Source organism: Microbulbifer variabilis ATCC 700307, from assembly GCF_000380565.1.
Lineage (GTDB): Bacteria > Pseudomonadota > Gammaproteobacteria > Pseudomonadales > Cellvibrionaceae > Microbulbifer > Microbulbifer variabilis.
Map to the genome: position 1 here is coordinate 1 of NZ_AQYJ01000018.1, position 57,671 is coordinate 57,671.

Consider the following 57,671-nt stretch of genomic DNA (forward strand, 5'->3'; position numbering starts at 1 on the left):
AATATGGCTCTCGATCAGACTTAAGTCTTGCTCGGAATAAAACGTAAATCGAATTGTTCGAGTTACTTACTTCCGATAAATCTTTTTCTAGCCGAAGCTAGATGTATCGATTCATCACTCCGTAAGCACCCACACATATTGCTTGATCGAATTTTTAAACAACTCAGTTGAGCGCTCGGCTCTAACTGCGGGACGCGTATTCTACACATCCGGGCTGCTGAATCAAGTGATTTTTTGCAGCTTTTTTTCGGTGATTTGAACCGCTCAAAGCGCTTTTCAAATCCCGGCAAGGTTGTTTCCGCCCCTGCTTGAAGTGGCGCGCATTATAGCTTCGCCACTTCCTTTTGCAAGCGCCTCAAAAATTATTTTTTGGGGCCGCAGACCTTCTTTTCAGAGGGCCTTTTAAATGGCGGTGAGAGAGGGATTCGAACCCTCGATGAGTGTTAACCCATACGCCCTTAGCAGGGGCGCGCCTTCAGCCACTCGGCCATCTCACCTTTTTAATTTGCTTCGAAACTCTTCTTCCGAAAAACCTCTTTTAGGAGGTTTTTTCTACTCAACAACCTAACTGGTTGCTCGCTGAAAGTGGGCGGCATAATACCAACGGCCCGACAAAAAGCAATGGGGAATCAATAACTTTTTGCACTTTTTTGTCTTATCGAACACCTTTTAGACAACACGGCCAAAAAAACGACTTTCCCGCCAAGCACTTCTTTTGAGGAGAAGATTCAAAAATAAAAAAAGGCCGGGTTACCGGCCTTTTTAGGGAAACTGTGCGTCTAGTCGTTACCACCCTCCTCAGAGGATTGCTTTTCACGCTGGATACGCTGGTAAATTTCTTCGCGGTGCACGGCGACTTCCTTTGGCGCATTAACACCAATACGCACCTGATTGCCCTTCACCCCCAGCACGGTAACCGTGACATTGTCGCCAACCATCAGCGTTTCGCCAATTCGGCGGGTTAAAATCAACATTACCTACTTCTCCTTGATCATCCTGTGATAAAGAGCGGCCGGTGTTTTCCTGACGCTGCTCTTATTTGGTCATCTTAACCGGATGGCGGTGCAAAAAGGTCAAAAACTACCCATCACACTATTCAGTATTGACCAGTCGAACAAAATCTCAACAGGTTGGATGTAATGCCAAGCAACTGAATCGAAATGGGTGGCTCTTGCCGCCTTAGCTCCGGTTATAGCGTTTATTTCATCTCTGTTTATCAGAGAGCTCAAATTCACTATGCAAGGCACGCACAGCAAGCTCGAGGTAGCGCTCATCGATAATCACCGATATCTTTATTTCAGATGTGGTGATCATCTGAATATTGATATTGTCTTCACCCAGAGCACTAAACATACGACTGGCCACGTTCGCATGGGAACGCATTCCCACGCCGACAATTGATACTTTGGCAATCTTGTCGTCTGTGATCACTTCGCGTGCGCCAAGTTCCGCCGAAACACGCTCCAGAACATCACGCGCTTTATGCAGATCATTTCGATGCACAGTAAAAGTAAAGTCTGTAGTTCCATCAACCGCGCTGATGTTTTGCACGATCACGTCCACTTCAATATTTTCGCGGCCAACTGGTGCAAGAATACGGCAGGCAACCCCGGGGGTATCCGGAACACCGCGAATAGTTAGCTTGGCTTCATCACGGTTGAATGCGATACCAGATACGACGGGTTGTTCCATCTCGTTGTTTTCCTCATCCAGACTAATCAGGGTTCCTTCACCCTCTTCAAAAGTTGAAAGTACGCGCAGCGGAACCTTGTATTTACCGGCAAACTCTACGGCGCGGATCTGCAGGACCTTTGAGCCAAGACTCGCCATCTCCAGCATTTCCTCAAACGTAATCCGATCCATACGACGCGCACTATCCACCACTCGTGGATCAGTGGTGTAGACCCCATCAACATCCGTATAAATCTGGCACTCAGTGGCATCAAGCGCTGCAGCGAGAGCCACGCCCGTGGTATCTGAACCACCACGCCCCAAAGTAGTGATATTTCCATCATCATCTACCCCCTGGAAGCCGGCTACTACAATTACTTTGCCGTTATCCAGGTCAGCGCGCATGCGTTCAACATCAATACGCTGGATACGTGCTTTGGTATGGGCGTTGTCCGTGAGGATCTTGACCTGCCCCCCGGTATAGGAGCAGGCATCATAGCCACGTTTCTTCAGAGCCATGCTCAATAGCGCAATGGTGACCTGCTCACCGGTAGACACCAGCACATCCAGCTCGCGGGGATCGGGTTTTTCCTGGATCTGATATGCCAAATCAATCAGGCGGTTGGTCTCTCCACTCATGGCAGAAAGCACCACAACCAAGCCATGCCCTTTGGCGCGGAACGCGGCTACTTTATCAGCGACAGCCTCTATACGCTCTATCGAGCCTACAGAGGTTCCACCGTATTTCTGCACGAACAAACTCATAATCTTTGTGTTTCCTTAGCCCCTGGCCAAGTACACGCACTGCTCTGACTCATGCAGGCGCGCACTTAATCACCAAACTTCGGTGAAATCAACTTCACATACGACTTCTGGCGCCGTTTTTACCGAAATCAGCTGCTGAGGGAGCCCTCAACCCATGTGGGCACCTCCTGCAACATACCCGCCAGGGCGGAAACATCAGTTCCGCCCCCCTGTGCCATATCCTTACGGCCACCGCCCTTACCACCAAGCTTGGCAGCGGCAAAGCGCATAAGATCCCCCGCTGACAGGCGATCTGTCAGGTCCTTGGTTACTGCCGCTACCAGAGCCACCTTATCCTCACCAGGTGCTGCAAGCAGGACAACACCACTACCAAGCTTGTTTTTCATCTGGTCAGCCAGGTCTCGCAGGGATTTAGGGTCTGCGCCATCAACAGACGCCGCCAATAACTTGAAGCCAGCAATTTCCACCGCTTGAGCAGAGAGATCACCTCCGGCACCACTGGCCAATTTGGTCTTAAGCTGACCAATTTCCTTCTCCAGTTTGCGGTTGTTAAGCAATAGCTGCTCAACTTTATCGGCAAGGCTATCCGGGCGCGCCTTGAGAAGTGCTGCAATATGTTCAAGACGCTGCTGGGTTTGATCGAACAATGACAGCGCATGTGCGCCAGTCACGGCTTCAATGCGGCGTTGACCGGAGGCGATACCGCTCTCACTCACAATGCGCAGAAGACCTATATCACCGGTGCGCTTGACATGAGTCCCGCCGCATAACTCAACAGAAAAAGCGCCAGTTTCAGTCTCTCCCATGGAAAGAACACGAACTGTATCGCCATATTTCTCACCGAACAGGGCCATTGCCCCCATTTCCTTGGCAGACTCAATATCGGTTTCGCAAGTATCAACCGGAGTATTGGCGCGAACCTGGGCATTCACCAGGGATTCAATGGCATGCAGCTGCTTATTGGTAACAGCCTCTGGATGAGAGAAATCGAAACGAAGGCGCTCGGAGTCCACCAGCGACCCCTTTTGCGTAACATGCTCGCCCAACACTTTGCGCAGAGCAGCGTGCAGCAGGTGGGTGGCGGAGTGATTCAGTGCGGTTGCCTGGCGCACTTCTGCAGACACCTTGGCAGAAATTTGATCACCAATAGTGATGACACCCTGCAACATTTTACCGGTGTGCAAGTGGTGGCCGCCCTGCTTGGTACAATCACGAACCTCAAAACGGCCAGCTGTTGAACTGAGATAGCCACTATCGCCAGCCTGGCCTCCAGACTCGGCATAAAACGGGGTGCGGTCGAGAATCACCGCACCTTCTTCACCTTCCTCCAGGCGCTCGACTTGCTCGCTACCTTTGACGATAGCGATAACCCTGCCCCGCGCCTCAGTTGTTTCGTAACCGAGGAACTCTGTCACACCTTCCAGATCCAGAACCTCGGTATAGTCCTGCTTGAATTTACCTGCTGCGCGCGCACGTTCGCGCTGGGCTTCCATCGCAGCCTCATAACCTGCCATATCCAGTGACAAACCACGCTCTCGGGCAATATCCTGAGTCAGGTCGGTGGGGAAGCCATAAGTATCATGTAAAGTAAACACCAGCTCACCAGGAATCTCGCTATCTTCCAGGGAGGCCAGCGCACTCTCCAGCAGAGCCATCCCTTTGTCCAGGGTTTTGGCAAACTGCTCTTCCTCTTTACGTAGAGCCCGCTCAATAAGCTCTTGCTTCTCACGCAACTCAGGATAAGCATCACCCATTTGCTCAGTCAGGGCTTCCACTAACTTAAAAAAGAACACCTCTTTATGGCCGAGTTTGTGACCATGACGCACAGCACGACGGATAATGCGACGCAACACAAAACCCCGCCCCTCATTGGATGGCATCACCCCATCAGCAATCAGGAAGGAGCAAGAGCGAATATGGTCTGCAATGACACGCAGGGATTTTTCTTCGAGGTTCTTGCAGGAGACTATTTCACTAGCAGCTTTAAGCAGCGCCTGGAAAAGATCAATTTCATAATTTGAGTGCACGCTTTGCATAACCGCGGCAATACGTTCCAAACCCATGCCTGTATCTACGGAGGGCTTGGGCAGTGGGTGCAGTTCGCCATCAGCAGTGCGCTCGTACTGCATAAATACCAGGTTCCAAATCTCAATATAGCGGTCGAGATCGTCGTTATCGGAACCTGGGGGGCCACCGGGAACATCGGCACCGTGATCGTAGAAAATTTCTGAGCTGGGCCCACAAGGACCTGTATCGCCCATTTGCCAGAAGTTGTCCTCATCGAGGCGAGAAAAACGCTCTGCGCTAACGCCCACTTCTTTTAACCAGATATCAGCGGCCTCATCATCGCTGATATGAACAGTCACCCACAGGCGCTCTTCGGGCAGACCCAGTACTTTTGTGAGGAAATCCCAGGCAAAGCGGATGGCTTCACGCTTGAAATAATCGCCAAAACTGAAGTTGCCCAACATTTCAAAGAAGGTGTGATGGCGCGCGGTATAGCCCACATTCTCCAGGTCATTGTGCTTGCCTCCGGCACGCACACAGCGCTGGGAGCTAGCGGCCCGATTGTAAGGACGCTTTTCCTGACCGAGGAAGGTGTCCTTAAACTGCACCATGCCGGCATTGGTGAATAGCAGGGTCGGGTCATTGCCCGGAACCAGAGAGCTCGACGGCACCACAGTATGGCCCTGCTCGGCAAAGTAATTCAGAAAGGCGTCGCGAATCTGTGCGCTTTTCATCCGGCGTAATTCCACTTCGTTAGTTGAAAGTTATGTGAACGACACCGATGACGCGGTGCCACGTCTGTCCTGCTACTGCGCAAGCCCTTGTTCGGGCATCTTCTTTTGAGCCAGCAGGTGAACATGCAGGTGAAATACGGTCTGCCCCGCACTACGGCCATTGTTAACCACCAGCCGAAAGCCCTCGAGTCGCAAGCGCCGGCCCAGCTCGGCTGCCACCCACATCAGGTGGCCGAGTAGACCTTTGTCTTCGCTTTTGGCATCGGACAGATTAACTAGAGGTTTGCGCGGGATAATGAGGAGATGGGTCGGGGCTTGTGGCGCCCGATCCTCAATAACGACACAAAGGTCATCCTCGTAGATTTTCTCGGCCGGGATATCGCCCGAGATTATTTGACTGAAAACGCTGGGTTCACCCATTGGCTTATTTTTCCAGCTTTTCCTCAGCTGTCAGCTGACGCGCTTCAGATTCCAGCATCACCGGAATCCCGTCCCTAACCGGATAGGCCAAGCCACTGGCTCGACAAACCAGCTCCTGGGTATCTTCGCGGTACTCAAGCGGTGCCTTACTTACAGGACACACTAATAGGCTCAGCAACTTCTTATCCATGTTCCACCCCACTATTTCCCCCCGACACAACTTCCGGAGGGCAAAAATGACCGCGTATCATACAATGCTTCATGGGGTTTTTCACGGTATTCACCTCTGCTTAAGCCAACAGATTTCCCCGTTTTAACCCATCTTTACCTATTTTTATCCAGAGATGACAGGGTTTGAGGCTGGCAAAATGGAGTTTAGGTGGCCCAGTAGTAAATCACGGGCTAGACGCCCCTCCTCCACCTCGTTGAACAGCTCGTGGTAAGCTGCCGGAAAACAGTGAAGCCTTTTATTGGTCGAACCCATTCGACCAAACCACTCCCGACTCAGCTCTACATCCACCAAACGATCCGATTCCGGCAGCAGCATTAAGCAGGGTGTAAGCAGCCGCTCCAGATTAGCTGACAGAAACGTCCTCTCCTGGAGAAAGCTTTCAAACCAACGCAGGGAAACCCCGTGGTGGGCAAGCTCATCATTGCGATAGGTTTCGACAATAGAAACATCCCTGCTCAACCACTTGTCATCAATTCGACTGGAAAGTACAAGCTTCGGAAATAATTTGGCCAGCATCATTACCAGCCACAGCTCCAGGCCAGCGGGCTCTTTAGCTCCGCGAAATCCAGGCGCAGACAGGATCACACTGTCCACGAAACCATACCGAATAGCGCTGCCGCAGGCCACTACCGCCCCCATACTATGGCCCAACAGATGCACACTTGTATCGGGGTTACCACTTTTGACCAAACAAATAAATTCATGCAGGTCCTCGCAATAAAGGGAGAAATCATCAATATGCCCCCTTTTTCCATCCGATAACCCATGACCATAATGATCGGGGGCGTAGACGCTGAACCCGGCACGATTCAGATATTGGGCCAGCATGGTGTAGCGGCCGCTATGCTCACCCAAGCCGTGGGAAATAACTACTACCCCAAGCGCTTTCTCAACCCACCAACGGCGGTAGTGCAGGCTTACATTTCTGGTTACAAACTCCATTGCCCCTCCTTATTTTCCTTATTGTTGTAGCTTGGGCCATTCGGCAACTGTCAGCTCTCCCGCTCCAGACTGCTGCAGTACTGTCCCAACATGGCCAAATGGTTAAGGCGTGCCCGCTTGAGTAACGCACCCTGTGCTTTGGCAATATTTTCAGAGCGCCCCGCCCAAGCTGCCAATGCTGGCTGCTGCAACGCCCGGCCGTAGGAAAAGCTCAGTTGCCAAGGTGCATTATTTATCTTGTTCAACGCGTTGAGATTTGCAGAAGCCTCTTCGTTCCCCTGGCCACCAGAGAGGAAGTTTATGCTCGGTACGGCTGCTGGCACTGACCGACGTAAACTTCGCAGGGTGTATTCCGCAACCTGCTGCGGCTCCGCTCGTGCCGATTGCGCCCCAGGTATGACCATGCTGGGCTTCAGTAACATCAATTCAAGAGTGACGCCATGACGATACAGCGCATGAAAAACAGTATGCCAAACTTGTTCATTAACTTCGGCACAACGCTCAATGCTGTGATCCCCATCCATGAGAACTTCCGGCTCCACAATTGGCACCACGCCCTCGGCCTGACACACAGCTGCGTAACGGGCCAACATTTCGGCATTGGCCTGTAGCCCGAGCTCGGTGGGATTGTGTGGACTAACTGGATAGACTTCACGCCACTTGGCAAATCGAGCTCCCTGCTTTTTGTACTCGCGCAGTCGTTCGGCAAGTCCATCCAGGCCATATGTAATCATATCCCCCGCAGCACCAGCCAATGGCCCTTTTCCCTTGTCGACCTTAATCCCGGGGACAACCTTTTGATTCGCAGCCACCTGTGCCAAAAGTTTGCCATTAGCACTGCATTGACCAAGCGTCTCCTCAAACAGAATTACCCCACTGATAAAATCTCCCAGGCCCTTTGCCTCTAGCAGGGCCGCACGGTAATCCCGTCGACTCTGCTCGGTGGACTCCACCCCAATCGTGTTGAAACGCTTGGCAATAGTGCCACTGCTCTCATCTGCAGCGAGAATTCCCCTGCGACCATCCACCAATGCATCAACTGTTGCCTGCAACTCCTCCCAAACCGCCATTTGGCCACCTCCCTGTGCCGAAAGCCCATCTTGAAAAATTATTGGCCTAACTAAAATGCCTTACACGCGGCAACTGCCCGTTGCCAGCCGGCCAACCGCGATTTCCTTTCTGAAGCAGCCATAGAGGGCATAAAATCTCGCTCAATCTCCCTCAAACATTCCGGCAACTTGTCAAAGTGCCACAGACCACTACCAATACCCGCCAGAAGAGCAGCGCCGATGGCTGTAGACTCGATTTGTTTTGGCCGCTCAACCCGCAACGCAGAAATATCTGCCTGAAACTGCATCAGGAAATTATTTGCGCATGCCCCACCATCCACTCGCATATGGCTAATGGATACCCCGAGAGCCCCCTCCATCAAGCGCGCCAACTCATCACTCTGATAGGCGATAGATTCAAGCGTAGCGCGCACTATTTCTGCCCGGCCAGCGCCGCGACTCAAGCCGCACACAGTGCCCCTCGCTGATGGGTCCCAATGAGGAGCACCGAGGCCACTGAACGCGGGCACCAGGTAAACTCCACGGGTATCAGGAATACTCTGCGCAATCACCTCTGTATCCACTGCCTGCTGAATCAAGCCCATCTCATCACGTAGCCATTGGATCGCAGACCCCGCGGTAAATACCGACCCCTCAACTGCATAAGCAGGGGCACCGCTGATATCACAGGCAATAGTGGCGAGCAGCCCCGGAGATGGCTTCGGTCGCTTCTCACCAGCAAAAGCCAGCATAAAACAGCCAGTACCATAAGTATTTTTGATCTCCCCGGGACGGAGACAGCCCTGACCAAACAACGCTGCCTGCTGATCGCCGGCCACACCACAAATAGGTGCGCTTGCCCCAATGAACGCCTCAGGATCGGTATCGGTAAAATGACCGGCAGAAGGCCGGATTTCCGGCAGGATAGACTCTGGACAACCAAAGAGAGCCAGCAATTCCGGATCCCAGCGCTTTTGTTCCAGGTTGTAAAATAGGGTGCGACTGGCATTGGTGTGATCAGTCAAGTGTGCGCGGCCACCGCTCATTTTCCACACCAGCCAGCTATCTACTGTGCCGAAACACAGGTCTCCGCGATGAGCGCGCTCCAGCAGCTGTGGCTGTGCACGGAAAATCCACAGCAATTTGCTTGCGGAGAAATAGGCATCCAACAGCAATCCACTTCGTTCGCGCAGCCAATCAGATTTTTCTGCAGCAGCTAACTCCTGGCAGATTTCTGCGGAGCGACGGCACTGCCATACAATGGCGGGGTGCACCGGCTCGCCGGTATGCCGGTCCCACAGAACTGTAGTTTCACGCTGATTGGTAATACCCACTGCCTCAACATCGGACGCGCGGATGCCGGCGCGTTGCAGAGCTGCCGCGCAAACCCGCTGCGTCACCTGCCAAATCTCTTCGGCATTCTGCTCAACCCAACCGGGTTTAGGGTAGTAGTTGGGGATTTCAGAGTAACTGCGCCCAACCAGAGCACCGCTACTATTAAAGACAAAGGCCGTAGTGCCCGTAGTGCCCTGGTCAATGGATAGGATCATAGGGTGTCTCGCGCTTATTATTCTTGCTTTCATCATCACAGGTCGGACAGCAACAATACCACCGTGACCCAATCATGCATGAGAGTATAAGCCCGATTACTTCCCGTCTAGCGCCCAGCTGATAGCATCTGCGGGAAAACCGCGATACGCCAAATAGCGCTGGCGCCTTGCGCGCTCTTTCATTTGCTGGTCTCTGGGCAGCGCTATATTGATAGGAGCACGGTATTTGCGCTGGAGCTGCTCCTGGGCAAGCTCAAACCAATCAACCTCCAGCTGCTCAATTGCATGGGTCGCGAGCTCTCCTCGAATCCCCCGCTGCTGCAACTCCTGACGAATACGCATAGGCCCCTGCCCACGCTGAACACGAGCGCGGACAAATACTTCAGCAAAGCGCTGGTCTGACTGATAATTAAGTGTTTGCAAGCGCTCGAATAGAGCATCGAAATCGGCACCGGGGAACTTGCCCGCAAGCTTTTGCTTCAATTCATGGCGCGAATGCTCACGACGGGCAAGTAACTCAAGCGCCGCACCGAACAGCACTTGAGCGGGATCAACGGAGAAATCCGTGTTTGAATAAGGCACTTACTCTTCCGGGAGTTCCACTGCCTCTTCGGGGCTTGCCGGAACCAGGTCACCCAGCAGTTGCACACGCAGCTGCCCTTCAATCTCATTGCGGATATCCGGGTTGTCACGTAAGAACTTTGTGGCGTTAGCCTTACCCTGGCCAATCTTCTCGCCCTTATAGCTGTACCAGGCACCAGCCTTGTCAACCAAGCCCAGTTTCACTCCATAGTCGACGACCTCGCCAACCATATTGATGCCTTCGCCATACATGATCTGGAATTCAGTCTGCTTGAAGGGGGGCGCCACCTTATTTTTGACAACTTTTACGCGAGTCTCATTACCCACTACCTCGTCGCCGTCCTTTACGGAACCGATACGACGGATATCCAGACGCACGGAAGAATAGAACTTAAGCGCGTTACCACCAGTGGTGGTTTCCGGGGAACCAAACATCACACCGATCTTCATACGGATCTGGTTAATAAAAATTGCCAGAGTATTGGTGTTCTTGATATTACCGGTCAGCTTGCGCAAAGCCTGGGACATCAGGCGGGCCTGCAAGCCGACGTGGGAATCCCCCATCTCGCCCTCAATCTCTGCACGCGGGGTCAGGGCCGCCACAGAGTCCACTACCAGCACGTCCACGGCACCGGAGCGTACCAGCATATCGGCCACTTCGAGAGCCTGCTCACCGGTATCCGGCTGGGAAACGATCAGCTCGTCAACATTAACACCCAGCTTCTCTGCATAGATGGGGTCGAGCGCATGTTCAGCATCCACAAACGCGCAGGTGCCACCTTTGCGCTGCGCCTCAGCAATAACTTGCAGTGTCAGGGTAGTTTTACCTGAGGATTCAGGACCATAGATCTCAACAATACGGCCGCGGGGCAGACCACCAATACCCAGGGCCACATCCAGACCTAAGGAGCCAGTTGAGATCGCCGGGATACGCTCGCGCTCTTTATCTCCCATGCGCATCACTGTGCCTTTGCCAAACTGGCGTTCGATCTGCGAGAGCGCCGCCTTTAGCGCCTTGTCTTTATTGGAATCCATGACCATTCCCATATTGCTAAGCTGTGTTGATTGGTGGCAAGCTTAACGAAGGATTACTGTATAGGCAACCAGTAATTCCGGCACAACCGGTACCAGTCACCATCGCGCAAATTATGGGCTTTGGGCAGCTGCAAAGCTCGCCCTAACATTGCCAAGGTAACCCCCTGCAGCCCTAAACCGGATGCTCATCCAGGATAGCGAGCATACCTTTGATTGCCTCTCTCACAGTCTGCGCCTGTACTTCAGCCCTATCGCCTTGAAAATGAAAGCAACGGGCATCGATCTGCACGGGTTCCTGCCCATCGGCATGAGCCCAGGCAATCCAGACGGTACCTACAGGCTTCTCTTCAGTACCGCCATCGGGACCGGCAATACCACTCACTGCAACAGATAGATTGGCATCCATCATTGCCAACACGCCACAGGCCATCTGGCGGGCAACCGGCTCACTGACAGCACCAAACTGTTGTAAATCCTTGACATCTACACCCAGAACGCTGTGTTTGATGCGGTTGGCATAACTCACGACAGAGCCGTCAAACCAACTTGATGCCCCGGCAATAGCGGTTATCGCTGCGGCAACAGCCCCCCCAGTGCAAGACTCCGCAGCGGTAACTCGCCATGCACGTTTATCCAGTTCTTCGCCCAATTGCTGCGCCAACTGGGTAATTTCTTCGCACTCAATCATTGTACCTTCCGTTAATATGAATCGAGGGCATCCCCTATGCAGGAACAAACCATAATTTTGTAGGAGCGCGAACCAGAATATAGATTGCCCTAACCCTTGGATGTGACTGAAGCACTCTTAGCTTCACACATCTGCGAGACAGAACTATTCGAAGGGCTCTTTTCAATTATGTGCGGAGAGATCAATCCCTTATAACCATAATCGACACTCACCGCATAGAGTGAAGGCTCAAAGCCAGCAGCGAGCCTTATCCCCAAGGAGGAGACCAACTCACTAACTTGAAACAATTACAGGCCCAAGGTTATTCAGTTATTGAGCGGAATCAGGTTTTGCTCAAACCATTAAATTAAACTCAGTTTTTGAGGTCAATGTAGCATTTGCGCTCAAATATAGCGGGGGACATAAAGCTCGAGCTGGAAGTATTTAGACATGGCGGAATCTATTGTCAAACCGGTTTGAACAGCAGCAATAAAAAGACCTTCCGCCATCGTTAAATCTGAAGTCGGGCTAAACCCAGGTTCAATTATAATAAGTTCGAAATATTGGCTGCCCAAGCCATTTAAGCCAGCTCAGGTTCCGCACATCGCTTCTGATGAACCCAATCTACAATTTCGCCCTCCGGGATATAACCACAAACAGTTTCCCTCAGTAGCTGGCGTACCCGCTCATAATCATCACGCTCTACCGCACTAAGTAGCTGGGCCAACACCGCCTTGAATGATTCCCAGGACAAGTGATCTTCTGTCGCGCACATAATCATTGGGTGATCGGTCGGGCTGACGTTGTCACCAATCAAAAGTTCTTCATAAAGCTTTTCGCCTGGGCGCAAACCGGTAAATTCGATAGCAATATCACCGTGTGGGTCTTTCTCAGAGCGTACAGAGCAACCGCTGAGGTGGATCATCTTTTCTGCTAACTCGGCAATTTTCACTGGACTGCCCATATCCAGTACAAACACATCTCCACCCTGCCCCATCGCACCAGCTTGAATAACCAACTGAGCAGCCTCAGGTATCGTCATAAAGTAGCGGGTAATATTTGGGTGCGTTACCGTTACCGGACCCCCACGCTTAATCTGATCACGAAAACGCGGGATCACCGACCCCGATGAACCCAGCACATTGCCGAATCGAACCATGGTGAAACGGGTTTTATTGACTTGGTTTACAGCTTCACCATCATTGAACAGCGTAGGAGCGGGCTCTTGGCTCAGCGCCTGTAGCACCATTTCTGCAAGGCGTTTAGTGCTACCCATCACATTGGTTGGGCGCACCGCTTTGTCAGTAGAAATCAATACAAAATGTTCAACTCCTGCTTTTACCGCCGCCTGGGCGGTATGCAGAGAGCCAAACACGTTGTTCAACACACCCTCAGCAATATTATGTTCAACCATCGGGACGTGCTTATATGCCGCCGCATGATACACCGTGGCCACATCCCAGGAGCGCATCAGATCCAATAGGCGCCCTGGGTTACGGATAGACCCAAGGACCGGTACCAATCGCACTGGCAACGATTCACGTCGGATCCGCTGCTCCAACTCTGTATGGATGCTGTAAAGGTTAAACTCACTGTGCTCAAACAACAGCAGTGTAGTTGGACCTGTAGCTACAATCTGACGACACAACTCCGAACCAATCGAGCCTCCAGCGCCAGTCACCATCACTACATGACCACGAATACATCTTTCAAAAAGAGCCTGCTGTGGCGGCACCGCATCGCGGCCAAGTAAGTCAGCAACATCCACTTCCTGGATATCTTCAACCTTAACCCGACCGCTGGCCAAGTCCATGAAACCCGGCACGCTGCGTACGTGCAGAGGGAAACTTTCAAGCAGTTCGAGTATCTCGCGCCGGCGTGCACGAGAGGCAGACGGAATTGCCAGGAGTATTTCTTCGGCTCCGGTTTGTTCAATCATCCGTTGGATATTCTTGGGCTTGAAAACCCGTAAGCCCGCAATCACCCGATTGGCAATGCCACGATCATCATCGATAAAAGCCACCGGCAGCATGACCCGATCTATACGCAATGCCGCTACCAATTGGTTACCTGCGGCCCCGGCACCATAGATGGCCACCTTCGGTAAATGGTCGACTCGATTGATAAAGGGCACCTGCTGGCTAGCCACATACCAGTCGCCCATAAAGTACTGTCGCATGACCAGCCTGAGGCCGCCAATCATCAATAGGCTTAGCCAGCAGTAGATAAACACAACCGAGCGAGGCACTCTTACCGGTGGCTCGCGGTTCAAGTAAACAACTAAAGCAAGTACCAAAGCCGATAGCATTACCGCTTTGAAGATGCTAATCAGCGCATCCTTGCCAAAATAGCGCATCACCGCACGATACATCCCAAACCTAACAAAAATAGGTATCGCGATTAACGGTGCACTGATAAATAACCAAGCGTGTTCAGCAAAGGGGTTAACAGGCTTATCCAAACCCAAACGAATTGCAAAAGCCAGCCAAAGAGCTAGCCACACTAGCAGAACATCAGTTACCACTTGTAAGATGCGTTTATTGCGACGGGGCAGCCCCAGTAGCCAGTTGCGCAGCTTATCCATTATTCTTTGGACCCCATAATAGTAATCATTATGCTGTCAGCACCGTTCCCGGAGCCAAGACCTCCCCCTCGGCTATAACTACGCGATACCCAGCACTGCACCCCGCCTGCAACCAGGCTTTTGCACCCACCTGCACTCCGCCAGCTATATGTACACCAACTCCTAAGTGGGCAAACTCCCCCAAGCAAGCATCATGATCCACAGTTGCGTGAGCATTGACGATTGCACCGCAGCCAATCCGTGCATCCACTCCAACCATGGCTAACGCCATTATCGTACTTCCCGCCCCCAGCACTGCACTAGCACTGACAGACGCAGAGGGATGGACGACCGTAGCCACTGGGAAGCCCTCTCGCTGTAGAGTTGCCAACCACTGCTCTCTTAATACATTATTACCAACTGCTGCAATGGCAGCATCCACTGTTCCAGCAACCTCAGCCAAAGTGAAGCTATTCGCTATTACAGGGCAGTTGAAAGATTCTTTCAATTCCGGCCAACGGTCATCTGCAAAACAAACCCGCTGCCATTCTCCTGACAACATTGCGGCCTCAGCCACGGCTTTGCCATGGCCACCTGCCCCCAGAATTAGCAGTGTTTTTTTTAGGCTCATATCTCAATTACTTGTCACGCAAAGTGTCATTACTTTTTAAGGGTTTCATTTTAGGGCGTACTTTTCGCTACCAAGAATAACCAATAAATTAACTACAGTAAGATTCATTGCCTATTCTTGCCCGCCCGCTTTAAACTTCACCGCCAGTACCAGCAGGGGAAAATAAGCAATAAGCAAACCTAGCATACCATTCAATTCTCCCAGTCCAACCCACAACGCAATTGGCAGCAACCAAAGTAAATTAATACCCAACACTGCCAGAGTTACAGGCAAGTGATTACCGAACTGACGTGAGGCGTACTGATAGGCATGACTTCGATGTGCCTCATACACCTTTTCTCCACGCAGCAAGCGACGCATCAAGGTCCAAGTCGCATCCAATACGAAGACCCCGAGCAGGATTAACCAGCTCCATAATAACTGCGGTGCCACCCAGGCAGCCTGCAGAGACAATATCCCCAAAGTGATACCTAGAAAACCGCTGCCCGCATCGCCCATAAATATTCTTGCAGGAGGAAAGTTCCAAAACAAAAAGCCTACGACCGCAACAGCAAGAAGCAGCGGCGTGATCCATACCGGAGTCTGTAGTGAGCCGGTAAAACCCAAGACTGCATACAACAGAGCTCCGCCCAGGCATACACAAATGGCCTCTACACTGGCAACGCCATCAATGCCATCCATAAAATTGTAGAGATTCAACAGCCAAACTAGATAGACAGCCGCCAGCACATGCCCAATCCACCCCAAGTCCAGGGGCATACCGAATAGACTCAGTGGCGGCAGCCCACCCAACCAGAACAATGCCCAAATAGCAGCCGTGAAGTGTCCCAATAATCTCCAGCGAGCGGGAATATGGCCATGGTCATCCAGAAAGCCAATTACGGCCACACCGGTACCCGCTCCCAGTAGCGCCCACATCACATCCCAGGACAACATATTTGCCCAAGTCAAAACCGGCAAAGTTACCAGGAAGGCCACCACGATGGCCACCCCACCGCCGCGCGGCGTCGGCACAGAGTGCGAACTGCGTGCATTCGGGATATCCATCAGGCTCCGTGTTAGTGCGTAACGGCGCAAGGCACCAGTCATAAAAAGTGAAACGCAAGCCACAGAAAACAGCAGCAAAATAGTCATTTGCATTGCTGCTCCAAAAAGTGCTTCGCCGTCTTATGCAACGCCTGGTCAACACTAACCGGGGGAGCCCAGTTTAATAGCTCACGTGTTTTATCGATATTAACCTGCAAAGAGCCGCACAGCCTCTGAGAGAGAGACCGCTTCCCTAAAACCGCCGCACTAGCCTCCAAAAGCCTGCCTGGAACAGGCAACAATCGTGCAGGCTTACCTAATGCTATGCCCATCCTGCGCAACAACCCCGTAGTAGAAAGGTCTTCACCATCGCTAACCAAGAAAGTCTGATTGGCAGCAGCAGGATGGCAAACACAAGTTACGATCAGATCAACCAGATTATCTAACGCGACCAGGCTGCGCTGATTGTAAATAGCCCCGAAAGGCAAAGGTATGCCTTTATGCAACCAACGCATCATATTGAGAAAGTTAGCTTTCACACCCGGCCCATACACAAGCGTCGGGCGGATAATCACCACCTCCATCCCAGTTTCAACCGCCAGTGCACGTAACCCCTGCTCAGCTTCCATTTTCGAAATACCATAGGGATCAACAGGCACCGGCAAGGCATCCGCTATATAGGGCACGCCTTCTGTAGTGCCCTCACCATTAACCTTGACTGAACTGATAAATATGAAGCGCCGTACGCCCGCAGTTGCAGCTTGGCGAGCGAGGTTCAATGTCCCATCAACATTAACCTTGCGAAACTCGGCAAGAGGCTGAAGCGATATCTCATTCATAACATGAACACGCGCGGCCATATGGATAATCGCATTAACCCCCTTCAGTTCATTTCGCCAATCAGTATTGGGCTCAACTCCCGGGATCTGCAGACTCCCGATAGATTTAGGGAGATCAGATACAGGTTTACGCAGTGCAGCAACTGTATCCAGCTCAATTAAGGTTGACACCCTTTCGGCTACTCCCCTGCCAACGAAACCAGTAGCACCAGTTAATAAAACACGCATTGATATATCTCTAGGCTATTCAGGCCTTCGACCAGACAGTACGATTAATATAATCAGTGTAACTGAGTATCACCCTCACCACCTGCTTTGAAACAGGGCCTGCTTGATAATCCTTAACAACAGGGATCACGCGCTGAGCACGATCATGATGATTGGCCACTACACGCACCGCATCCAACACTCGATCTTTCTTCAAGCCACACATGATCAACGTGCCCTCATCCATTCCCTCCGGGCGTTCATGAGCATTACGGATGGTAAGTGCAGGTAGATTCAATAGCGAAGCCTCTTCAGTGATGGTCCCACTATCTGAAAGCACACAGAAAGCCGACATCTGCAGCTTGATATAGTCCAGTAATCCAAACGGTTTTACAAAGCGAATGAGAGGATGATCCAGTGACTCACCCAACATCTCCAGGCGCTTTCGCGTTCGCGGGTGAGTAGAGACAATGATCGGGTATTGGTATTTATCCGCCAGCGCACGCAAAGTTTCCAGCAAATCCCGTAGGTTTTCTGGAGTATCTACATTTTCTTCTCGATGAGCACTGACAACAAAAAACTTACCATCTTCCAGCCCTTCTTTTTTCAGTACTGCCGAAGACTGAATACGCGGCATATAGTAATTAAGTACCTCCTCCATATGCGATCCGGTCTTGATGATGGTTTCCGGTGAAATGCCCTCAGCGAGTAAGTAGCGTCGTGCATGTTCCGTAAGCACCATATTGATATCACTCATATGGTCGAGTACCTTGCGGTTTAACTCTTCTGGAACACGTTGATCAAAACAGCGATTTCCAGCCTCCATGTGAAAAACCGGAATTTTCCGACGTTTGGCTGCAATTACTGCCAAACAGGTATTCGTATCACCATACAATAGAAGCGCGTCGGGCTTTTCCAGTTCGAGTACTCCATCGGCCTTAGCAATAACTTCCGCAATAGTTTGCGCAGCTGTATCACCGACCGCTCCCAGAAAATGATCTGGTTTTCGAATTCCCAGATCATCAAAAAATACCTGATTTAGCTCAAAATCATAATTTTGCCCAGAATGTACGAGGACATGGTCAACCTGTTCATCCAATTCTGCAATCACACGACACATCTTGATTAGCTCAGGGCGAGTGCCCACCAGTGTCATAACCTTAAGCATTGAGTTGCCCTCGAATATAATCAAGTTTTAATAAGACATCCTTGATACCTTGGATACTCAACCGTTCAGTATTGTGCGAAGTGTAATCATCTAACTCAGAAATGTGCTGCTCACCTTCAACGAAGAATTTCTTATAATTGAGATCCCGATTATCAGCAGGAATTCTAAAGTAACGGCCCATATCTTGAGCTTTGGCCATTTCCTCACGAGAAATCAGGGATTCATAAAGCTTTTCACCATGCCGGGTACCAATAACCTTGACTGGATTTCCACGATCAAACAATTCTTTGAGGGCTTGAGCAAGATCAGCAACAGTAGAGGCTGGGGCTTTTTGTACAAAAATATCCCCCTGTTCAGCATGCTCGAAGGCATGTAACACTAAATCAACCGAATCTTCCAGGGACATTAGAAAACGGGTCATGTTCGGATCGGTAATGGTTAATTGCTCACCGCCAATTAGCTGACTTATAAATAAAGGTATCACTGAGCCACGGGAGGCCATCACATTACCGTAGCGCGTTGCACAAATAACTGGGCCAGAATCAGGAATCATCCGAGACTTAGCTACCATTAATTTTTCCGCCATGGCCTTGGAGATCCCCATGGCATTGATCGGGTAAACGGCTTTGTCCGTGCTTAGCACTACAACCCGCTGAACTCCGGTAGCAATCGCAGCATTCAGCACATTATCCGTACCAACGACGTTAGTTTTAACCGCCTCCATAGGATAGAATTCACATGAAGGTACTTGCTTCAACGCAGCAGCATGGAAAACATAATCAACACCGACCATGGCATGGGCAACGCTACTATAATCACGTACATCACCAATGTAGAACTTGACCTTGTCATTAGCCAAGGCAATGCGCATGTCCTCTTGTTTCTTTTCATCGCGACTAAATACTCGAATTTCCCTGACGTTAGTATCAAGGAAACGCTTAAGTACAGTATTACCGAACGAACCCGTCCCACCGGTAATCATTAAAACTTTATTATCCAACATAAACATTCACCAAAATATAAAGATCAACGCTGTTCGTGCATCATTTTAACCAGCTCCAACCATACGGGAGGCTGATAACCTGCCGCCTCACGGAAGCGTGAAGAATCCAATGAACGATCAAGACAGATCTGCTCATCAGGTACGATCTCTATACTATGTCCATACACTTCAGCCACCAACTGGAGTAGTGACAACTTATCAATCGGCTCAGCCGATACATGGTAAAGGCCTTGCAACTCGGGATTAGGTATCACATACGTCTTAATTATTCGAGCCAACTCGACTGTGGGTAATCCGGAAAAAATTGCTTTTGCATACCCCTTGATCGGGCTTGTTTGTGAGAGAAACCAGTCAATCAAAGCATTACTGCTAGTGAGTTCATGCCCGATTATGGATGTACGTAATGTAATTGCGTGCGGCACCTCATCAATCTCACCAATGAATTTTGACTTGCCATATAAGTCTTCAGCATCTGACGGTTCAACCTCAGAGTACATCCCTTTACGGCCGGAAAATACACAATCAGTGCTAACGTGAATCAACCTAGCTCCCATCAGTCCGCAAAGCTTCGATAATCGATGCGGTAACATAGCGTTAATTGGCAGGGCCGATAGAGGGTCTTCGGCATCGGACAATTGCTTAATCAAACCGACGCAGTTGACAATCACGTTTGGGCGAACTCGATCCAGCAGGCCAACTAATGTGTCTTGGTCAAGTACATCAATTCCACACAACAGGTGCTGCCTATCTTGCACCTCAAAATGCCGAAGTGCACCAGAACTACGCAAAGTGCCCCATACTTCAAACGTAGGGTCTTGCGTCAAGGTCCTGTAAACAGCGCTGCCAAGCATGCCCGTTACACCCAATATCAATATGCGCACGACTGTCGCTCCTTTCGTTGGGTTTTAAGAATCTCTACCAAGCGCATTACCTGGTTGCTCATCTCAAAATGTTCATAAAAATATGCTTTGCCCGCCTGCCCCATTTTTTGCAGCTCAGCGGCTGGCAGATTCTTCATAGAACAGATTAATGCTGCAAGTGCGGAGGGGTCCTCAGGATCGCAAGCAGTTCCCGCCCCGGATTCTGTCACAATTCGGGCACCTTCACCGCGTAATGAGGCAATAATTGGTCGCCCAGCAGCAAGGTAAGCTTGGATTTTACTTGGAATTGTTTTAGCAAAGATTTCTTCATCCTTGAGCGATACCAGTAAAACATCTGAATGATCGAAAATCTGAGGCATGACTGCCATTGAGAAACGTCCGGGTAGTATCAAATTATCCAGCTGGTGTACTTGCTTCTGCGAATGTAACCACTCGACCCGGCTTCCACCACCGACTAGCACCAGACGAATTTCCGGATAGTGCTTCAGTAGAATGGCGGTCTCGAGTAGAGTCTCAACTGCTTGCGCTGCACCCAGATTACCTGCGAAAACCACACTAAAATGCTGATCAAGTAGCTCAGTCAATTCCAGAGGAACGCCATTCACTACTTCATCTGGTGTGGAAACATCAATAGAGTTGGGGTAATAAATGATCTTTTCCCGTCGCGCATAACGGGCTACAGGTTCGATGAACGAACGGGACTGAACAAGTAATGTATCGCAACCAGCATATATACGCTTAACAAGACGACCAATCGTCTTGAGAAGATACTTATGCTTAACAAATCCGGTGGCAGCCAGACTCTCAGGCCAAAGATCCTGTATCCACACTGCGAGGTGGGATTTTTTCAGCCACTTCAAGAGAAGAGCTGGGATAACCTGAGTGATTGGAGACGGAGCAAACACGAGAATAAAATCAAAGTCTCGCTTTCTTAGTAGCCAAGGAAAAAAGACGAGGCCCGAAAAAACAAATGAAATATAATTCAAGACCAAATTACGCGAACCACCTTCACCCCGCGGCCAAAGCGGAACCCGGAAAACTTCAACGTTATCAGTATATCGCTCACTCTGAACACCCAAACACTGATAACCATCATAGATCCTACCCTCAGGATAATTCGGTTTGCCAGTGGCTACTACCACCTCATGTCCCTGCTGAGCCAAAATACGCACTAAATCATTGACGATAAAAGATTCAGGCCAAAAGTACTGGGTAACTATTAGTAATCGCTGCGGATGCGCCTCCCCAAGATTCATCGTTCCAACTCTAACTGCAAGGCGGAATTCAAGAACCCGCTACTAAAAAAAAACATTCTATCCACTCGCTTTAAACTGAGATATTTTGTTGCAGTAGCTCACACCAGAACTCTTCCGGAGCTCGCAAACTTAATACAGGTTCGGGACAACCTAGGAAACGCTTAACTGCCCGGGCAACCGATATTGCGGATGAAGGATCAAACGTATGCATCGGGGAGCATACGTCGCGCACATAATCCAACTCAGGGGCCAAAATAGGCACTCCTAACTGAGTAGCCTCAATCAAAGGCAACCCGAATGACTCAGACGTTGAGGGGAAGATCATGGCACGTGTACGCTTATATAGCTCAATAACACGCTCCCTGTGAAGCTTACCTAGGTTAAAAATATTAAGGCCCACTTTCGCACGTGCAGCCTCCACCTCAAGCTTTAGTGGATCATCGCGTGAGGTCAACGTGAGAGCTAAAGATGGATATAAACCTTCTTGGGCAAGCAAACGCCAAGCTTCCAGTAATACTCGATGATTTTTGTGTGCCTCGCCATCTGCTACATAAATGAAATCCCATTCATGTGAAAATTCACCAGGGACATTCGCTCCGGCTATCGTGTCAAAAAAAGGAAGCACGTTCACGGTTGGTGCCCGAGAGCGACCTGCAGCTGAATACCACTGCAGTAAGTCGCGCTGCATTGTTGGCGTCTGCACGATATACTCAGACACACGATGCCGAAACATATGATTTATGAAACGCTCACAAGTAATACGTAGCCTTGCCTTCCATGCGAATTGAAACAAAGAATTATTGCCGAGCAAAATTCGGTTCTGCTGAAAAACAACTACCCTAGCTACGCTTGGCAACAAGGGAGGAAGGTTATGAAAACATAGCAAGGTATCACGGGCACGCACCATTTTTCTCAATCGGAATTCTGCTTTAAGCCTTGAACTTACGCTAGCATTTACCCAAAAGACTTTAGTTCCCATCGGCAACTCAAGTAGTTTTCGTGCACGACTATCAAGAAAAACAGCCAAGGGCAGAGTATCATTCCAAGCAGCAAGTAACGCACGGAGCAGCACAAGACCTCCTCCTGTGTGTACGTTAGGAGCATAAAGTACGAGACTTCGTGTCATTTTATTGAACCTTCGCAACCGTCATCTTCATCAAGTCTAACCATGCTAATAGCATTCCACAGACTGTATTTATTCCAAGAAAGCGCCCTATATCCCTCCGCACCTCTCGATCAAGAACCAAACCTTTTAATGAGGCTTCATCAAAAAAAATTCCATGAACAAATTCAACCTTCGCAGACTTAGCCTCTTTGCCGCCCCTGCGATTGAGCAAGCATACGCCCCACTTGATTATTGCAAACAAAAATCAGCTAGACTTTTACGTGCAAGCTCTGCTCCGCCAATAACTACTACACTCATACTCCAACCACACAACTTAGTTAGTAGCTACCTAGAAAGCAGAATAATCATTCAACAGAAAAAGGCTTCAAATACATCAAGCATAACTTGCAACTTGCGCACCCGAATGTCTTTTATCTTTTCTGGTTATTAAAAAAAACGAGGTCATGGCAAGTAATATTCCAGGAGAAAAATAGCCATAACCTCTTGTGAACAACTCTATTGAAAACGCAACCATCAAAGAGCTTCCAAGCACTGAGGATACAGGGAAAAACCCCAGCGCCGAGACTTGATCTTTCTTGTAGGCTTTAAGAAACCTATGGTTATACAGAACTGAAGAGAGGAGCGTAATCATATATAGGAACAAGAAAACTAAGCCCAGCACACCAAATTCACCTACAATTTTTGCAGCCAGAAACCCTCCATCCTCTCGGTTTTTATATTTCCCTAGTATTTGAAATATTCTCTCCCCATACATCCCTGGATCTAGTGACCCCATATTCTGAAAGCCCTGTCCAATCCAATTTGTATCCACCAGTGCTCTATATGCATCCTCCCACCCTTGCATATAAACCAAGGCCGTCAAGTTGGATGTCGAATCATCGAACTTCAACCTGTCAGTATAATATGAAATATCAGCGCCAGAAAAATAGACTAAAGACGCCAATACAACAACCAGCGAAAGAACCAAGCTAAACCTTAAAAAGCTATGCACATAATAACTAAACAGCATAACAAGAGTAAGTAAAAGTAAAAGCATACTTGGATAAAGCACCGAAAATAACAACATACTTAACACCAAGCCTACCCTCACAGCTGGGGTCAAATAGAAGCCAGAGGCAAGCAAAATACCACCAACAGTGATAGCATAATGGCTCGGCTCAGCAAATGGGAAAATTGCTTTCGCATACTTGCCGTAGCCTAAAAAATCTACCGAAAAAACTATTGAAGCGGCACCAAAAAAAACGACCACTACACTCAAACTCTTCAAGCCACTAACCAACTCCTCATCCCGCATACCTTTGATTTTCATAGAAAATAGGCCAGCGCTAAAAAACATCAACAATAACAGGAGAACCGAAAACGCATGCTTAAGATTTAAGCCACCCTGCACACAAAAATAAGCAACATGGAAAGCGAAGGCCGTAAAAAAAAATAGAAATGACAGATTTATAAAACCTATCGGAAAGTATAATTTACGAACAGCCACAACAATAACAGCACACACAACCAAGATCCCTACGGCCATTGAAGAGGCTGCCAGAGACACATAAATCAATGATGGAACCATTATGGTCGCCAGGAAAAGAAAGAAAGCCCCAGCAGAACTTTTTTTTATTCGCATTAGGACGTCTCTATAAACTTAGGTAATCGTGCATATTATCAAGACAAAAGCTATTAGTAGAGAGTAAAATTTGCCCGAAGGCATCAGTACCTAGGTACTTTTTTCGTTTTCGAGTAATTATGCAGTTACTACTCGATCTTCGCCTGATAAAGATTAGGCTACTCCTCTAAAAATTAAGCGGCTGTTAGAGGAGTCCACCATTTTATTTTTCTAACGAAGCCGAGAGCACACCAAGCGAAGCACATCTTGCAGTTAGCAACTTTTCCTGCGCCCCTTCAAAATCAGCATCAACTTTGAAATCAACAAAATCACTCTCACTTTTGACCAACTTATCCATTAGCCCAACAAGCGACAATAAACTCTCGATCCTATTTGCATGCTTTCCTGGTGAAACTGCCACAAAAGGCTTACCGAAATTAATTGAAAAGCATACTCCATGAAAGGAATCTGTTATCACAAAATCAGCCTCTGAAAACAAGCGAATAAAATCTTGAGGCCCAGCATCTCTTATATGTTTATCGACATGAGCGCCAGCACTGAGTCCTTGGTCAATTGCAACCACTTTCAAACCAATCTTCTTCGAAAAGAAATCGACAGCACGTCTAATCAGCGGAGATTTTGGAACGGTATACAGGAGAATATATCTCTCTCCGCCCCGAACTTGATTACTTATCCCAACACTCTCCAACCAATCATCTTTAGATAGTAAAAGCGTGGGATCGAGCACATGGTCAACCTCACGCTCTAATACTTCTTGCAACAGTAACTTAGCACCTCTCTCTCGCACCGACACAGCCGAGAAGCTTTTCAGGTACCCTTTGAGCTCTAACCTTTCCCGCTCAGAAAAGGAATAAGCCCCCATACTAGATGCATAAGAAATTTTCTTCGCTCCCTCAGGGCAGAAGTCAAGGAAATAGATGGGATTTAAGAGGCCGTCTGAACTCACACAACTAGGATTCCAAATTTGGTCGCTGCCTGCAACGTAACAATCAAATTCTTCTGCATTTCCCAACTTTAGCTCAGAAGCTGAAAAAACTTGTGTAAGCTCCATATTGTCATTAATAAATTTATTAAAGCTATTAATCACACGATACCGGGGAAACAACCTCAGTAAATCCTTTCCCATCCCAAGTAAACCATGTAACGATAGCTTAACCCTTACTAAATCAAAACTTCTTGAGATATGGCGATTATCATAATTAACTATTTTCACTTCACCATATCTGGAAAGTACGACCTGAAGTGCGAACGCCTGAAATATTGCACCGTAATTATTTGCATTATGTATCGTAACAAGTGCGATTTTCATTTGCAGCCTCCAGCACGCACTTCCAAACATGTATAAATCTCATCCAATGGTCGCCTTGCGGATACACACACATTATTCACTTCCTCAGGCCACCCCACTGCAAGCATCATGACCACAGTATGATTATTTTTAATGTTGACTGACGACCTAAGTAATTTATCGTTAGCAGGTGACTGGCTCCAATTCAAGCAACAGGACGCGACCCCCAAAGAGTGCAAAGCATAAATTAGTGACATTGAGAATAATCCACCATCTATCCAGTGCTGATAGTGTTCCTGCCCTGGCATAAAAGCTTTTAGGTCAGTGGTTACCACCATAAGATTTGGAATTCTTTCCCCGAACCCGCGATTTCCAGCTTGATACTTCAATGCCGCCTCTTTAGGTAATGACTCAGTAGTGTGGTAAACATGCCAAGCTTGCCGATTACAAACCGAGGGTGACTTCATCGCCAACGAAATAGCGCGCTTAATAAGCTCCTCACTCACATTCTCGCCTTTGAATTCACGTAAAGAATATCGAGAGAGAAAAAAAGCTTCGGGGGACTTCAGCACTCCTCGATGAAAGTCAGCCGCAGAATAAGTTTTTACTCCATGCTCTTCTAGAGATGCAAAATTCAGCTTTGACAACTCCCCCCTTATATAGCTCGCATTTTTCGTTTGGCTATTCCCTTCCAACTCTATAAATCTACTTAGCAACTTACACGCAGCCTTATCGTGGTAGCCGAGCTCATCAAACCTATGCGCTACCCTCAACAAATCCAACAATGCATAAGCATCTGACCATCCAGAACCTACCCTCCTATTCTTAAAGCTCATACTTTTTTCCAAACTATGATAGATTTTGACAGCAGTGTAGTTTCGCTGTTCAACATCCTTCATATTTGAACGCCATCCCGCATAAGAATAAAAACGCTTGAAATTGTAGAAAAATCCATGAAGAGCCTTAAGGAGGCGCCCAAAGGGCCTAATCCTCAACCAAACATATTTCATAATTCCCTCAGCTAACACCGACTCTCAAATCAAAATCGCATGAACTCATCTCATTCAGCCACTTCAGTTATACACTTTAATTCTGACCTAAAAACTGTATATTGAGCTGCGACGTAATAAATCACCAGTAACGCCAGATTACTTATTACTGTAGCCACAGCCGCACCAATAATCCCTAACCCAGGAATTAGCGCAAAGTTCAAAGTAATATTTAATACCGCCACCACCCCCATGTACTTGACCTTACTTGTCATATGCTGCTGGGTCACCAGCGTTGCTCCGACACTACTAGCCACAAACATGAGAGGCGCACTAATCGCTAGAATATTAAGGACAATGACAGACTGCTGGTATTCCACCCCGAATAATAATGGGACGACCCAAAACGCTGATGCCCAAATGGCCAACATTGCGACTACCCCTATAACCAGCATGGCAATATTTCCTTTGCGATACACTTCATAAAATCGCTTGCGGTCATGGTTGGCCCAGCGATGCACTTTAGGCAATAGAAATTTCTGGTAGACTGCGCTGGGCAACAAATAGACTGCAGCCATTACAGTGAAACCTACATTGTATATCCCAGCCGCTTCATCACCAGTAAGATACTTAAGTAGGAGGATATCACTTTGAAAATAAATCAAATGAAATATAGTGGCCAACCCAAAAGGCCAAGCTTGTGCTGCTACAGCCGACACGGTAGCTGGCACCGAATCTGAGAAATACCTCAGACCAGAACCAGCTGTTTGAGAGTGCCCTTTAAGAGCAAGCCTCCCGCTAATCATTGCCTTTAAACTAGTGAAGCCAATGGCGAAAACCACAAAAGCTACTAATGCATACACAATCGCAATAACTTCCACATCCGAGCTGTGATCCATTGCATACACAACTATAAGTATCAATGCTAACCGTGCAAAATGGGGCAGCAGCTGCCACAGAGCTAGGGAACGAAAGCGCTCCTCTAGCAACAACTTACTCGTTACTAGCTCCATGGCCAAATAACTAAAAATTACCGGAATTAGCCAAGTCAATAGACGAGCCACTGAATCAACATGGGGGCCCCACACAATCCAAGCAGAAAGCAATAACAGGGTCATCATTGTGCTCAAACTTACAAACCAATAGGACGCAGCTAACCATCGAGTAGCCAGCCACCCTTCAGCACCAAACACCTTGAGCCAAACACTGTGGACTCCAAAGCCAGCTAACGGAGCCAGAAGCGTAATAGTGGCCAGCGCAGCAGCAAATACGCCATACCCCGCTGGAGTAAGTTCCCTAGCTAAAATTACTTGAGTGAAAAATGCCAATCCAGAACCAGCAAGTGAACCAAACCATAAGAGCGATACTGCACCAATAGCCTTACGTATAGATGAGGCTTTCTTTAACATTTGCTTTTATACCAACCCAGATGTTGAAAGCCGAGCTGTCGAGCTGTCGAGCCGCCATGACCAACCAAATGAAAGCGCATTTGAAAAAGCCATTCAACGACAAACTTAAAAACGACTATACACAACCCGCTTGCTACTATGTCACCGCCTATAGCAGGTTTATGTCCTGGCACAACCGTGTTACCTTCCGCGCATCCTTAATGACGGGGCTCAAGTTGAGCAAATTACCAAGAGCATTTAACCACCATTACGGAGCAGACATCCCCTGCACCCACTTTCTTACCTAACAACTTCAATATGAGGGAAAGCGTTGCCAACCCAGTCGCCCCGTTCATGCCCGCTTTAATCCAATCGACCTTCATATATGGCTCAATGCCCAATATCACAATGCTTCAAGATGCCTCCATAAGTCGATTCTTTGAAGCTGAAGCTGGAGCTGCCACTGTTACAGCTGACTGATTACTAAGCTTCAGGCGAACTATCGCGATGACAACACCAAGCAATCCGCCTAGTAATAACCCAAGTGCCAGAATCAATATCTTTTTAGGTTTAACTGGCGCATCTGGCGTTTCCACAGCGCCATCCTGACGGGAAACAGCAAGCTCCTCTGCTGATGATAGAGCCTGCACTCCCTTGAGGAAACCAAGCTGCTCTTCCAGAAAGCGTAACGAAGGTATAAATGGATCTTCCGAAGCACGATTTTCCAACGCCTCAATCTCCGCCTTGAGCGCTTTAGTACCACGCATATACATTAAGTTACCATCCATAAAGGCCGACAACTGTTCTGCCACTTGCCCACTAATTACTGGGGGGGAGTCCAACCCCACCTTATTGGCCACGGCTAAAGCCTCCCTAAGCTTAGAAAGGCGATCATTTTTACGAATTTTTGCAAACTCTCTCAAGGTTTTGAGCTCCTGCTGGAGCTGGCGAACCCTCACTTCAGATTCTCGTTGAGTATGATTCAATATGTTTGTCAAAGATCGTCGTGTTACCCTGTCTAAATAGTTCCTAGCCCACTCCGCTGACTCAACTGCATCATGCCCCTCTACAATAACAATGTAAGCTGGCTGACTTTTTGTAGGGGGCTCGATCCTCAACACTTCAGCAAATTTCTGGTAAAGCCGATCCTGTGACCCTAAACGCTGATCACTGTCAAGGGATGGCACATACACTTCTTCGAAGAATTGGCGGCGGCTCTTTTCGGATTGGAGGTTACTTGTAAACTCAGAGAATATTTCGTTTACAGTGAAGGGCCTGAGTCCACTCTTGCTCCCTCGCGCCAAGTTAAAACCAGCAATATCGCTGAGTGATGGCGGCAACATACCTATACGCGCTTCGTAAACGGGCTTACTCAGAAATGTATAAAGTGCAGCCCCCAAGGTAACCACGAGAGTTACTAACGCAATCAACCACTTTTGAGCCCATAAGCTCTGCACCAAGGCAATCAAATCGATTTCATCACCCCCAAATGTGCCCCTTGGGTTATTAGCATTAGTCACTGTCGATCCACCTTGCTTTGATTAATTTTAATTCGCCACTAGAGCAAGAACATAGCTCTTTAGGCATCGGCGCAAAAAAATGGAGCATTTTGCCACTGCCCTCGCGTATTGCAACCCCTCCAAGAGAAGTTACACTGTTGTAGACTCCAATTCGATACTGTATCCCTTCCCCCCCTCCATGATCACTATAAACTATCCACCAGCTCAGTTTTGACCAGAAAATCTCATGAAATTTTTACTCTAGAACGCGACTAGTGTTAAACGGGGTGGCCTTATGTAGTAGTGGATCACTTCTCCAGGCTCGATCATCGCCTGCTCGCACCTCCCGCTGGAGGGAACATAGGAGCATGCAATCATGACTCATCCCCCGGCCGCTAAGCTAACTGGCGATCGTATACGAATTGGCCACCGGCATATAGGTCAAACCCTTTCACACAAATGAATTCGCCCGTGTGAATAGCTATATCACTTCAGTGTTGTGCCGCTACTAATCATGCCTCACTGCTGCCATCAAAAGAAAAAATGGCTATCGGTCGCACGCTTTTCAATCAAAGTTTTGGTTGCTTTTTAGCCAATTTAATATCACTCAAAATCCGCACCATCCCCGGTGAATCCAAAATAGAGGAACGCTGTATTTCAAGAGAGAGCTCACGCCACCCACCACAGTAAAGAGATTGCAATACTCTCCAGCCTTGGACTTCAAGAAAATCTTTCCTATGCGAAAAGCCAAGACATCCCCCTTATTGCACTTCGATAATGTCCGTATACTTCCCTGCCTCGAAAACACCACCAATCAATTGAAGGGTGATGCAGCCTCACGGCCCGCCCCAGCACCACCCACTCAAAAGAGCAGAATATAACCAAATTGATTGCAATTTAAACAAAAATATTATTAGGATAGCCAACGCTCATTAGAAATAGCTATCAGCTCAGAGGGCATCAACTACGGGAAGTGCCTAACATCCCATCTCTACGCGCAGTACCGACAGAATGAGCTTTACCGCTGTTCGGCCTCAAAAAGTAAGTGTCGCTGAGCATAGTTCACTATGCGGATACATAATGTGAGAAGTCTGCACCCTCTTTATATAAAGAAGGAACACAGAGTTGATTGATTCCAGTTCAAGGTAGGCTCCCTGAGGGGAATAAAGTTTCAAATACACCAAGATTAAACACAAGCCATGCCGCCCTACGCCAACATTCGTTCAACCTGAGCAAAATACCCAAAATTCCAGTCACCGATACCCCATCAACAAAATCCCACGACCCTGCTTCAAATAACTACGATACAGCTGCCCGACAGCCTCTGGCAATACCTCAGCATTCACTCGTTCAAGGCCCAAGGATAAATAGAGGGGCTCTAAATGAGTATACGGAAAAGTGTAAGTATCTCTGTTAGACTTCTCAGCCAGCAACTCCAGCAGGCTACGCGCGACTCCCCTGCCCTGGTGCTCCCGCGCCACCGCAACCCCAGCAAGCAGCCTGAAGGTGTCGTATCTCCTTAAGTAGCCACAGGCCACAATCTCCCTTTCATCCCGCACCACAGCACAGTCCTCATAACGCCTAGCTTTGCCTCGAAAGCCATGCATACGATAAAATTTATTTGCCAGCGGTATCTCAATATCTGACAGCCACTGGGCCCGATAAGAAGGCTGTGCTAACGTCATAATTCCGCCTGCTTTATGTAGAAAAGAGATGCCCAGAAAAACCTGTGATGCCTGCCTGCGTCCACAGAGTGTGTGCTACTGTACCGCTCTGGTAAAGGTAGCTAATACCATAAAGGTGCTGATCATACAGCACCCTCTAGAGGGGAAGCACCCATTTAATACCGGGCGTATGGCGCATCTTTGCCTCAGCAACAGTGAGATGATCATTGCTGAGAAGCTCTCAGGCTCAGAACTGGATACACTTCTCGACACACCTTCAGCACTCCTATACCCATCCCTAGGTTGGCTACCCGATAATATTGACTTGGATATCGATTCCTTTATAAGCGACAGTGACAACAACCAACAACCGGTAATTACACAGCTGATAGTTATTGATGCTACCTGGAAAAAGTCTAAGAAGATTCTCCACTTAAACCCTCAACTTCAAACCCTTCCCAGAGTCAATCTCAGTGGTGGTTTAAAGTCCAATTACACAATTCGAAAAACCTCAATATCAAATGGTTTATCAACAATTGAAAGTATTGTCCAGGCAATGCAACTGCTTGAACAAAAAACTGATTTTCAAAGATTACTAAAGCCATTTGAGAGGATGATCGCCTTACAGAAACTTAGCTACCTGAACTAACCCTACTCGCCCCAACCCAAGTATTATTTCTACTACATGTGTTATTCCCCCTTAAAGGTATCAGCCGACCTGATTCCTTTAGCTAATTCCTCTACGGCCACAAAATCCCTTCATTAACAATTTGACTTACAAAAGACTCATTAAAAACTGGACCCCCATAACCAGCCAGTAAGAGCTGCTCGAAAATATTCGTTTTCAACCCATGCAGCCTTAAGAACGGGCAGGCAACATGGCCAAGCCATGACTTCTTGACGACATCTTCATAAAAAAACAATAGTTAACACCTTAAATCGAAAAATATGTCGCAATGTCCAGACTAATACGTCTTTGCCTAATAGAAGAAGGCATAAGATGACTCCACAGTGATTAGACAGCTCCTTATGTCAAATAGATTACCGTATTGAAGTCACATGAAGATTAACCAATCGGACGCTGCCAACGGTAACGCCTTTCTGGAGTTGTCAGAGGAAAGGCCCAAGCTATTAATTTTCATCAGAAAACGAATCCGCAACACACAGGAAACAGGTGAAAGACCAAAAGGCCCCAAATAAGCGCGCCTTGCGCGCAGACGCAGTGCGTAATGAGGATGCGTTACTGGAGGCAGCCAAAGAGGTATTTCAAATTTCAGGCGTGAATGCACCCGTCAGAGAGATTGCCGCTAAAGCCGGCGTGGGTATAGGTACCCTGGTATAGTTACCCTGTACCGCAGGTTCCCGCAGCGGTCAGACTTGGTGGCCAGCGTATTCCGTCGAGAAGTGGATGACTGCGCTGCGGAAGCCGCCACCCTTGCTGCTGAAAAGAGTCCGCTGCAAGCGCTAACCCTCTGGTTAAAGCGCTATGTTAATTTTCTCGCTGCTAAAAAAGGATTGGCCTCAGCCCTCCATTCCGGTGATCCTGCATTCGAAGCACTGCCAGCCTATTTCCGTGAAAATTTCGAACCGGCCTTGAGTACACTACTCGCTGCAGTCATGAAATCCGGAGAAATTCAGGAAGAGGTTGATCCCTTTGATCTATTACGCGCGATCGGCAACCTGTCTGTCACCAGCAGTGAAGACGATATTCAACACACATATCGTATATTGGACTTACTGATTAAGGGATTGCAGTTTACTGGAGGTACCACAGGGAAAGTAGGGTAATGCTTTTACATGTAAATTAATAATGGGGCTAGATGCAGCCCCACTTATCAATTAACTCATGGCTTTGTAGATATCCTCTTCTTCGTGGTTTCATGTCACTCCTGCCTCAATAGATACCAAATTTACCACCCCTTGATAGACCAGCAAACACATAAAAAAAGATAAAGCATATCGAATCATCGAGCGATATCGGTCGCTATCAATTCTAGTCTGTAACCTAAAACCTACCACCAACCCTAAATAGGCAGCAATAGTTATTATGGATAACGGAATAAATTCAAATTCGTTATAGGTTAGGTACAAAGAAAGAATCGCAAGCTGCATCAACTTACCGATAAAAAAGCAGATATTTGAGACAAAAATAATTTCCAGCTTGGATTTGGTCATTTCAAGCAGGTAGATCATAAGAAGTGGCGCGATAGCATTTGTAGCGCCGCCTATTAATCCTGCCAACAGGCCCATTAGAACTGCAAAAAACTGTGGTCTTTTCGATAACGCAGATAAGTATTTTCTCAAGACTCCAGAGAACAGGTAAATTAATATGGACCCTGCGAGTAACAGCTTTAGAATATCAGGGTTAACCCATGTTAACAGCCATGCTCCCGACAAACTTCCCAACGAAACAAGAAGGATAACCAAACTATATTTAGATAAGTCAATCTGAAAACTCCTACATTTATATAAGCTTGATACTATCACCAACAGTGAAGGTACCATCGTTAAAATAACAGCAGTTTTCAGATCATAGACCAGGGCCAGAATGGGGGTTGAGAGCATTGGAAAGCCAAAACCCAATGCTCCATGGAATAAGCCTGCAATCAATATTAAAAGCAAACCAACTAAAATTATCTCTATCGCCACTCGCTAAGCAACCCTCAAAGTAGCAGGCATATTAAAGCGTATGCGCTTAAGGTGCCTCTTCTTATCCTTTATCTTGGTCCTAGTATGAAGATAACGCCGATTATCCAACAATAATATTTGATTATCACCCAAATGAAATCTAAACATATTGTGTGGCAGCGAAATCTTCAGCTCAAGTTCACTTAATGCCTCCAGCTCATCCTTAGAACAAAGGCTTCGCTCGATAATATCATACCTATATCTAAACCCATGGCTTTCATCAATTAGGGTCGCCTCAATAAAGCTGGCTTTTTTATGGAATTCTTCTGGCACTCTTAATCTAAATCTCTTATTTGAAAGTACTTGAAAAGCTCTCTCGCTAAGGCTCTCAATAATCCTATCAGCACATACCAAAACACTTTCACCTCCTCCAAGAGTATCTGCTCTCACCACATGAAGGCCGAAGTACCCTGGCATTTCCTGCTCAAAGGCACCATCATTGTGCAGATTAAATTCCCGGTCGCTATGCGATATTGCAAGTGCCTCATCTCCTGTTTCTCCACCAATCCTAACGTCCCATACTGTGCGCCCCCTTCCATCATGTTCATGAATTAAGCCTATGGTACTGATTATATTCTTCATAATTTCGGCTGAATCATCTGGGAAGCCCAACCGTATTAGTACAATACCTTTTTTAAGTAGTGCTATTTTATAACTTTCATATTCATAGTCAGAGTTCGAGCCTAAATTAAAGCAGCAATAATCTGGAACCCTAAGTGGTATAGCATGAGATGATAAATGTAACGATGACATAGCTAGCTCCCTCTATGGTTTCACAATTTCCAACGTAAGGTATGTCTGCGATCACTGACAATCAATGAGGAGCAAGCTTTATGCCAGAAATGATCAGCGCATCACAAATTGTTGCATTTTGGTAATTGATTATTCCCTGAGTCATCTATCAGCTCCAACAACGTAGCTGTACAATATGGTCAAGAGTCCAAATACCTGATTTGCTCCAGATAAGTGATAGCGATACCCCCACTCCGTCTGTAGGCAGTTTACTTTCAGCGCGTTTGATCCGAGAATCTTAGGAGTACGACATGAGCGAACCCTATAAGTTATATGGTATGGCTGCCTCCCTTTATACCGCCAAGGCCCGTAGCTATCTGCGTAAGCAAGGGATTGATTTTAAAGAGTACGGTGTCAATAGTGATCACTATGGCCAGCAACTACTTCCTGTGCTGGGCCGCTTTATTATGCCCGCCATAGAAACGCCGAACGGCGAAGTAATTCAGGACAGCTCAGATATTATTGAGTACTTTGAACGGAAAAATAGTACTCACAACCCCGCCTACCCGACCAGCACTGTTTTGCAGGTAATCTCGTATCTATTCGAACTATTTGGCGGAGAAGGCTTACTGCGGCCCGCGATGCATTATCGCTGGAATTTTGATCCCCAGAACCTGCAGTATCTCAAGAACGAGTTTGTAGCGGGACTCGCTCCTCCCAATGCTGACGAGGAAACAGAAAATAGTTTGTTCGGCTTTGCCAGTAACCGTATGCGGAAAGCCTGCCAAGGCTTTGGAGTATCGGAACAGAGTGCAGCTTTGATTGAGGCATCCTACAAAGAGTTCCTTGATCTCTTCTCTCACCATCTAAAGAAATTTCCCTATCTACTGGGACATCAACCTACTTTAGGTGACTACGCACTAATGGGACCATTGTATGCCCACTTGTATCGGGACCCAGCACCCGGCATGTTGATGCGGCAACACGCCCCTATAGTTGCGCGCTGGGTGGAGCGTATGAATACAACTGAGGATTGTTGGGTAGAACATATGGAGTCAAATTCTCCCCTTGTTGACCCAGCATGTCTCCCACCGACCTTAAAGGCCTTAATGCGATATATTGCTATAGAGTACTTGCCTGAATTAAAAGCGCATATCCAGTTTGCCAATAATTGGTTGGATCAGCACACCACCTTAAAAGCTGGAACCAATGGTATGGATAACCCAACTGCTCGAACAATTGGGCAGGTTGAGTTTACTTGGCGAGGTATCCGCTTAAAAACACACGTACTACCTTACCGTTTTTATCTGCTACAACGCTTGCAAGAATGTTACCAGCACGCCAATCAAAAAGAAAAAACTGATATAAAATCACTTTTTACCGAAGTAGGAATTGCATCTCTTCTGACAATTACAACAAATCGGAAAGTTGAGCGCCGTAATTTTCTTGAGGTATGGGGCGAAGCATGAACTATCAGAATAACACCTGAGATATCTTAGGGAACTGCTGAATAATTCATACCCAACTAGAGCTTCCCTGGATTTTAACTAATACCGTATTTCGCCTCTACCGTCATATGCTCACCAGTAACTGTCACCTCATGCACTTCAATTTCTTCACCGTGCTCAGTACTGCCAATAATATCCTTCATACATCCATAAAAGTATTTCGCCAAACCCTCAAAACTGGGGGAGAAGTCCACCACATATAATCTTAGATTGCCCTTCTCTACAATTTTTTTTATATCTGGGTACAATGGATCATTGCTATCAACAATAAATGAGTGATCCATTTGATCAATAATCTTTTGGAAGGGCGCCTTAAATAAGTCCGTATCCATAACAAAGTTCTGGCGATCTACTGTATCGCTAGATAATGTCACTGAAACTAGCAATGAGTGGCCATGCAGGTTTGCACATTTGTTATAAGGATAGGGCATATCATCAGAATAGAACTCTTTACCACGCCCTTTACGCATGTCCTGGTTCCATGTACGGTGGCCCATGTCTAGTTTGAATGTTTTTGTGATTTGATATGCCATATAGCTATTCCTAATAAAAGCAACATCAAAAAAAGGAGTATTTCACAATTATATCCCACATCCTAAATTATACCTTTGTCAGATAAAACCACATATTACTAATCATTCTTGATCATTTCGCGCCATTTCTTTTCAGAGGAAATGCTACCCTTTCTTTTTTATAGCATTGCTAACAACATAACCTGCTCCTATATCATCTACCCGAATCAAAGCAATAACTACGGACATTTAATGTGTTTTCTATGAGGAATAAAAATCTCGATTAGAAATTTTTAGCCCACTTCGTGCCCGATGACAGAATTGATTCAATGATATTCAATTAAATTCTATAGTAAAGCCTCCTCCAAAAGAATAATTAATTTACCCCCCCCACCAAAGCGGTATAAGTTCTGGTTGAATTTGTGTGTATTTTTAAAGGATCTACCCTTAAGAATGGAGGATCGCATTAAAACCCATGGTGATCCTTGTTGAGATGGATAGGATAGATTTGCCCTCTGCAGCGGGGGGGGATAAACAGCATGAAGGAACAATTCACACGAATTATTGAGGAAATAGGCGAAGATCCGAAACGCCCAGGTCTCAAAGACACACCTAAGCGCGCTGCCAAGGCCATGAAATACCTGACCCGTGGCTATAATCAGACCGTCGAAGATATAGTCGAAAATGCAGTTTTTCCTTTCGATGGCAGTGAGATGGTACTGGTTAAGGATATCGAACTCCACTCCCTGTGTGAGCATCACCTATTGCCGTTTATTGGCTACAGTCATGTAGCTTATATTCCTAATGGCAAGATTATAGGAATATCCAAGTTGGCACGTATCGTCGATATTTTTGCACGCCGCTTGCAAATTCAGGAGAGGCTTACTATCCAGATTGCCGAGGCCCTACAAAAAACTATTGATGCTACCGGTGTTGGTGTTGTCATTGAAGCCAAGCATACATGCATGATGATGCGGGGTGCTCAAAAGCAGAATTCCACGATGAGGACATTGGCTATGCTCGGTACCTTCCGCAGGAATCAAGCCATACGCAACGAGTTCCTCTCTTTGCTACGCCAGTAGTAAGTTCGCCTTACCAGTAAGGCCGTCAATATTTACGAAGTAAATTACTATTTTCCAGCCAGATACAGAGCATATAGAAATATTGAAAGCAACTCTCCCGTTACCAATAAAGATTACTTCAAAGACACTATTTTACTTTTTCTAGAGTATTTCACCACTTAGCGCCCAACAATTCCAACTACAGCAACGAATAATGGCGAGACCACAGTGTTCTAGCCAGGTAAGCAATCCCATAAATCATAGGTAAGAGCTGTATTTAGAGTACTGAGATAGTTCTACTGAATGCCAAATAATAGGAAGCTTGAAGGTTGCATCACCAATAACCAAGTACGACTATATTCGATAGACTTCTAACTTCTTACGGGAGGTACCACTATATCATGCGGCTGCGGCCACTCCAGATCTATCAAACTGAACATTCCAGGGCGAACTTGCCTCACAGCCCTCACCTCGAACTTCCACACTTTCGAAGTATAATTCCCGGGAATCATGGGTGCTGCGTATCACTTAGAGCACATCCCAAAGAGAGAGCCCGAAGCTCTTTTCCATATAAAAAATATATTTGGCTAAAACAATGTACTCTACCGAAGCTAAAATAAAAGCACCTAGCACTTGTGCATACTGCCTAGCGATAGAAACATGGTAATTGGGAAGATATCTCCCTGCATAAGAGCAATTTATCAAAATCCCAAAAAATGTGGACAACCCGCGTTAAAATTTAATGAGCAATTAATAAATTATCACCTTTCATCGAGAGTGGCGAAACTCCAGAAATCCTGTCGGTTTTCGGAGACTCTATAAGGGGTTAAATATCTATTGAGAGGGGTAGAACAATATAAATAGAGCTTTACCCACCGGGAATTTACCCTCCCTAAACCGTTCAGTGCTCTATTCCCCTAGTTTAAAGTAAAGCAAAGTTGCTGTCTCCTTACACCTTACTTAAAATAGATCAAGTATCTTTCCAGCTGTAATTCCCGATCGCATTTAGAATGTGCAAAGCCATATAAGGACTAGCGATCTGTTAAATAGGAAATTGATTTTTAGATGAACATAAACAGAAATATAGGCGCCAAAATTAATCCTATTCGATTTTATTAAGTTTTTATTACCATCATATCTGAGTAAAATCGATAGATATTTGCTGACATTATGAGCTGCGGTCAAGCAGGCTCCTACAAGCCTGCAGCTTGTAAACCCCAACAGACCCTAAGTTTCTTTCCCACATTCCAAGAGGTCCATTCCCACAATAGGAGAACGAAGAGTGACGTAAGAGTAAATAAAAGGCGCTGACCCAAAGTGCTACCAACACCAGGGGCCAGCTAACCAAATTGATAGAATAAGTATCAAGATGGTTATATGGATAATACGCTAGAAACCCACTCGCCTTCAATAAAGTGGAGTACATTCAGCAGCTTGGAGCGACGCCCTAAGCTCTGGGATTGTTGCATCCGTTTTTTCTTCTTTTACGCCTATCGTTCTCGTGCACCACCTCTTATTTCCTTCAAGTACTACTTTCTAAACTTTCTCACCAAAGAATGCCCCTCATGAATTGAGTATCATTAGGAAATGAATATGCTGACCTTAAAGCGCCGGACAGGCTAAAACCTACGGATTGGGACAAGTGTCACTGTTACAGTATTGGAGGTTAAGGGTAACCAAGTAAAGATAGGAATACATGCCCCCAAGTCTTTGGCCGTACACCGCGAAGAAATTTTTATGCGGATTCAAAAGAAGCGAAAAGCCGGCAAAAAAATTTCTGAGGAGCGGATTCTCTCAACAGAAAGCGCCCGTAGTGAACCCATACTTCTTTGCAAGGCCATTTAGCCTAGCATTGAGGAGGTCATGACACTATTTAATAGTGCAAGCCCTAGAGGGGCAAAAAAGCCAATTGTTAAGCATCTGGGAGTCCATTCCGAAATAAAGATCGTCTCCATAAAGCCCTGAAAACCCAAAAGGCTTGCTATCCTCAGAATTAAGAACTCAACCAGAATAAATTTTTCCGTTTTAAACGCAGTATATTTTTAGCTAAAAACTCACGATTCACGAATAAAACCTCGGAAGAATTGGATCTGTTGAGTACTCGTGTGTCGCGCAGCATAAAACCGTCGAAATGTAACTGACTGGCAGTAAACTTAGCATGCGGCACTTACTTTCGGTAAATTGATTTCCCATATTTATTATCTTTAAAATCACCGATTGTGGTTCCACACTCCAACAATATCCAAATCCAGCCGATTACAGGCCAAAATTGAATTAATCCCCACCAGCCTCTCTTGCCAATATCGTGATACCTTTTGGCCGTAACAGCCAATAGTGGCCAAAGAAGAACGACAAATAAGCTCAAAGCAGCATTTATGCTTACATCGACCAACAATGTCGGCATTAGAGAGATTGGTAAAAAAGCCAGCAAAAATTGCCTTCTTGCGATTCTACCATCAAAGCTAAAAAGCAAAGCTTTAATAGAAACTGATCTAGGGCTATCAAGAGTAACTAATTTTACCCTTTCAATGGGAGAACGACCTAAAATTTCCATTGATTCCTCTTTACTTTTAACATCCGCACTAGCAGCTTTATTGAAGTCCAGCGGAAGTAAGTGATCTTTCTCCTATAAAACAGGGCAAGATCAGTGTCGGTTTGCATGCACTTGTTATACGGCACCGCCATCCAGTGATTGATAGAAGTGCATAAAAATCCCTGAAGGACAGGTCGCAAATTTGATGAGTTTGTATTTTGACGAAATTTCACCGTTTTCAAATAAGCGCTTTCCTTCTCCAACAACTACTGGGAATGTCCAAAGTCTAAGCTCATCTACCAGATTATGCTTGAGAAGTGACTGCACCAACTGCCAACTTCCGTGAACCTGTAGTAGTGGTCCTTCCATTTCTTTAATTTTGGCGACCTCTTCGGCCGCATCCGAGCCCCTTAGCTTGAATGAATTATTCCATGTAAGATCATCAGTCCTTGATGTCACGACGTATTTTTTTGCCTGATTAAGTTTTTCCGCAGCTGGATTACCTGGTTCAACATTTGCAAAATTTGAGGCAAACAAATTGTATGTATTGCGTCCTAATAGCAGATCATACGGTTCCGCCATTGCCTCCTTTACGACCTGTTCCATGACTTCATCCCAATAATCCTTGGCCCAGCCTCCATGACTGAAACCGCCTGAAAAGTCTTCCTCGGGTATACTCGGTGCCTGCATTACGCCGTCAAGCGTTTGAAATATCAGTATGGCTAGATTTCTCATTGATTGATTCTCACGAAGAGTCAAATCTTTTTGGTCGTTAGTCTTGCCCACAAAAAGTAGACACTCTAACTATACGTATTTTCGCTCATACTCTGCTGGACTTACATAGCCCAATGCAGAGTGCCTACGAACCCTATTGTAGAAAATCTCAATGTATTCAAACAACTCAGATTTTGCTTGCTCTTCACTTTCGAATGTTCCGGCATAGACCAGCTCGACTTTTAGCCTGATAAAGAATGATTCCATTGCCGCATTATCCCAACAGTTAGCCTGGCAACTCATACTCGGCTTGCACTTGCTTTCGGACAAGAGATCCTGTATTTCTGCGATCGATATTGCACACCCCTGTCAGAGTGAACTATTAGCCCAGGCTTTATTTGTCGTCTCTCTAGAGCCATTCTTAATGCTCGACGTGTCAATTCATCGGTCATCTGGGAGTCGATCGAAGCAACGCTTAAGTAGGTTGGCGGCGACATTGATATTCCCCTCGACGGGCTGACTATATCGAAAGCCTTTGCCGTTTTTCGCTTTAATATGCTCCTGTTGCATAAGCTTAGCGACATAGTTCCGTGAGCATGGCTCACCTAACTCATGAAGCTCGCAAGCGATTCTAGGCGCTCCATAACGACCTTTAAACTCAGCAAACGTCTCTCGGATTTTCTCGATTGTTCGTATCTTTCTAATCGTGCGAGGAGGTGGCAACCGTCCTCGCCATCGATAATAACCCGATTTTGAGACTTCTAAGCACCAACATATCAAGCTAACCGGGAATGACCCTACATGCTCTTGTATCAGTGCATGCTTTACTCTTGGTGGTTCGCAAAGTACGCAGCTGCCTTTTTTTGAAACTCAACCTCTTGACGAGCTTCATGCAGTTCCTTCTTGAGCTTGCGAACTTCAGCGCTTTCCTGCTTGGAATAGTTGACGCCGTCTAAACTATTGAACTACTTATCAGAAAGCCGATTAAATTGACGACGCCAGTTGTAGATCTGCTGTGCGCTGACGCCTAGCTCTCGTGCCACAGAAGCCGTTGTTGCTCCAGGCTTTTCCGCTCTCTTAACTGCTTCTCTGCGGAACTCCTCCGTCTACGCCTGAGTTCTTTTCTTACCCATGATACACCTCCGTTAGGCCTAAACCTAACTATACAGGGTGTCTACCAAACGTGGGCAAGTCTTTTTCTTAACGCCGCCAACACAGGCGAAGCACGTAGTGCTGAATCCAGCCCACGCAGTGGGCGTTGTGCTTGGCCTTGTTATAGCCATTTACGATTTTGATTTATGTTGGTTGATTATGTTGTTTTTGTCACTATTGATTACGGTGCTTAGCAGGTTTCTATACGGTTTACTTACCGGATTAACCGCATAGGCAATAGATAAACTTAGAAGCTCAATACCTATCAGAATTAATGCCATATTTGAGTCCAATATACCTACAAAATAAGTGCACAGTATTGCCAATGCTATGAATATAGATATTTCATATCCTCGCTGCATTTTTACTAACGCACGATGCTTCTTAATATCTTCAGGGGATAATTCCATGATACACCTCTAGCTATAACGCTAAGTGAATGGGTAGACAAACCGCAGGTTTGGCTGTCCAGCCCACGCTTTTCGTGGGCGTTCATTGCACGCCTTGTTAGGCAATTTTAATTAAGGCTGCTTTTTCTCTATTGTGAGCATTCTTAAGGCACCTGACGGAGAATACACTGTAAAAGAAACTCCACCTATGTCAGTAGTTGCTTCATTAATGTTAATATTTTTTTCTAGCCAAGATTTGGCTGTTTCTATATTAGAACCTCCGTAAGGAAGCGTACACATATAGCTCAAAAACTCTAACATTTCTGGACTAGCTTTATTGGGTTTCAACGCAATCTGCTGCATTAATGTTGCGTCGATTTTATATACATCAGAGCCTGAGTCGCTGAATATTTCAACATTGTATGAGTCTGTACCCTCTGTCATTGCTAGCTCCCATGAATAGAATGCAAATGCTTCAGGGATTGAGGAGCCACTTTTCTTGGGGCCTTTTTTAGAGAAGCCCAATGCCGTTAGGCTTTGATAGACATCAACAGGCATTAACTCTGGGATAGTCAGCCTTTCAGCTAAAGCCGAATTAGATAAAAATACTGCAATAAGCAACGAGAAAACTCTTATTTCCATTTTTTAATTCCTATCGTTATCTTAAAAATTTGTAGAACCATGTGATGTTTCAGTGACATGACTGCCTAACGCCGGTAGCAAAGGCGAGTGTTAGCGAGTCCAGCCCGCGTTTTTTGCGGGCGATTTTGCCTACCTTTGTTAAGTGCTTTTTTCATTGTTTTTAACTCTGCGGTAAACGACAATTGCCAACAATGTAAAACCAGCAATACCAAAACCCCAGAACCCATAACCTGCTATTGAAGCCCACCTACAACGGGGCACCTCATGGAAAACGCTGTGCTCACCAGAACAAGTAGTGAAAGATAAGCTAACCGATGACATAGCCCACATAAAGCAATACATACTAATTACATAAAAAATTATTGCGACAACTACTAGCACTGTACTATTAATTTTCTGCATAGCTATGGCTACTTGACAGTTTATTAAAGAGCCAGTGGCTCACTATCCATTTGGCCACTATTTCTGGGATGGAGCTTTCAAGCTCCGCAGAAAAACCTTTATTTGCGGTAGGTTATCGGCTTTCGCTCAAATAGTAACCAGAGATAGTGAGCCATCTGCTCAAGTCGCCTAGCTCGACCTCCCGCTCTTGAACACATTTTACCCGCAATTAAATCAATAAGTTAGGAGGGACTTTCTGTAGATGTAAGCCATGGCTCTATAATTCGGCCTTTCGCACCGGTGACACACCCACTCCACTACTGAAAACCACAGCCAGTATCACCCACTCGGTATCGCCATCACCGCAATCGAGCTATGCATAGCCAGGCGATTTGGAACCTCAACAATACAACTCGCTACTAAATCAGCTGCATGGTCGGCGACGTTTACCGGCTGGCCTGCATCAGTCTGCAGAGTTTTGCTTGTTACATAAACGCTAGACATTAGATCGCCGGCACCACCGGTCTGTACTTTGTTCTGCTCATCGATTACGGCAATGGTGTATTTAAGCACCGCAGCAGCCTGAGCTTCGATATTGGTGGGTTCTGTGGTCTGGGTTATCGTTGCGCGCACAATAGTGCCGTCGCTGTGGCCCTCGTCGATGGTCTAGGCATATTGCCTCCTATGGCTTATGCATTCTGTTATGGGTGATGACTCGGTGTAATGGATTGATCCCAGCGGCGTAGCTCTTAACGCCCACAGAAATTTTGTACACGGTGCGCCGGCCAGCGCACTCGACCCGCTCTACGGTTTCCCAGGTCAGCGGCTCCTCTTCATGCAACACCCCAAGCTCAACACCCTGACAGTGCTGCGCTTCATAGACACGGCCTGCACGGTCGGGTCGGTAACGGGGGTTTCGCGACTGCAAATAACCTGGGCGCCGTTGCTCATGGTAAGCAAGACACAGGGTATTTCTGGTTCTGCATCTACTGCTCCAACAATAGGGGCCAAGTGGGTATTGTTGCCGCCGGTTTCCCAGCATTCGATCAGGTCGGAGGAAGTAGATATCTAACAGATGATGAGTATCGGGCTATACGCTCAAAAGCCAATCCGAATATCAAGCTAGTGATGGATATGTGCTACCTGACAGCTCAACGCATTTCAGATGTTCTATCAATCCAGCACAGTGATATAGGCAAAGACGGTATTAAGTTTCAGCAGGAGAAGACGGGAAAAAGCTATTAGTAACGATGGAGCCCGAGCTTCAGCGAATAATTGCTGAGGCCAAGCAGCTTCATAAGGTCATGTGCCTTTATCTATTCCACCCCCATGGCAAGCGCACTCCATTTAGCTATCGAGGCATCCGCGACGCGTACGAGCGAGCCCGAGTTAAGTCTGAAGTTGAAGACACCACCATTCACGATATCAGAGCAAAATCGCTCACAGATGCCAGGCGAGCATGTATAGATGCACAAGTAATGGCGGGGCACGTTAGTCCAGCCATGACAGAGCGGTACATTCGTCTACGCGAAACTGATAATGTAGCCGACCCTAGTCTTAGACAGCTTTTAGACAATAGGCAATAAATTGGCAAAAAACACAGTAAAATCAAAGACATCCGAACATACCCCCATGATGCAGCAATACATGCGCATCAAAGCCCAGCACCCCCAGGAGCTGGTGTTCTACCGTATGGGGGACTTTTACGAGCTGTTCTTTGATGATGCCAAGAAGGCTGCAGAACTGTTAGATGTCACCCTTACAGCACGAGGCAAATCAGGCGGTGAGCCAATCCCCATGGCAGGCATTCCTTACCATGCCGCAGAAGGATATTTAGCGCGTTTGATCAAGGCTGGTGTATCTGTAGCGATTTGTGAGCAGATTGGCGATCCAGCCACCAGCAAGGGACCCGTTGAGCGGCAAGTAGTAAGGATTGTCACCCCTGGTACCGTCACTGATGAAGCTCTCCTCAATGACCGTCGCGATAACCTGTTGGCTGCCATCTCTCACTTAGGTGATGGTTTTGGCCTGGCACTATTAGACTTGGCCACTGGCCGCTTTGTGGTGCAAGAGACCGATACCCTTGAGGCTCTTGCTGAACAGGTTCAACGGCATAATCCCGCAGAACTTCTAGCTCCAGAAGATCTCACTTTGCCGGCGGAGATTGAGCGCCGCACCGGTTTGCGCCGCCGCGCCCCCTGGGAATTCGAATTGGAAACTGCCCTGCGCCTGCTGAATCAGCAATTTGGCACCATGAATCTGGAAGCCTTCGGCTGCAGCCATATGCACGGTGCGGTAGTCGCCGCTGGTTGCCTACTGCAATATGCGCGGGATACCCAGCGTACCGAACTTCCCCATATTCGCGGCCTGCTCACCGAAAGCGGCGATGAAACAGTTGCCTTGGACGGTGCCAGCCGCCGCAACCTGGAAATCGACCTAAACCTCAACGGCGGCGATGACAATACCCTGCTGTCAGTTTTTGATAGCTGCAAAACCGCAATGGGTAGCCGTTTACTACGCCGTTGGTTAAATAACCCTCTGCGCCAGCTCACTACACTGCGCAACCGCCAGGATGCTATTGCGGCCCTGATTGCTGATTATGGTTTTGAACCACTGCGTGATGCCCTGAAACCTGTTGGGGACATGGAGCGTATCCTGGGCCGCTTGGCATTGCGCTCTGCACGCCCCCGCGACTTGGCACGCCTTGGCCAATCCCTGGCACAGTTCCCCGAAATTCAGGGGCAATTAGAAGATTCAGATGCCACGCTGCTCAGAGAGTTATGCAGCCAGGTCGGTGAATGGCCAGAGACCGTGGCGCTTCTGCAAAAGGCCATTATCGAAAACCCGCCTGTCGTAATACGCGATGGCGGGGTTATCGCCACCGGCTATGACGAAGATTTAGATGAGCTGCGGGCTATCAGCGAGAACGCCGGGGATTATCTGGTTCAGCTGGAGCAGCGAGAGAAAGAGCGCACAGGCATCCCAACCTTAAAAGTGGGTTACAACCGGGTGCATGGCTACTTTATCGAGATCAGCCGGGGCCAGAGTGACAAAGCGCCAGCCGAATATATCCGCCGCCAGACCCTGAAAAATGCCGAGCGCTTTATTACTCCGGAATTAAAGGAGTTCGAGGACAAGGCACTCTCCGCCAAGAGCCGCGCATTGGCTCGGGAGAAAGCACTTTATGAGGAACTGATCAATCAGCTAAATGAGTCCCTGGCAGAGCTGCAAGCCGCTGCGGCCGGTATTTCTGAACTGGATGTATTGGCCTGTTTGGCCGAGCGAGCGGACGACTTGCGCCTCTGCCGCCCCGAACTGGGTACCGAGCCGGGTCTGCATATTACCGGCGGGCGCCACCCGGTAGTCGAGCAAGTTTTAGACGAACCCTTCGTAGCCAACGATATCGAGCTTCGCGACGACCGACGCATGCTGGTCATTACCGGTCCAAACATGGGTGGTAAATCTACCTATATGCGCCAAACTGCGCTGATTGCATTGCTGGCCCACTGCGGCAGCTATGTTCCCGCAGACAGCGCCCAGATCGGTCTACTGGATCGTATCTTCACCCGTATCGGCAGCGCCGATGACCTGGCCGGTGGCCGCTCTACCTTTATGGTAGAGATGACCGAGACAGCTAATATCCTGCGTAATGCCAGCGAGCACAGCCTGGTGCTGATGGATGAGATTGGCCGCGGCACCAGTACTTACGACGGCCTCTCCCTGGCCTGGGCCTGTGCTCACTATCTGGCAGGGGAAGTACGCGCCTTTACCCTTTTTGCCACTCACTACTTCGAACTGACCGATCTACCCAGCCAATGTGCAGAAGCAGCCAATATCCATTTGGATGCCACTGAGCACGGTGAAGGTATCGTCTTCCTGCACCGCATTCAGGAAGGGCCCGCATCTAAAAGTTATGGATTGCAGGTCGCCAAGCTGGCGGGTATTCCTGCAGATGTGCTTACCGAAGCCCGCGCCCGCCTGGCAGCATTGGAGGCCGGCGTCCAATCAGTAGATGTTCCGGCTCCTCGCTCCAAACCCGCGCCGGCCCCCAGGCAGGAACCGGAATCAGCGGTAGCTCCAGCGGCTACGGCACCCGGCTCTCCCCAGCAGGTTGACCTGTTCGGCAGCCCCAGCCACCCGGCGGTAGATGCCCTGGAAGAACTGGACCCGGACGATATGACGCCACGTCAGGCACTGGAAGCACTCTACTCTTTGCGCAAGCTATTGAAGTGAAGACTTGGGCGACAGCTGTCGTCCAACGCAACTTGTTATAAACAGTGAACTAAATCGACTGAAAAGCCACTACAATTCGCGCCAGTAATTGATAAAATCCGCTGCACGAAGAATTCAGTGGCACTATCGAGGGACAAACATGACATTCGTAATTGGGGAAAACTGCATTAAGTGCAAATACACTGACTGTGTAGAGGTTTGCCCGGTAGACTGTTTTTACGAAGGCCCCAACTTCCTGGTTATTCACCCCGACGAGTGTATTGACTGCGCCCTGTGTGAACCGGAGTGTCCCGCCAATGCGATTTTCTCGGAGGATGAAGTTCCTGATGACCAGCAGGAATATATTGAGCTGAACGCTGAGCTCGCTGAAGTCTGGCCCAATATCACTGAGAAAAAAGACCCATTACCAGATGCCGAGGAATGGGATGGTAAGAAGGGTAAGCTCGAGCTTCTCGAGCGATAACAGCCTACAAAAAAGCCGTCACTGACGGCTTTTTTCATTTTTGAGCTTTAATAAAGCAGGATAGCTAAATGAGAATAATAATAACTGCGATTTCAATTATTTTTTTAAGCTTTTCTCCAGCCACTTTGGCTAATACTGGGAAGGAAAAACAGATTGCCCTGGCCTTTGGCGAGGGCCCCGTACCCGGGGTAACAGAGTCCCTATTACAGCAACTCGATGCACTCCAAATCAAAGCCACCTTTTTTCCCGTCGGCATGCAAATGGAACAGTTTCCCGAACAAACTCGCGCCATTATTAATGCCGGTCACCAGCTGGGAAATCACGGTTACTCCCACATCAACCTGGCTGAACTACCCCTAAGCAGTGCTAAGGAGGAAATCAAAAAAACCTGTAAATTACTCCAAAGCCATGGTTACCAGGAACGCCCAATGATTATGCCGCCATTTGGCAATATATCCGTTGAGCTCAGTGATTTACTGGAAGAACAGGAGTTCCAGCTGGCTGAATGGGATCTTGAGCCCCGCCTTCATGTCGACATGAGTGAACCTGAGTCAATTGCCGACTATGTGGCAGAAAACGCTACCGATGGCAGTGTGGTGATGTTGCATCCCATGTATGAACACAGTGAGCAGATTATTGAGGCCCTCCCGCTGATCAGCACTCAACTCCACCAGCAAGGATTTCGTTTTGTTACTCTCGCCCAAATAGCAGAGAGCGAGAAAATCGAAAACTTGTAAGAGACAGCAGACGACATTATCAATAAGGCCAATGGGAGCCGGGTATTGAACTCTGCGGCCCACTCCCGTACTCACATTGGGAGCTATCGCCATGTTGCGCTGGGCCATACTCTTTCTGGTAATTGCCTTGATCGCCGCCTTCTTTGGCTTCAGTGGTATTGCCACCACGGCGACGGAAATCGCTAAAATTCTCTTCTTTATCTTTATTGTGCTGTTCGTACTGGCACTGATATTCGGTAAATCCAGGCCGCCCAAATAGTATTGCCTGACAAGTAGCTCAGGGATTCAGCCAGTCACCCCGGTATGTACCGGGGTTACTTTTGGTGTGGTGTGCGAGTCGGGACCAGACTTAGTACTTCTGCCAGGTGGTTAAAGCCCGAAACCAGTTCCATCACTCCCAATGCTTCAAGCAGCTCATCATCCCTGGCCCCTAGCTTTCGCGCTTCAGCGATCAAGTGCCGGCGATGATCATCGGGGGCACTGTTGGCATTGCGGGCCAGATCGAACAGAGCATGTTCTTTTTCTGAAAAATGCACGTTTTTGGGGTCGGTACGGATGCGCATAATCTCCGCAGCATCCACTCCCAGCATTTGCAAAGATGTACTGTGATGATAGATGCCATAGTCACAATGATTGTCCGCGGAAACAGCAAGCCCGATAGCTTCTTTCAGCTGGGCAGACAGGCAACCGTGCAGCATGACCGCCTTAAACTTGTCCCAATTGGCTTTAAGCAACCCCTCGTGGTGTGCATAAACGCGAAACAGGCTCGGTATGCCGCCCAGCTGATCCTGAATCTCTGCAAAAACCCTGGCCTCCTCGTCACCATCCGGGCTCTCCACCAAAGGGATGCTGCTCATCGTTCACCTACCTGTTAACCTGGCTGTTATTAACTGGCTCCGGCCCCAGCAGCGACACAATTGACTTCCTGGCGCCCTAAAAGACTGTATATAATCACAGCATGCGAAAGATTATCCATTGCGACTGTGATTGTTTTTACGCGTCGGTTGAAATGCGAGACGATCCCAACCTGCGTGGGCGACCACTGGCTGTAGGAGGTAGCAGTGACCGCCGTGGGGTTATTTCCACCTGCAACTACGAAGCGCGCAGCTATGGGGTGCGCTCCGCTATGCCTACCGCCCAGGCCAAGAAACTCTGCCCTGACTTGATTGTAGTACCCGGTAACATGGCTAAATACCGGGAGGTTAGCGGGCAGATCCGCGAGATATTCCTCGACTACTGCGATGATATTGAACCCTTATCCCTTGATGAGGCCTTCCTGGATGTCACGAATAGTGCTCGCTGCCAGGGCAGCGCCACTCTCATTGCTGAAGAAATCCGCCAGAGGGTAAAAGACAACCTGGGTATCACCATCTCCGCTGGGGTGGCGCCAAACAAGTTCCTGGCCAAGATTGCCAGTGACTGGCGTAAGCCCGACGGCCTCACAGTTATTACCCCCGACGAAGTAGATCAATTTGTTGTGCGCCTGCCGGTTGGCAAAATCCATGGTGTCGGCCGGGTAACCGCTGAAAAAATGCATCGCCAAGGCATTCATACCTGCGCGGATCTGAGACGTTATTCTCAAATCGAGTTAAGTAAACTTTTTGGTAAATTTGGCCGCCGCCTTTATGAACTGAGCCGTGGTATCGACGAGCGCCCGGTTAGTGGTGACGGTGCACGTAAGAGCGTCAGTGTAGAACGTACCTTCAGTGAAGACCTGTGTGAATTTGAGGAATGGCTGGAGCAATTAAGCGCACTTTATATGCGCCTATTGGAACGGGTGGAAAAGCTCGGCGATCGCTACGAAGTTAATGGCGCCACCGTAAAAGTAAAATACGCGGACTTTACCCAGAGTACCCATGAGCGCAGTAGCCGCGCGGGAAGAATCTCTGAGTTTCGGCAGCTGCTACAAGAGTGCTGGGAAAAACGGCCGAACCCTATTCGTCTCCTAGGTGTCGGGCTCAGGCTGACCGACTTACGCGCAGGCAAAGGTCCTGAGCAGCTGCCTCTGCCACTACCAGAATTACTACTTCGATAATTTTTCCACCAGACATAATATTTCTTTTTGCGCCACCTCCCCTTTAAAAAAGGCTTAAAGCGACAATCAACCGCTCGTCAAAAACTGGCGTTGGCCGTTACCCGATGTAAAACCGGGTAAGAAACGGACATCTATACTTCGCAAGCCCAAAGACTCTTAGCCAACCTCTAAAAAACCAGAGTCCACCGGTGCCTGAGAAAATATGTAAGACGCTTAAACATACTACAATTTCCATTATCAACGCCGTATAAACCCAGGCTCCAGAAGCCACCAGAGCTCGGATTATCCGCGTACGGAGGCGCGACAACTTGTCCCGCAAAGCATTTCAACACCTGACAGACGAAGCGCTCCTCGATCACTACAAGGAAACGCGTAAAACTGTCGTATTTCACCAACTTTATACGCGCCACAAAGACGCCTTGTATCGCTATTCAATACAAATGGCGCCAGCCTCTTCCGCAAAAATATTACAAGAGCTCTGGCAAAAAATATTGGAAAACCCGCCACAGTTACATGGCAGGCTTTTTCGCAACTGGTTATTTATTCAAATCAACAAAGCTCTGCGTGAACAACAAGCATTGAACGAGCACAAGTCTACTGCAGTCGATTACCGAAAAAGTGCCGTGCTCGTAGCTATCCAGAAACTTCCCTCCTTGCAGCGCAACATTTTGCTTCTCCATATGGAGTGCAAGCTTTCCCTCGCCACTGTCGCAGATATTGAGCAGATATCCCTGAAAAAGTGTCGGGAATACTATCATCGGGCAAAGGAGCAAATTGAAACGCTGGTGTACGGAGTACAACCAAAACCCTGGCAAGTGGAGGTTATAGAAGAGTGATCGAGGTAGAAGCATGAGCAATTGGGAGCACCAATATCGCGAAGAGGTGTCAGCTTTTACCTCCCCGCAGCAACTGGATACCCAGGTGTTACAGCAAGCAAAAAGGCTACAGCCGAAAAAAGATATCGGCCGAATACTGTCCAGAGCCTCACTCGGCTGCGCCACCATCGCTGCCATCTTAATGTTGGTGCATCCAGCACAGCACCTGGGAGCCCTGACCCCAAGGATGACCCCAGAAAACGAAAGTCCTCAACCCGAATTGGAAATCGCCCGGTGGCAGCCTCCTCAAATAGAGTCTGAAACACAGGAAGACCCCTGGCAGGCATTGAGAAATCAGGTTACAGCGGGAAACTATATTGCTCTATGCCAAGAGTGGCGATTACAACAGAGGACCACAGCAGAACAACCCTTACCTCGTGAGCTGCGCAAATTCGCACAAAAGCGCTGTCGCATCCTGCACTAGCGACAGTCAGTTTTGTGTATTACCGCAGCTCCTATTTGAAATCCGGGTATCGGTTTACCAATCGACTCTACAGATGGAAGTCGTAATTAAGGCAAACCTTTCAAGTGCAGTTTGGCTTTACTGAAATGACCTTGATTGACGAAAAACTCCCCACCGAAAAACCAGGCAAAAATCCAGTATTAAAAAATAGCCTAGCCGTGGCTGGTATCTACGGTGCCGGTGGCCCAAGTGCGGGAGACAACCGAGCACTCAGCGCCCTGATCAATGAAATGGGTGGAAGCATGTTTGGCCCAGGCGAGAAGCGCCGGGCTCGAAAGTATCTTGTCCAAGAGGCTAGGCAGAAAAAAAGCCTGATGCTATTTGGCTATAGCCGCGGAGGTACCTCCGCAATTAAGCTTGCCAATATGCTCGGTCGTGTTGGGGTCACTCTAAATCACTTGGTGGTCTTTGATGCACACAGCATTTTTGATAGTAGGACTTTCCACCTTCTGTATGACAACGTCCTCCAGGCCCACAATTTTTTTCAGAGAAATCCGAGAAGCGCTGGACGTTATGGCTGGTGGGGAAGAAATCCTTACTGGGGGAGCCCGTTGATATCAAATTTTATTCAAGTACAGCAGGTCAACTTTACCGGTGCCTACTATAAGAAAGGGATTCCCGTTTCCCACTTGAATATTGTGCGCCAATCCCTGGCATCTCTATAAATAATGACTGCTGTCAATAAAGTATTGGAAGGCAGGGTCCTAACAGAGCGGACACGCTCACCCAAAGCAGGGCTGGATCTATATCTACTTCGTTTGAATGAACCGGTAATGTCGATGCAAAGTTGGGATCGCATTGCAACTGCCCGGAGTGATCGAAATGGCCGTTTTTCTTTTAATATCAGTGAAGCCGGCCCTTATGAGCTGCGCTGGAAACACGAAGCTGACGCGGTAGAACATGAGCTTCATATAGGTGATTTTGATACAAAAAAACAAATAGAAGTTATTTATTCCAACAAAGAAAGAAAGGTCTTCCCCTGGGCTAAAGACCTTTAATAAAGCTGAGCCCCTACCATTTGTTATTTGGTCAGCTGTAGAAACAAACACTCCGCCACGAATGCCGGCCTGACCTCTCCTTCGATATCCATAGTTGCCTGTAACCTGATCAAAAACTGGCCCTGCTTTTTCTCATTGATATCACAGATTTTTGCCCTTACAGCGACTCGGCTACCGACTTTAACTGGCCGAATAAATCGAACCTTTTCCAGTCCATAGTTTACTACCATATGCATTCCCTCAATCTGAATATCGAGCTTCTCTATAAAATGCGATAGCAGTGACAGAGTAAGGAATCCATGAGCGATAGTCCCCCCAAATGGTGTCTGCATTGCAGCTTCAGGGTCAACATGAATAAATTGCCGATCCAGAGTACATTCAGCAAAATTATTAACGCGCTGCTGATCTATCTCCAACCAGTGAGTGGGTTCAATTTCCAGTCCGATAAACTCACCAATTCTCTCTGGCGGAATTAGGGTAGGCATAGAAGGTTCCTTCTTCTGTGTTTTAGCGGGATTAACAAATCGGGGCAGCTGCAATGAGATTGCGGCTGCCCTCGATATTACTAGCACAAAGGAGCTAGTATGCCGATAAACCGCCATCCACCGCTAGTGCCTGGCCCGTAACATAAGTCATCTTCGGAGAGAGTAGCATCAACATAGCCGCTACCACTTCTTCAGGCTCGCCAAGACGCTTCATCGGACAACCCTCGGCGAGAAAAGCCTGTACCTCTTCCGGGCTGGCCCCAGGGGCCTCCACAGAGGTCACCATAGGCGTCAGGCAATAGAATGGGCAAATGGCATTGACCCGAATGCCATATTTGGCATTTTCCATCGCCGCAGTTTTGGTCAGCCCGATAACCCCATGCTTGGCGGCTGCATATGAGGCAATTTTGGGTGCGCCACCCAGTCCAGCCATAGAGGATACATTGAGCACTACACCGCCACGATCTTTCATTAATGGCAGCTGGTGCTTGAGTCCGAAAAATACGCCCTTCAGGTTTACATTGTACTGGTGGTCCATCATCGCTTCGTCAGTCTGCTTCAGAGACATCATCGGCGGAGCGATACCGGCATTATTTACCGCCATATCCAGGCCACCGAATTCGGACTCAGCCAGTTGCACGAGAGCAACACAATCCGCTTCAGAGGAAACATCACAGCGTTGAGCGCGCACCTGGATACCATCACTACCCAGGTCATCGGCGAGTTGCATCAGGCCCTCTTCATTGATATCTCCAAGCACCAGGCGCGCTCCACGAGATCCCAATTCTTTAGCCAGCAGCTTGCCAAAACCACTGGCGGCGCCAGTAATTAGGGCAACCTGGTTGCCGAAATCCAATATTGGATCTTGCATGTTAAATTCCCCCACAGGAAGTCATTCCGCCATCCACCACTACACATTCCCCCGTGGTGTAACTGGACGCATCAGAAACTAAGTAGAGCACAGTGCCCGCCATCTCCTCAGGCTCAGCGTGACGATGCATGGGGATATGGCCGATTGCAGTTTTATAAATATCCTCGTGAGTAAAAAGCGCCCCGGCAAACTTGGTTTTGGTCAGCCCAGGCAATAGGGCATTAACACGGATATTGAACTGGGCACATTCCTTGGCAAAGGCTTTGGTCATATTGACTACTGCCGCCTTGGTGATGGAGTAGATCCCCTGGCCCACGCCAGGCTGCAGGGCATTCACGGAGGCAGTATTCACAATCACACCACCACCTTGTTCGCGCATCAACTTGCCCGCCTCCACAGACATAAAGAAATAGCCGCGAATATTCACTTCAACCGTTTTTTCAAATGCCGCAAGATCGGTATCGAGGATATGACCAAAGTAGGGGTTGGTAGCCGCATTGTTGACCAGGATATCCAGCCGCCCGAAGCGCTCGCGAACATCGGAAAATACTTTCTGGATGTCTTCCATATTGCCTATATGGCAGGGCATCGCTTCTGCTTTACCACCGGCATCGACAATCGCATCAGCAACGGCTTGGCAGCCTTCGATTTTCCGGCTGGATACCAATACATGGGCGCCCTGCTCTGCCAGCAGTTTTGCAATTGCCTCACCAATGCCTCGGCTCGCACCGGTTACCAGAGCAATTTTTCCGGTGAGATCAAAAAGACTCTTTGCCATTTTTTATCCTTATCATTTTCCCAAAAGCGAAATAAATTGTATCGAGATGACCTTCTAACTAACTCGCCTCGCTGGCGATGCTCATTGCCGTTTGTGCCAGTGGCGCCACCAGCGCGCCAAGGCTCGCCGCATTGCGATTTGAGGCGTTTCCATCCTGTGCGCGCTTGGCTACTCCCTGGACTATCGCCGCCAGGCGGAAAAAACTAAACGCTAAATAAAAAGGCCAGTGATCAATGCCCTCAATCCCCATACGCTCACAATACTTGGCCACATAAGCCTGCTCCGAGGGAATACCCAGCGAAGCAATATCCATCCCCAATAACCCGGACATCTTGTCGCCCCCAGCAGGCATACGCATTTGCATGCACTGATAGGCAAGATCCGCAAACGGGTGGCCCAAAGTAGAAAGCTCCCAGTCCAGCAGCGCGATAACTTTGGGTTCTTTAGGATGGAAAATCATATTGTCGAGGCGGTAATCACCGTGTACCAGAGCTACCCGACCATCGTCTTCCGGTAGCGCACTGCCAAGCCATTCGATCAACTCTTCCATCGCCGCAATAGACTGTGTCTCGGAAGCCCGATATTGCCCCGTCCAACGCTCCAGCTGCCGCTGAAAATAATTTCCTGGGCGGCCGTAATCAGATAACCCCAAAGAGTCGATGTCGAGACTATGTAAAGCAGCGAGTACTCGATTCATTTCATCGTACATCGCACTGCGCGCAGGGGCGTCCACTTCGGGAATTGAAGCATTCCAGAAGATCCGCCCCTCACAGTATTCCATCAGGTAAAACATGGAACCGATCAAATCCCGGTCTTCACATAAATGAAAAACCTTGGGTACCGGTACATCAGTATCAGCCAAAGCAGACATAACACGGTATTCACGATCCACAGCATGAGCGGATTTCAATAGTTTTCCCGGGGGCTGCCGGCGCAATACATAGGTATTTGAAGGGGTTTCCAGCTTAAAGGTGGGATTGGATTGACCCCCAGAGAATTTACTCACTTTCAGTGGCCCGGAAAAACCTTCAACATTTGCGCTGAGGTATTCGCGCAACTTTTCCAGTGGCAAAGCTTCCACCGAACTACGGGATTCCTTTACTGTTTCAGACATGCTCCTCTCCCTGTGCAGTCTCTATGGCATAACGCGCAGCCAGGTTGCGTCCCAACTGCATCATATGCACTTGGTCCGGTCCATCGGCTAAACGGATAGTGCGCGCGTAAGCATAATGGTGGGCCAAGCTATAGTCCTGGCTCAACCCTGCCGCACCGTGAATCTGGATAGCGCGGTCAATCACCTTGCAGGCCATTTGCGGTGCAACAATTTTAATCATGGCGATCAGGTCTTTGGCCGCTTTATTGCCAAGCCGATCCATTTGCGCTGCAGCTTTTAAAGTTAGCAGACGCGCCTGCTCAATTTCACAGGCAGACTTGGCAATATCCTCCCGCACAGACCCCTGTTTGCTCATGGGGCGACCAAACACAATACGTTTTTCCGCGCGGCTTGCCATCATTTCCAGGGCGCGCTGGGCCTGGCCAATCAGGCGCATGCAATGGTGAATTCTGCCCGGCCCCAAACGTCCCTGAGCTATTTCAAAACCACGCCCTTCTCCGCGAATCAGGTTAGACGCGGGCACCCGCACATTATCAAAGATCACCTCCGCATGACCTTCCGGGGCATCATCGTAACCAAATACCCGCATGGGCCGAATTATTTTTACCCCAGGGGTATCGGTGGGAACCAGGATTTGAGATTGCTGGCGGTGCCGATCCGGATTAGCGGGATCGGTCTTGCCCATAACAATCATGACCTTACAGCGCTTATTCATCAGGCCACTAATATAAAATTTATGACCATTAATCACATATTCATCGCCATCGCGCACGATGGAAGTTTCAATGTTCGTGGCGTCGGAAGAGGCTACCCTGGGTTCGGTCATGGCGAATGCCGAGCGAATATTGCCTTCCAGCAATGGCCTCAGCCAGGTTTCCCGTTGCGCTTCCGATCCGTACTGGGTCAGTACTTCCATATTCCCGGTATCCGGGGCGCTGCAATTAAAAACTTCTGAGGCAAATAAGACCTTCCCCATCTCTTCCGCCAAAGGCGCATATTCCAAGTTGGTAAGGCCGGCACCATAGCGGGAGTCGGGTAAGAATAAATTCCACAGCTCAGCCTCCCGGGCCTTTTCTTTTAAAACCTCCATAATAGGGGGCTCGCCCCAGGGATCATCCTGTAACTGCTGAATATAAGTACTCTCAGCAGGATATACATATTCCTGCATAAAGCTCTTGAGCCGCTCCAACAGGCCCTTTACCTTTTCTGAATATTCAAACTCCATGTCTTCTCACCTTTAATTGCGTTGTAGGTTTTAATTCAGCTGTAAGTCACGGAAGTGTGGCGCTCCTCTCTCTCCAAATGAGGCACGTGGTTAAAACTGTTCAAGCTAAGGCCCTGCCCTGCGCTAGAGAAAAAACGGGTAGTGCCGGTATTCTGTATCTGCATGTTGAGTTTGATCACCGACTCGGGAGGACCTCCCAATACCTGCCGCACCATCATGGCAATAGCCCCACCGGAACTGACTACCAGGGTTTTACTGCCTTTGGGGGTATCGCTGATG

At 48.0% G+C, this 57,671-nt stretch carries 60 protein-coding genes, 1 tRNA gene and 2 pseudogenes (1 of these 63 running past the window's edge); 17 read left to right on the forward strand and 46 right to left on the reverse strand.

Annotated features, from left to right (window positions below; all coding sequences use genetic code 11):
• Nucleotides 1–407: 407 nt before the first annotated feature.
• From G367_RS0101470 to G367_RS0101610, 27 genes are all read right to left on the reverse strand, one after another.
• A tRNA-Ser gene (locus tag G367_RS0101470) sits at nt 408–497 on the reverse strand.
• A gap of 282 nt (nt 498–779) precedes the next feature.
• Complete coding sequence (csrA, locus tag G367_RS0101475) at nt 780–974, reverse strand: carbon storage regulator CsrA (protein ID WP_020411317.1); 195 nt, start codon at nt 972–974, stop codon at nt 780–782.
• A 229-nt stretch (nt 975–1,203) separates the two neighbouring features.
• A complete protein-coding gene (locus G367_RS0101480; RefSeq protein ID WP_020411318.1) occupies nt 1,204–2,436 on the reverse strand; it encodes an aspartate kinase in 1,233 nt (410 codons plus the stop codon).
• Between the two features lie 128 nt (nt 2,437–2,564).
• The gene (alaS, locus tag G367_RS0101485) at nt 2,565–5,177 is read right to left on the reverse strand and encodes an alanine--tRNA ligase (RefSeq protein WP_020411319.1); all 2,613 of its coding nucleotides are present in this window, start codon (nt 5,175–5,177) and stop codon (nt 2,565–2,567) included.
• Nucleotides 5,178–5,249: 72 nt separating this feature from the next.
• Nucleotides 5,250–5,597, reverse strand: a complete 348-nt coding sequence (locus tag G367_RS0101490; RefSeq protein WP_020411320.1) for a histidine triad nucleotide-binding protein — start codon at nt 5,595–5,597, stop codon at nt 5,250–5,252.
• A 4-nt stretch (nt 5,598–5,601) separates the two neighbouring features.
• The gene (locus G367_RS0101495) at nt 5,602–5,787 is read right to left on the reverse strand and encodes a Trm112 family protein (RefSeq protein ID WP_020411321.1); all 186 of its coding nucleotides are present in this window, start codon (nt 5,785–5,787) and stop codon (nt 5,602–5,604) included.
• A 144-nt stretch (nt 5,788–5,931) separates the two neighbouring features.
• The gene (locus G367_RS22845) at nt 5,932–6,771 is read right to left on the reverse strand and encodes an alpha/beta hydrolase (RefSeq protein WP_020411322.1); all 840 of its coding nucleotides are present in this window, start codon (nt 6,769–6,771) and stop codon (nt 5,932–5,934) included.
• Between the two features lie 50 nt (nt 6,772–6,821).
• Complete coding sequence (locus G367_RS0101505) at nt 6,822–7,841, reverse strand: class I fructose-bisphosphate aldolase (protein WP_020411323.1); 1,020 nt, start codon at nt 7,839–7,841, stop codon at nt 6,822–6,824.
• Nucleotides 7,842–7,891: 50 nt separating this feature from the next.
• Nucleotides 7,892–9,370, reverse strand: a complete 1,479-nt coding sequence (gene glpK, locus G367_RS0101510; protein ID WP_020411324.1) for a glycerol kinase GlpK — start codon at nt 9,368–9,370, stop codon at nt 7,892–7,894.
• A gap of 96 nt (nt 9,371–9,466) precedes the next feature.
• The gene (locus G367_RS0101515; RefSeq protein ID WP_020411325.1) at nt 9,467–9,952 is read right to left on the reverse strand and encodes a regulatory protein RecX; all 486 of its coding nucleotides are present in this window, start codon (nt 9,950–9,952) and stop codon (nt 9,467–9,469) included.
• Nucleotides 9,953–10,987 carry a recombinase RecA gene (recA, locus tag G367_RS0101520; RefSeq protein ID WP_020411326.1) on the reverse strand — a complete coding sequence of 345 codons (1,035 nt, stop codon included), beginning with the start codon at nt 10,985–10,987 and terminating at the stop codon, nt 9,953–9,955.
• Nucleotides 10,988–11,159: 172 nt separating this feature from the next.
• Entirely contained in the window at nt 11,160–11,675 is a 516-nt protein-coding gene (locus G367_RS0101525) for a CinA family protein (protein ID WP_020411327.1), read from the reverse strand.
• 559 nt (nt 11,676–12,234) lie between these two features.
• Complete coding sequence (locus G367_RS0101530; RefSeq protein ID WP_020411328.1) at nt 12,235–14,238, reverse strand: polysaccharide biosynthesis protein; 2,004 nt, start codon at nt 14,236–14,238, stop codon at nt 12,235–12,237.
• 28 nt (nt 14,239–14,266) lie between these two features.
• Nucleotides 14,267–14,848, reverse strand: a complete 582-nt coding sequence (locus G367_RS0101535; protein WP_020411329.1) for an acetyltransferase — start codon at nt 14,846–14,848, stop codon at nt 14,267–14,269.
• Nucleotides 14,849–14,959: 111 nt separating this feature from the next.
• On the reverse strand, nt 14,960–15,988 hold the full coding sequence (locus tag G367_RS0101540) for an MraY family glycosyltransferase (protein WP_020411330.1): 1,029 nt from the start codon (nt 15,986–15,988) through the stop codon (nt 14,960–14,962).
• Nucleotides 15,979–16,941 carry a UDP-glucose 4-epimerase family protein gene (locus G367_RS0101545; protein ID WP_020411331.1) on the reverse strand — a complete coding sequence of 321 codons (963 nt, stop codon included), beginning with the start codon at nt 16,939–16,941 and terminating at the stop codon, nt 15,979–15,981. The genes G367_RS0101540 and G367_RS0101545 overlap by 10 nt, the downstream gene beginning before the upstream one ends.
• Nucleotides 16,942–16,960: 19 nt before the next feature.
• Nucleotides 16,961–18,088, reverse strand: coding sequence for a non-hydrolyzing UDP-N-acetylglucosamine 2-epimerase (wecB, locus tag G367_RS0101550; protein WP_020411332.1), 1,128 nt, complete (start codon nt 18,086–18,088; stop codon nt 16,961–16,963).
• Nucleotides 18,081–19,091, reverse strand: a complete 1,011-nt coding sequence (locus tag G367_RS0101555) for a polysaccharide biosynthesis protein (protein WP_020411333.1) — start codon at nt 19,089–19,091, stop codon at nt 18,081–18,083. Before G367_RS0101555 ends, wecB begins: the two co-directional genes overlap by 8 nt.
• A 23-nt stretch (nt 19,092–19,114) precedes the next feature.
• Nucleotides 19,115–19,972, reverse strand: coding sequence for a dTDP-4-dehydrorhamnose reductase family protein (locus G367_RS0101560; RefSeq protein ID WP_020411334.1), 858 nt, complete (start codon nt 19,970–19,972; stop codon nt 19,115–19,117).
• On the reverse strand, nt 19,960–21,228 hold the full coding sequence (locus G367_RS0101565; RefSeq protein WP_020411335.1) for a glycosyltransferase family 4 protein: 1,269 nt from the start codon (nt 21,226–21,228) through the stop codon (nt 19,960–19,962). Before G367_RS0101565 ends, G367_RS0101560 begins: the two co-directional genes overlap by 13 nt.
• Before the next feature lie 70 nt (nt 21,229–21,298).
• Complete coding sequence (locus G367_RS22850; protein WP_020411336.1) at nt 21,299–22,300, reverse strand: glycosyltransferase; 1,002 nt, start codon at nt 22,298–22,300, stop codon at nt 21,299–21,301.
• Between the two features lie 427 nt (nt 22,301–22,727).
• On the reverse strand, nt 22,728–23,975 hold the full coding sequence (locus tag G367_RS0101580) for a hypothetical protein (RefSeq protein WP_020411338.1): 1,248 nt from the start codon (nt 23,973–23,975) through the stop codon (nt 22,728–22,730).
• A 202-nt stretch (nt 23,976–24,177) separates the two neighbouring features.
• Complete coding sequence (locus G367_RS22855) at nt 24,178–25,284, reverse strand: polysaccharide pyruvyl transferase family protein (protein WP_020411339.1); 1,107 nt, start codon at nt 25,282–25,284, stop codon at nt 24,178–24,180.
• Nucleotides 25,281–26,162, reverse strand: coding sequence for a nitroreductase family protein (locus tag G367_RS0101590; protein WP_211214863.1), 882 nt, complete (start codon nt 26,160–26,162; stop codon nt 25,281–25,283). The genes G367_RS22855 and G367_RS0101590 overlap by 4 nt, the downstream gene beginning before the upstream one ends.
• 161 nt (nt 26,163–26,323) lie before the next feature.
• Nucleotides 26,324–27,661 (reverse strand): oligosaccharide flippase family protein, encoded by a 1,338-nt coding sequence (locus G367_RS0101595; RefSeq protein ID WP_020411341.1) that lies wholly within the window; start codon nt 27,659–27,661, stop codon nt 26,324–26,326.
• A gap of 392 nt (nt 27,662–28,053) precedes the next feature.
• Complete coding sequence (locus G367_RS0101605; protein ID WP_020411343.1) at nt 28,054–29,160, reverse strand: LPS O-antigen chain length determinant protein WzzB; 1,107 nt, start codon at nt 29,158–29,160, stop codon at nt 28,054–28,056.
• A gap of 1,232 nt (nt 29,161–30,392) precedes the next feature.
• Nucleotides 30,393–30,824: a GNAT family N-acetyltransferase gene (locus tag G367_RS0101610; RefSeq protein ID WP_020411344.1), complete on the reverse strand. Its 432-nt coding sequence runs from the start codon at nt 30,822–30,824 to the stop codon at nt 30,393–30,395.
• 28 nt (nt 30,825–30,852) lie between these two features.
• Here G367_RS0101610 and G367_RS0101615 point away from each other — a divergent pair, with 28 nt between their 5' ends.
• The 3 genes from G367_RS0101615 to G367_RS22860 all read left to right on the forward strand — a co-directional run bounded on the left by G367_RS0101615 (nt 30,853) and on the right by G367_RS22860 (nt 32,591).
• On the forward strand, nt 30,853–31,452 hold the full coding sequence (locus G367_RS0101615; protein WP_020411345.1) for a tRNA-uridine aminocarboxypropyltransferase: 600 nt from the start codon (nt 30,853–30,855) through the stop codon (nt 31,450–31,452).
• A gap of 525 nt (nt 31,453–31,977) precedes the next feature.
• Nucleotides 31,978–32,145, forward strand: coding sequence for a TetR family transcriptional regulator (locus tag G367_RS26575; RefSeq protein ID WP_020411346.1), 168 nt, complete (start codon nt 31,978–31,980; stop codon nt 32,143–32,145).
• A 38-nt stretch (nt 32,146–32,183) separates the two neighbouring features.
• Nucleotides 32,184–32,591: an SbtR family transcriptional regulator gene (locus G367_RS22860; protein ID WP_020411347.1), complete on the forward strand. Its 408-nt coding sequence runs from the start codon at nt 32,184–32,186 to the stop codon at nt 32,589–32,591.
• A 90-nt stretch (nt 32,592–32,681) separates the two neighbouring features.
• On the opposite strand, the gene G367_RS0101625 is transcribed toward G367_RS22860, so the two are convergent.
• Nucleotides 32,682–33,452 (reverse strand): sulfite exporter TauE/SafE family protein, encoded by a 771-nt coding sequence (locus G367_RS0101625; RefSeq protein WP_020411348.1) that lies wholly within the window; start codon nt 33,450–33,452, stop codon nt 32,682–32,684.
• 3 nt (nt 33,453–33,455) lie between these two features.
• Nucleotides 33,456–34,244: a TauD/TfdA family dioxygenase gene (locus tag G367_RS0101630; protein WP_020411349.1), complete on the reverse strand. Its 789-nt coding sequence runs from the start codon at nt 34,242–34,244 to the stop codon at nt 33,456–33,458.
• A gap of 290 nt (nt 34,245–34,534) precedes the next feature.
• Here G367_RS0101630 and G367_RS0101635 point away from each other — a divergent pair, with 290 nt between their 5' ends.
• On the forward strand, nt 34,535–35,692 hold the full coding sequence (locus G367_RS0101635; protein ID WP_020411350.1) for a glutathione S-transferase: 1,158 nt from the start codon (nt 34,535–34,537) through the stop codon (nt 35,690–35,692).
• A 74-nt stretch (nt 35,693–35,766) separates the two neighbouring features.
• Here G367_RS0101635 and G367_RS0101640 read toward each other — a convergent pair whose 3' ends face one another.
• The gene (locus tag G367_RS0101640; protein ID WP_020411351.1) at nt 35,767–36,264 is read right to left on the reverse strand and encodes a 6-pyruvoyl trahydropterin synthase family protein; all 498 of its coding nucleotides are present in this window, start codon (nt 36,262–36,264) and stop codon (nt 35,767–35,769) included.
• A gap of 518 nt (nt 36,265–36,782) precedes the next feature.
• Between G367_RS0101640 and folE the strand changes: the two genes are divergently transcribed.
• Both folE and G367_RS26730 read left to right on the forward strand, forming a co-directional pair.
• Nucleotides 36,783–37,325: a GTP cyclohydrolase I FolE gene (gene folE / locus G367_RS0101645; RefSeq protein WP_020411352.1), complete on the forward strand. Its 543-nt coding sequence runs from the start codon at nt 36,783–36,785 to the stop codon at nt 37,323–37,325.
• 1,611 nt (nt 37,326–38,936) lie between these two features.
• Nucleotides 38,937–39,065: pseudogene (locus G367_RS26730) on the forward strand (carbon storage regulator); the annotation flags it as partial.
• 406 nt (nt 39,066–39,471) lie between these two features.
• Here G367_RS26730 and G367_RS24810 read toward each other — a convergent pair.
• The 9 genes and pseudogenes from G367_RS24810 to G367_RS25525 all read right to left on the reverse strand — a co-directional run bounded on the left by G367_RS24810 (nt 39,472) and on the right by G367_RS25525 (nt 44,043).
• Nucleotides 39,472–39,858: a DUF805 domain-containing protein gene (locus G367_RS24810; protein WP_020411353.1), complete on the reverse strand. Its 387-nt coding sequence runs from the start codon at nt 39,856–39,858 to the stop codon at nt 39,472–39,474.
• Between the two features lie 114 nt (nt 39,859–39,972).
• Nucleotides 39,973–40,623: a dihydrofolate reductase family protein gene (locus G367_RS0101660; protein ID WP_020411354.1), complete on the reverse strand. Its 651-nt coding sequence runs from the start codon at nt 40,621–40,623 to the stop codon at nt 39,973–39,975.
• An 18-nt stretch (nt 40,624–40,641) separates the two neighbouring features.
• Nucleotides 40,642–40,881, reverse strand: a complete 240-nt coding sequence (locus G367_RS25940) for an IS3 family transposase (protein ID WP_281164111.1) — start codon at nt 40,879–40,881, stop codon at nt 40,642–40,644.
• Nucleotides 40,882–40,992: 111 nt separating this feature from the next.
• On the reverse strand, nt 40,993–41,331 hold the full coding sequence (locus G367_RS27040; RefSeq protein ID WP_425411202.1) for an IS3 family transposase: 339 nt from the start codon (nt 41,329–41,331) through the stop codon (nt 40,993–40,995).
• Nucleotides 41,332–41,516: 185 nt separating this feature from the next.
• Nucleotides 41,517–41,645 (reverse strand): annotated as a pseudogene (locus G367_RS27045) (transposase); the annotation flags it as partial.
• Nucleotides 41,646–41,834: 189 nt separating this feature from the next.
• Nucleotides 41,835–42,113 carry a hypothetical protein gene (locus G367_RS0101675; protein WP_020411355.1) on the reverse strand — a complete coding sequence of 93 codons (279 nt, stop codon included), beginning with the start codon at nt 42,111–42,113 and terminating at the stop codon, nt 41,835–41,837.
• Nucleotides 42,114–42,224: 111 nt separating this feature from the next.
• Entirely contained in the window at nt 42,225–42,734 is a 510-nt protein-coding gene (locus G367_RS0101680; RefSeq protein WP_020411356.1) for a hypothetical protein, read from the reverse strand.
• A gap of 720 nt (nt 42,735–43,454) precedes the next feature.
• A complete protein-coding gene (locus G367_RS0101685; protein ID WP_020411357.1) occupies nt 43,455–43,748 on the reverse strand; it encodes a hypothetical protein in 294 nt (97 codons plus the stop codon).
• Between the two features lie 49 nt (nt 43,749–43,797).
• Nucleotides 43,798–44,043: a hypothetical protein gene (locus G367_RS25525; protein ID WP_245556640.1), complete on the reverse strand. Its 246-nt coding sequence runs from the start codon at nt 44,041–44,043 to the stop codon at nt 43,798–43,800.
• Between the two features lie 83 nt (nt 44,044–44,126).
• On the opposite strand from G367_RS25525, the gene G367_RS24815 reads away from it, so the two are divergent.
• The 6 genes from G367_RS24815 to G367_RS25530 all read left to right on the forward strand — a co-directional run bounded on the left by G367_RS24815 (nt 44,127) and on the right by G367_RS25530 (nt 48,807).
• A complete protein-coding gene (locus G367_RS24815; protein WP_026304880.1) occupies nt 44,127–44,360 on the forward strand; it encodes a site-specific integrase in 234 nt (77 codons plus the stop codon).
• 5 nt (nt 44,361–44,365) lie between these two features.
• A complete protein-coding gene (locus G367_RS24820; protein WP_026304881.1) occupies nt 44,366–44,701 on the forward strand; it encodes a site-specific integrase in 336 nt (111 codons plus the stop codon).
• Nucleotides 44,702–44,747: 46 nt separating this feature from the next.
• Nucleotides 44,748–47,348, forward strand: coding sequence for a DNA mismatch repair protein MutS (gene mutS / locus G367_RS0101700; RefSeq protein WP_051089456.1), 2,601 nt, complete (start codon nt 44,748–44,750; stop codon nt 47,346–47,348).
• 139 nt (nt 47,349–47,487) lie between these two features.
• On the forward strand, nt 47,488–47,811 hold the full coding sequence (gene fdxA, locus G367_RS0101705; protein WP_020411359.1) for a ferredoxin FdxA: 324 nt from the start codon (nt 47,488–47,490) through the stop codon (nt 47,809–47,811).
• A gap of 68 nt (nt 47,812–47,879) precedes the next feature.
• Nucleotides 47,880–48,548 (forward strand): polysaccharide deacetylase family protein, encoded by a 669-nt coding sequence (locus tag G367_RS0101710; protein WP_020411360.1) that lies wholly within the window; start codon nt 47,880–47,882, stop codon nt 48,546–48,548.
• 91 nt (nt 48,549–48,639) lie between these two features.
• A complete protein-coding gene (locus tag G367_RS25530; RefSeq protein WP_020411361.1) occupies nt 48,640–48,807 on the forward strand; it encodes a DUF1328 domain-containing protein in 168 nt (55 codons plus the stop codon).
• Nucleotides 48,808–48,862: 55 nt separating this feature from the next.
• Here G367_RS25530 and G367_RS0101720 read toward each other — a convergent pair whose 3' ends face one another.
• Nucleotides 48,863–49,405 carry a carboxymuconolactone decarboxylase family protein gene (locus tag G367_RS0101720; protein WP_020411362.1) on the reverse strand — a complete coding sequence of 181 codons (543 nt, stop codon included), beginning with the start codon at nt 49,403–49,405 and terminating at the stop codon, nt 48,863–48,865.
• A 101-nt stretch (nt 49,406–49,506) separates the two neighbouring features.
• On the opposite strand from G367_RS0101720, the gene dinB reads away from it, so the two are divergent.
• The 5 genes from dinB (at nt 49,507) to G367_RS0101745 (ending at nt 52,919) form a co-directional block, all read left to right on the forward strand.
• Nucleotides 49,507–50,583: a DNA polymerase IV gene (dinB, locus tag G367_RS0101725; RefSeq protein ID WP_026304883.1), complete on the forward strand. Its 1,077-nt coding sequence runs from the start codon at nt 49,507–49,509 to the stop codon at nt 50,581–50,583.
• A gap of 308 nt (nt 50,584–50,891) precedes the next feature.
• Complete coding sequence (locus G367_RS0101730) at nt 50,892–51,419, forward strand: RNA polymerase sigma factor (RefSeq protein ID WP_020411364.1); 528 nt, start codon at nt 50,892–50,894, stop codon at nt 51,417–51,419.
• Nucleotides 51,420–51,432: 13 nt separating this feature from the next.
• A complete protein-coding gene (locus G367_RS0101735; RefSeq protein ID WP_020411365.1) occupies nt 51,433–51,882 on the forward strand; it encodes a hypothetical protein in 450 nt (149 codons plus the stop codon).
• Between the two features lie 125 nt (nt 51,883–52,007).
• Nucleotides 52,008–52,586: a hypothetical protein gene (locus G367_RS0101740; RefSeq protein ID WP_157533296.1), complete on the forward strand. Its 579-nt coding sequence runs from the start codon at nt 52,008–52,010 to the stop codon at nt 52,584–52,586.
• 3 nt (nt 52,587–52,589) lie between these two features.
• Complete coding sequence (locus G367_RS0101745) at nt 52,590–52,919, forward strand: hypothetical protein (RefSeq protein ID WP_020411367.1); 330 nt, start codon at nt 52,590–52,592, stop codon at nt 52,917–52,919.
• Nucleotides 52,920–52,942: 23 nt separating this feature from the next.
• On the opposite strand, the gene G367_RS0101750 is transcribed toward G367_RS0101745, so the two are convergent.
• The 6 genes from G367_RS0101750 to G367_RS0101775 all read right to left on the reverse strand — a co-directional run.
• Complete coding sequence (locus G367_RS0101750; RefSeq protein WP_020411368.1) at nt 52,943–53,404, reverse strand: MaoC family dehydratase; 462 nt, start codon at nt 53,402–53,404, stop codon at nt 52,943–52,945.
• Nucleotides 53,405–53,498: 94 nt separating this feature from the next.
• Nucleotides 53,499–54,275 carry an SDR family NAD(P)-dependent oxidoreductase gene (locus G367_RS0101755; protein WP_020411369.1) on the reverse strand — a complete coding sequence of 259 codons (777 nt, stop codon included), beginning with the start codon at nt 54,273–54,275 and terminating at the stop codon, nt 53,499–53,501.
• 1 nt (nt 54,276) lies between these two features.
• Nucleotides 54,277–55,053, reverse strand: a complete 777-nt coding sequence (locus tag G367_RS0101760) for an SDR family oxidoreductase (protein ID WP_020411370.1) — start codon at nt 55,051–55,053, stop codon at nt 54,277–54,279.
• Nucleotides 55,054–55,111: 58 nt separating this feature from the next.
• Nucleotides 55,112–56,167, reverse strand: coding sequence for a phosphotransferase (locus tag G367_RS0101765; RefSeq protein WP_020411371.1), 1,056 nt, complete (start codon nt 56,165–56,167; stop codon nt 55,112–55,114).
• The gene (locus G367_RS0101770; protein WP_020411372.1) at nt 56,160–57,392 is read right to left on the reverse strand and encodes an acyl-CoA dehydrogenase family protein; all 1,233 of its coding nucleotides are present in this window, start codon (nt 57,390–57,392) and stop codon (nt 56,160–56,162) included. The genes G367_RS0101765 and G367_RS0101770 overlap by 8 nt, the downstream gene beginning before the upstream one ends.
• A gap of 35 nt (nt 57,393–57,427) precedes the next feature.
• Nucleotides 57,428–57,671: the final stretch of a histidine phosphatase family protein gene (locus G367_RS0101775; protein ID WP_020411373.1), read on the reverse strand. 434 nt of this gene lie beyond the right edge of the window; 244 of the gene's 678 nt are visible here — the last part of the coding sequence; its start codon lies beyond the right edge, outside the window; it ends in the stop codon at nt 57,428–57,430.

Excerpts from the sequence above, each read along its gene's own strand:
- csrA (WP_020411317.1), bottom strand. The coding sequence starts at position 974 with ATGTTGATTTTAACCCGCCGAATTGGCGAAACGCTGATGGTTGGCGAC.
- G367_RS0101480 (WP_020411318.1), bottom strand. The coding sequence starts at position 2,436 with ATGAGTTTGTTCGTGCAGAAATACGGTGGAACCTCTGTAGGCTCGATA.
- alaS (WP_020411319.1), bottom strand. The coding sequence starts at position 5,177 with ATGAAAAGCGCACAGATTCGCGACGCCTTTCTGAATTACTTTGCCGAG.
- G367_RS0101490 (WP_020411320.1), bottom strand. The coding sequence starts at position 5,597 with ATGGGTGAACCCAGCGTTTTCAGTCAAATAATCTCGGGCGATATCCCG.
- G367_RS0101495 (WP_020411321.1), bottom strand. The coding sequence starts at position 5,787 with ATGGATAAGAAGTTGCTGAGCCTATTAGTGTGTCCTGTAAGTAAGGCA.
- G367_RS22845 (WP_020411322.1), bottom strand. The coding sequence starts at position 6,771 with ATGGAGTTTGTAACCAGAAATGTAAGCCTGCACTACCGCCGTTGGTGG.
- G367_RS0101505 (WP_020411323.1), bottom strand. The coding sequence starts at position 7,841 with ATGGCGGTTTGGGAGGAGTTGCAGGCAACAGTTGATGCATTGGTGGAT.
- glpK (WP_020411324.1), bottom strand. The coding sequence starts at position 9,370 with ATGATCCTATCCATTGACCAGGGCACTACGGGCACTACGGCCTTTGTC.
- recA (WP_020411326.1), bottom strand. The coding sequence starts at position 10,987 with ATGGATTCCAATAAAGACAAGGCGCTAAAGGCGGCGCTCTCGCAGATC.
- G367_RS0101525 (WP_020411327.1), bottom strand. The coding sequence starts at position 11,675 with ATGATTGAGTGCGAAGAAATTACCCAGTTGGCGCAGCAATTGGGCGAA.
- G367_RS0101530 (WP_020411328.1), bottom strand. The coding sequence starts at position 14,238 with ATGGATAAGCTGCGCAACTGGCTACTGGGGCTGCCCCGTCGCAATAAA.
- G367_RS0101535 (WP_020411329.1), bottom strand. The coding sequence starts at position 14,848 with ATGAGCCTAAAAAAAACACTGCTAATTCTGGGGGCAGGTGGCCATGGC.
- G367_RS0101540 (WP_020411330.1), bottom strand. The coding sequence starts at position 15,988 with ATGCAAATGACTATTTTGCTGCTGTTTTCTGTGGCTTGCGTTTCACTT.
- G367_RS0101545 (WP_020411331.1), bottom strand. The coding sequence starts at position 16,941 with ATGCGTGTTTTATTAACTGGTGCTACTGGTTTCGTTGGCAGGGGAGTA.
- wecB (WP_020411332.1), bottom strand. The coding sequence starts at position 18,088 with ATGCTTAAGGTTATGACACTGGTGGGCACTCGCCCTGAGCTAATCAAG.
- G367_RS0101555 (WP_020411333.1), bottom strand. The coding sequence starts at position 19,091 with ATGTTGGATAATAAAGTTTTAATGATTACCGGTGGGACGGGTTCGTTC.
- G367_RS0101565 (WP_020411335.1), bottom strand. The coding sequence starts at position 21,228 with ATGAATCTTGGGGAGGCGCATCCGCAGCGATTACTAATAGTTACCCAG.
- G367_RS0101580 (WP_020411338.1), bottom strand. The coding sequence starts at position 23,975 with ATGCGAATAAAAAAAAGTTCTGCTGGGGCTTTCTTTCTTTTCCTGGCG.
- G367_RS22855 (WP_020411339.1), bottom strand. The coding sequence starts at position 25,284 with ATGAAAATCGCACTTGTTACGATACATAATGCAAATAATTACGGTGCA.
- G367_RS0101590 (WP_211214863.1), bottom strand. The coding sequence starts at position 26,162 with ATGAAGGATGTTGAACAGCGAAACTACACTGCTGTCAAAATCTATCAT.
- G367_RS0101595 (WP_020411341.1), bottom strand. The coding sequence starts at position 27,661 with ATGTTAAAGAAAGCCTCATCTATACGTAAGGCTATTGGTGCAGTATCG.
- G367_RS0101610 (WP_020411344.1), bottom strand. The coding sequence starts at position 30,824 with ATGACGTTAGCACAGCCTTCTTATCGGGCCCAGTGGCTGTCAGATATT.
- G367_RS0101615 (WP_020411345.1), top strand. The coding sequence starts at position 30,853 with ATGCCCAGAAAAACCTGTGATGCCTGCCTGCGTCCACAGAGTGTGTGC.
- G367_RS0101630 (WP_020411349.1), bottom strand. The coding sequence starts at position 34,244 with ATGTCATCGTTACATTTATCATCTCATGCTATACCACTTAGGGTTCCA.
- G367_RS0101635 (WP_020411350.1), top strand. The coding sequence starts at position 34,535 with ATGAGCGAACCCTATAAGTTATATGGTATGGCTGCCTCCCTTTATACC.
- G367_RS0101640 (WP_020411351.1), bottom strand. The coding sequence starts at position 36,264 with ATGGCATATCAAATCACAAAAACATTCAAACTAGACATGGGCCACCGT.
- folE (WP_020411352.1), top strand. The coding sequence starts at position 36,783 with ATGAAGGAACAATTCACACGAATTATTGAGGAAATAGGCGAAGATCCG.
- G367_RS24810 (WP_020411353.1), bottom strand. The coding sequence starts at position 39,858 with ATGGAAATTTTAGGTCGTTCTCCCATTGAAAGGGTAAAATTAGTTACT.
- G367_RS0101675 (WP_020411355.1), bottom strand. The coding sequence starts at position 42,113 with ATGGAATTATCCCCTGAAGATATTAAGAAGCATCGTGCGTTAGTAAAA.
- G367_RS0101680 (WP_020411356.1), bottom strand. The coding sequence starts at position 42,734 with ATGGAAATAAGAGTTTTCTCGTTGCTTATTGCAGTATTTTTATCTAAT.
- G367_RS24820 (WP_026304881.1), top strand. The coding sequence starts at position 44,366 with ATGGAGCCCGAGCTTCAGCGAATAATTGCTGAGGCCAAGCAGCTTCAT.
- mutS (WP_051089456.1), top strand. The coding sequence starts at position 44,748 with ATGATGCAGCAATACATGCGCATCAAAGCCCAGCACCCCCAGGAGCTG.
- fdxA (WP_020411359.1), top strand. The coding sequence starts at position 47,488 with ATGACATTCGTAATTGGGGAAAACTGCATTAAGTGCAAATACACTGAC.
- G367_RS0101710 (WP_020411360.1), top strand. The coding sequence starts at position 47,880 with ATGAGAATAATAATAACTGCGATTTCAATTATTTTTTTAAGCTTTTCT.
- G367_RS25530 (WP_020411361.1), top strand. The coding sequence starts at position 48,640 with ATGTTGCGCTGGGCCATACTCTTTCTGGTAATTGCCTTGATCGCCGCC.
- G367_RS0101720 (WP_020411362.1), bottom strand. The coding sequence starts at position 49,405 with ATGAGCAGCATCCCTTTGGTGGAGAGCCCGGATGGTGACGAGGAGGCC.
- dinB (WP_026304883.1), top strand. The coding sequence starts at position 49,507 with ATGCGAAAGATTATCCATTGCGACTGTGATTGTTTTTACGCGTCGGTT.
- G367_RS0101735 (WP_020411365.1), top strand. The coding sequence starts at position 51,433 with ATGAGCAATTGGGAGCACCAATATCGCGAAGAGGTGTCAGCTTTTACC.
- G367_RS0101740 (WP_157533296.1), top strand. The coding sequence starts at position 52,008 with ATGACCTTGATTGACGAAAAACTCCCCACCGAAAAACCAGGCAAAAAT.
- G367_RS0101745 (WP_020411367.1), top strand. The coding sequence starts at position 52,590 with ATGACTGCTGTCAATAAAGTATTGGAAGGCAGGGTCCTAACAGAGCGG.
- G367_RS0101750 (WP_020411368.1), bottom strand. The coding sequence starts at position 53,404 with ATGCCTACCCTAATTCCGCCAGAGAGAATTGGTGAGTTTATCGGACTG.
- G367_RS0101755 (WP_020411369.1), bottom strand. The coding sequence starts at position 54,275 with ATGCAAGATCCAATATTGGATTTCGGCAACCAGGTTGCCCTAATTACT.
- G367_RS0101760 (WP_020411370.1), bottom strand. The coding sequence starts at position 55,053 with ATGGCAAAGAGTCTTTTTGATCTCACCGGAAAAATTGCTCTGGTAACC.
- G367_RS0101765 (WP_020411371.1), bottom strand. The coding sequence starts at position 56,167 with ATGTCTGAAACAGTAAAGGAATCCCGTAGTTCGGTGGAAGCTTTGCCA.
- G367_RS0101770 (WP_020411372.1), bottom strand. The coding sequence starts at position 57,392 with ATGGAGTTTGAATATTCAGAAAAGGTAAAGGGCCTGTTGGAGCGGCTC.